We start from the raw sequence: 57,671 nt of genomic DNA on the forward strand, positions 1-57,671 counted from the left end.
AATTGGATATTGGGATGTATGGTCCGAATATTGGGAAAGGGTGCCAAGAAATTGGTGAATTGGGTCGTGTAGTCCCAGATTCGAATATTGTCGGTGAGTTTGCCCCAACCAATAAGATCATTGGCAAAATCCTGGCATTTCTCCAAGATGGGGGCACTTCGATCGCATTCAATGGAGCATAGTGTAATCAGTACATTTTCTTCAGGTTTTGATTTTGGAGGTTTCCTTGTATGCTGATACGCTAAAGTGGAAATGGTCTTTTCGGGAAAAGCCTTTGCCACTTCGTTCACAAATTGGATCATGGTCCCCGCAGGGCTTCCCTCGGCCTCATCCACTTTGCTGCAAATGGGACATTGGCAATACTGCTGATTGTCATCCTGGCTTACCGATAAAACTGCGGCATTTGGATGTCTATCAAATAATGCTGCCACTGAATCTTTAACAATTCGCAAAACATCTTGGTTGGTCAAGCAAAGTTGGGTGGGCAGTCTTTTATCCCCTCGAAGGGCATAATATTCCGGATGCTCTTCGTAAAAAACCTCCTCGGGCATAAACTTGTGGAAGGTATGTACCCGTGCCGAAGGAACATAGGTAGGGAAGGCTTCGTAAGTTACCTTGCGCTGATCGGCAAATTCATGGTTTTGGTAAAACAGCCGGGAATGTACGGTTCGCGTGGTTATTTCCGGGGTATAGGTATACGCTATTGGATCAAGTGTAATGGTCTCGAGCTTTGGAACATCTTCCACCTTGGGCGCATACCACTTACAGTCTAAGAACTTTTCTAAAAACTCATAGACAGCATTTTGGGTAGCACCATCAGAACCACCACTGATAAATAGATTCCCATTTTCAGTCTGGATTTTGATTTGATGTGGTGTCAAGGCATCATTGGTGGCGAGACTGATTTTTTTGTTGTGTTGGTTTGCTGAATCCTCCGTTACAATCCCTAATTCGACACCCCCAATTTTTCGAAGGTATCCTTGCAGGGTTTTAGCGGATTCTTGTTGACTTTCCGAGGCATTCGTTGCCAATACTATTTCATAGTTGGATTCCCCATTACTGACTAACGCAATGCGATCGCCTGAGCAGGCCGACAGTATTAAAAGGAGTACCAAACAGATGGGTAATGTTATTTTTGACATGATCTATGTTAGTTTTTTGAAGCGTCGTACATAGCTTTCAGAAGGCTGTTGGGGTCTTTGGTATCGTTGCCCAATTGCCAAAACATGATTCCGCCCAACTTTTTTTGCAAGGCATATTCTGTTTTTAGCCTGACCGAAACCGTATCGTCATAACTAATAAAAATACTGTCCTTGGCACTGTAGAGGTATGGAGCCTTGGCGATGGAATCCCAATGTCTTATAAAATTGTCATCCGTTTCAAATTCCTTCCGGATTTGACTATAGCCACTCCAACCGATATGGGCACCGCCATTGGATTGATACAGTCCGTTGTTCTCAGGTGGGACTTCCTTCCAAGCCCTGCCATAAAATGCCGAACCTATCACGATTTGTTCTGGGTTCACACCTTGATCGATACAGAAATCAATAATGCGCTCGGCTGATCTAGGGTCCAAGGAAGTTATTCCCCTTTCTTTCAATTGTTCCCTTCGCCCGTCCAAATATTCCCAGGCAAAGGTTCCTTTTACGTCTGCTTCTGTAATAAGCCCCAGTGGCGTATGATGTCCGGTAAAGGGGGAACTTCCTCCGACTTGATCATAGGTCATGACATTCATGTAGTCCACATATTTCATTACTTCCAAAAGCTCTACGTTTTTGTAGTATGGTTTCCATCCAGCAGAAGCAAAGGTGAGGGTCTGTACTCTATCCAAAGTATCCAGAGCTTCACGCAATTCTTTCATGAGCAGCGTAAAATTTTGCTTGTCTTCGGGCCGGGCCCCTGTCCCAGCAGCAGGAATGGCGGGATATTCCCAATCCATATCCAGCCCGTCCAAGTCGTATTCCTTGTTAAAGGCTACCACACTTTCCACGAATTTTTTTCTGTTTTCGGCGGTGTGGGCCATATCGGAAAAACCATCGGCTCCCCAGCCACCACAGGCAATCATTATTTTGATATGAGGATGCTTTTCACGTTGGGAAACCAAAGCTTTGAGTTTATTTCCTGTCTCCGCGTTCCTAAATTTCATCTCCCCATCAATCACATTGGTAAAGGAGAAAATAATATGGGTCAGTTGGTCTAATGGAAGTGCGTCCGGACGGTAGTCTGCTTCGGGAACATAATACCCCATGACCGCAATGGAATTTGTTTCTTTCGGTTGCTCCCCGCAACCCGTAAGGCTGATTAGCAAGACCATGGTCAAAATAGAACCAAGGCATCGGTAGAATTTCATCACAAGAATGATTTAGAGTCTAAAAATTAATGAATTGAAGATGGAGTTCAGAAACTATTAGACAGAAGGCATTGGTTAAGACATTAACAACAGATTTGGGACTATGGTAATTTTTGGTTTTGGGGAATTGTGCTCGATAGCAAAAAGAAAATTTAACACACTGAAATGTAAGGATTTGCAGTTTTTGGGCACTTTCACAATGGGCTATGAAAATTTTAGGTTCCCTTTTATTCCTGATTGCATTTTTTGCCGTGAGCATGGGTATTGCCCAGACGTGCTGCTCTGGAGGTGTTCCGCTGTCCAATAATTTGGGATTGCCCAACGAGGGACAGGGAGTTTTGACCCTGGGCATAAGCTATGATTACAACAACCTAAATACCTTAAACGCGGGGTCCGATAAATTGGATGACGATTCCAGGCTTAGGATCACCAATTCGGTTTTGGTAAGTGCGGGTTACGCATTTACCGATAGATTTTCTATAGAATCCCTATTAACATGGGTAAATCAGCTGCGGACCATTTCCCAATTTGGTAACGAAACGGATACAGAAACCACTGGGATTGGCGATGGGGTATTTTTGCTTAAGTACGCCTTGCCTGATGTGTTGGGAAAAGAATCGTCTGTAAGCTTGGGAGGAGGGGTTAAGGTGCCTTTTGGGCGGTCCGATTTGCTTACCGCCCAAGGGATACAATTAACAGCAGATTTACAACCAGGTAGTGGAGCATGGGACATAGTTGGGTTGCTCTCCATATCCAAGAATTTAGGATTTAGGCCATCTTCGATGGTTTCCTTACATCTAACAGCGAGGTTCACCGGGACCAACAACGATTACTTGAACGGTGCTTCTTCATACGAGTTTGGGGATGCAATCCAGGCCAATCTGGGGTATTCCGACCAATTTCTTGGGTTGGGCACCATCTTCAATCCTTCCTTGGTCATTAAATACAGAAAGGCCTTTATTGATAAAATTGAGGGATTCGATTTACCGAATACGGGTGGGGAGTGGATTTTTGTTAGGCCAGGTATTTCCGTAGCCATAAGCCCAACACTAGCGCTGGTATCAAAGTTGGAAGTGCCGGTCTACAGTTTTGTGGAAGGCACCCAGCTTACACCTACCCTTCGCTTTACTGGAGGGCTTTTTATTACGTTGAACAAAAATCGGAACACTCTTCTAAACAATTAATTGGAATGCTATGAAACTACACCTAATTTTACTGGGATTGTTCTTGTTCTACGGCTGTAGCTCAGCCGAACAAACAACTCCTGAAGATGCTAATCAACCACCCCAGAACAATAACCCACGATGGAGCATCCCTGTGGCGGCGGTTTTGGATGGTGGGCCTGGAAAAGATGGGATTCCGGCTTTGGAAAACCCCAATTTCATTAGGGCCGACGAGACTACGGTACTCCAGAACAGCGATTTGGTCTTGGCATTTAAGAATGGGGACGAGGTTAGGGCTTATCCGCACATCATCTTGGATTGGCATGAGATCATCAATGATAATATTGGGGATGTTTCCATGGCCATTACTTTTTGTCCCCTTACCGGAACAGGAATAGGATGGGGAAGGATTCTGAATGACACCGAAACCACTTTTGGGGTTTCTGGACTTCTGTACAACACCAATCTTATTCCGTATGATCGTTTGACCGACAGTAATTGGTCACAAATTTTGAACGAATCCGTGAATGGAGATTTAATCGGAAGTAAACCGGAACTGTATCAATTATTGGAGACGAATTGGGGTATCTTGAAGCAGATGTTCCCGGAGGTTGAGGTGGTAAGTACCAATACAGGTTTTTCAAGGACATATGGGGTTTCACCGTATGGGAATTACAATACTGACCACGATTTTTTTCTCTTTCCGGTGGACAAAGACCCCAGATTACCTTCTAAGGAAAAGGTGCTGGCCATTTTAGATGGAAATCGGGCAAAAGCCTATCAATTTTCCGATTTTGAGACCGACAATGTTTTCAGGGACACCTACGGTGGGAATGAGTTATTGCTCGTTGGGAATCAAGATTTTATTACGGTGTTTGCACTGGAAAGCGATATGGTCAACTTGGAGTTTGAATATGCGTTCAATGCAGAAAATGGAGCCGTTGTTCTTACGGATAATGAGGGCAACGAATGGAATGTGTTTGGGGAAGCGGTATCCGGCCCAAGGGAAGGAGCGCAATTGGAACAAGTGGAAGCCATGATGGCGCAATGGTTTTCCATCCCTGCCTTTTATCAGACGCAATTGTATAGCGAATAAAAAAAGCCCCGAAATTCGGGGCTTTTTTTAGGATATACTCTTATATCTTACATCATTCCTGGCATTCCACCGCCACCTCCCATAGGAGGCATTGCAGGAGCGTCTTCTTTGATGTCTGTCAAGGAACATTCAGTGGTCAAGATCATCCCAGAAACCGAAGCCGCATTTTCCAATGCAATACGGGTTACTTTTTTCGGGTCGATAATACCAGCTTTCATCATCTCAACATATTGGTCAGATTTGGCATCGTATCCGAAATCTGCCTTACCATCCATTACTTTGGCAACCACTACGGAACCTTCACCACCGGCATTTTCAACTATAGTACGCAAAGGAGATTCAATAGCGCGGGCCACAATCTGTAATCCAGTTTCCTCATCGGCATTTACAGAATCCACTTTAGCAAGTACTGACTTGGCTCTTACCAAAGCAACACCTCCACCGGCAACAATACCTTCTTCCACAGCAGCTCGGGTAGCGTGAAGTGCATCATCCACACGATCTTTCTTTTCTTTCATTTCAACTTCAGAAGCAGCACCTACATAAAGTACAGCAACACCGCCAGCCAATTTGGCCAATCGCTCTTGTAGTTTTTCCTTATCGTAATCCGAGGTAGTGGTCTCGATTTGGGATTTGATTTGGTTAACACGGGTCTTGATATTTTCAGGATCACCAGAACCATTTACAATAGTAGTGTTGTCCTTGTCAATTGTGATTCGCTCACAAGATCCCAACATGTCCAAAGAAGCGTTTTCCAAGGAGAATCCTCTTTCTTCGGAAATAACGGTACCGCTGGTCAAAATAGCAATGTCTTCCAACATGGCTTTTCTTCGGTCTCCAAATCCTGGGGCTTTTACCGCAGCGATTTTTAGGGAACCTCTCAATTTGTTCACAACCAAAGTGGCCAAGGCCTCACCATCAACATCTTCTGCGATGATCAATAGGGGCTTTCCGGATTGGGCAACGGGTTCCAATACGGGAAGAAGATCTTTCATGGAAGAGATTTTCTTGTCGAACAACAAGATATACGGGTTCTCCAAATCTGCGATCATCTTTTCAGAATCGGTAACGAAGTAAGGGGATAGGTATCCGCGATCAAACTGCATTCCTTCCACTACGTCCACATAAGTGTCGGTACCTTTGGCTTCTTCCACAGTGATCACACCTTCCTTACCAACTTTTTCGAAAGCTTGGGCGATCAAGTCACCGATAGCTCCATCATTGTTGGCGGAAATCGCGGCAACCTGCTTAATTTTTTCTGAAGAGTCCCCTACTTTTTTGGATTGCTTGGAAAGGTCTTCCACAATAGCTTCAACAGCTTTGTCAATACCTCTTTTTAGATCCATTGGGTTGGCACCCGCGGCTACGTTCTTAAGGCCTTCCTTAACGATGGCTTGAGCTAGAACAGTAGCGGTTGTTGTACCATCACCGGCAAGGTCGTTGGTTTTGGAAGCAACTTCCTTTACCATTTGGGCCCCCATGTTCTCTAGGGCATCTTCCAACTCTATTTCCTTGGCTACGGTAACACCATCCTTGGTTACTTGAGGAGCGCCAAAGGATTTGTTGATGATTACGTTTCTACCCTTGGGTCCCAAGGTTACTTTTACTGCATTGGCCAAGGCATCCACACCTTTTTTTAGGCCGTCGCGAGCGTCTATATCAAACTTAATATCTTTTGCCATTTTTTATTTGGTTTGTCATTCCTGTCCAAGCAGGAATCTTTTAATTATACTTTTATTTTTATTGGATTCCCGTATTCGCGGGAATGACATGTGGTTGGTTATACGATTGCAAGGATGTCACTTTCGCGCATCATCAGGTAATCAGCACCACCCAATTTCAATTCGGTACCTGCGTATTTTCCGTAAAGAACGGTGTCGCCAACCTTAACGGTCATTGCTTCATCTTTGGTTCCTGGACCTACAGCAACTACTTTTCCTTTTTGAGGTTTTTCTTTGGCGGTGTCCGGGATAATGATTCCCGAGGCGGTTGTGGTTTCAGCTTCAACGGGTTCTATCAGAACTCGGTCCGCTAATGGTTGGATGTTAACTTTAGCCATATTATTAATCTTTAGGTATTTATTTTAAAAATTCTCGAAAGCTTGGACAGAAATTATGCCATTTTCGTGAAAACTGACATATAGGAAAACAAAAATGCCAGCTTGTCATTTTCAAGCTGGCATAATGTTATTTGTACTGTCATCAAGACTAGTTGGAAGTATCCTCAGGATTTGTGTCATCCGTAGCCGGCACCTGCTCAGGAACCGTCTCAGGAACGGTTTCTGGAACCGTGGTCTCAATATCATCGCCCTGAAGCAATTTGGAATCGGCCTGGCTATAATTTCCTTTAAGGGAAACGTTGGAAACCAGGATTAGAACAATCAATAATCCCGCAAGGGTCCAGGTGCTTTTATCCAAAAAGTCACCCGTTTTTTTAACCCCACCAACAACTTGGTTTCCACTACCTCCAAATGAAGAAGAAAGACCTCCTCCTTTAGGATTCTGTACCATGATCACCAATACCAACAAAAGGCACACAACGATGATCAAAATCAAAAATATAGTAAACGTACTCATGGTGTTATCTTAATCTTTATCTTTCTGCAGCTTCTTCACCGCCCGAATTTGGTCTGCAAAGAAACCACTTTTTTCCGGATATTTCAAACTCAATATTTTATAGGCCTGGATGGCCTTTTTGTACTTTTTTTGCTCGAGATAAACCTTGGCCAAAGTAGCGGTCATAAGTTCATTTTTGTCCATTTTTACAGACTCCTTGATATTGACCGTGGTCTTGGAATCTTTCTGCGGGACAATCTTGGGATTCTTCTCAATGAATTTATCGAGTAAATCGAACTTTTGTCTTTTGTCAAGGGACTTGGAAGCAGGGTCCAGTTCTTCTCCAGCATCCGGTTTGGATGTGAGCTGCAACCACTCCGTAAAGGAATGCCGCTCCTTTTTGGTGAAAGGCAAGGGTTTCCCCAACTCCAAATCTGTCTGTGGAGGGGTCGTCTCTTCCTTTGTTTCCTGAGGTTCTGGCTTTTCTTGTTTGGATTTGAACAAGGCCGGATTCAAAATTTGTTCGGCATCCTCAATGTTCTGCGGTAAGGCCTCTTTCGATTCGCCGAGTAGGGGTTCTGTTTCCGGATTGGGTTCAATCTCTTCCGTAACGGCTGTTTTATCCTCCAGTTTGGGAGCCCTTCCTGCGATGGAATCGGCAATGTTGTTTTGAACAAATTCCTGGGAGGTGACAAAATCAAAAAGAACGTCCCGGTCGGCTGTATGGGCAGCTGTGATTTTTAGGGCATTATTGTATTTGTAGCTATCCAGATTTTTTAGCCCCTTGAGATGCAGGGCCCTTGCGGCCTGAAAATAGGGATATTCCTCAATAATGCCCTCCAGTTCCCTAGTCTGTTTGGGAGACAGGATGGTATCTGACTTTTGAAGAATTTCTATAAAATCCGCTACGTTCATTTATTTACCAATTACCTAATGAAGCATTAAAAATGTCCTGGGTGATGCGTTCAAAGATTTCTTCATGTGCCGTGGCCTGTATCGACGGTAATGAAGCTGCTGCATCAAAATCATAAAAGAAGGAAAAGCGACGTTCAAAGTCGGCATCGTCCTTGGTATTGTTAAAGAACCTGACATTGACACTCATGGTAAGCCGGTTTTGCGCAGTAAGTTGATCCGCCGTTGCCGTCATTGGGGTTACCTTGTATTCCACAATTTCACCTTCGTACAGCAAATCCCCATTACTTCCCGTTAAGGAAAGACTCGTTAAGTTGTTTATCATTTCTTGGAGTGCATTGGTAAAGGCCCTATCCAATCCAGGTTCTATGGTAGAACCTGGTCTTTGGTCTGCATAATTCTGGAAGAAGTTGACCTGAAAACTTTCGGCAGTGCCAATATCCGCGCCTGAAAAATTATAAACCCCACAACCTTGTAAACTGAATACTATTGCAAAAAGCCCGAACCTAATCTTTTTTATAACCATTGATTTTCTTGTCCAATAATCCAACATTCTAATTTGACGATTTTGCAAAATTACAGATCGTACTGCTTTATTTTTCGATACAAAGTTCGTTCCGAAATCCCCAATTCTGAGGCCGCGGCCTTCCTTTTTCCGCGGTTTCGTTCCAAGGACTTTTTAATCAACTCTATTTCCTTTTCCTGTAAAGATAGGGTTTCTTCCTCTTCAATTTCCTCCGCAAAATGATAGCGGTCTTCCTGGGGTTGGGCTATCGGGGCAGCGGGCTCCACCACCGGTTCGGGCAAGTGCAAAACTTCGGTTACATTGCTTTCTTGATGCGGAATTTCCTCCTCTTTGTTCCCATAGATTTTCCGGATCAGGGTTTCGTTCTCTTCCTGGACCTTTTCCGTGTCGTTGTTTTTGAGCAATTCCAAGGTCAGTTTTTTCAGGTCGTTCAGATCGCCCTTCATATCAAAAAGGACCTTATAAAGAATTTCCCTCTCGTTGCTAAAGTCACTTTCCTTTTTGCGTTGCTCTACCACGGCCGGAAGGTTGGTATTGCTGGAATTGGGAAGGTAACTGTGCAGCGTGGCCGCAGTAATGGTCCTGTTTTCCTCTAACACGGATACTTGCTCGGCAATGTTTCGCAATTGCCTAATGTTCCCGGGCCATCTGTATTTTAGCAATAATTGAACGGCCTGTTCCTCTAACCGTATGGTCGGCATTTTATACTTCTGACCAAAATCCGAGGCAAATTTTCTAAACAGGAGGTGAATGTCGTCCTGGCGCTCCCGTAATGGGGGAATGTTTATTTCCACCGTGCTCAATCGGTAATACAGATCTTCCCGGAACTTTTCCTTTTTAATAGCCTCAAACATATTGATGTTGGTCGCAGCTACGATTCGTACATCCGTTTTCTGGACTTGGGATGACCCCACTTTTAGAAATTCCCCATTTTCCAATACCCGGAGCAGTCGCACTTGGGTGGTTAATGGAAGTTCCCCTACTTCATCCAAAAAAATGGTACCTCCATCGGCGACCTCGAAGTAACCGCTTCGGGTCTGGGTAGCACCGGTAAAGGCACCTTTTTCGTGACCAAAAAGTTCACTGTCGATGGTTCCTTCGGGAATGGCGCCGCAGTTCACGGCTATATATTTGGCGTGCTTGCGATGGGATAGGGAATGAATGATTTTGGGAATGGCCTCTTTACCGACACCACTTTCCCCGGTCACTAAAACCGAAATGTCCGTTGGCGACACTTGGATGGCCTTTTCCAATGCCCTATTGAGCTTTACATCGTTGCCAATGAGCTCAAATCGCTGTTTTATGGATTGTACTGATTCCATGCTTGGTCATTCCTGCGTATGCAGGAATCTTTTTTATTGTTAGGGTTGGATTCCGCATCAAGTGCGGAATGACATCAACCATTAATTGTTTATACTCAGTCCAACTGCTTGCCCGATTAAGGTCGCAGAGGTGCATTCGTTGATTTTTACATTGACAAAATCCCCGATTGTGTAGTTTTCCTTCGGAAAAACAACAACCGTATTTTGGGAGTTTCGGCCCATCCAATGGGCTTCCGATTTTTTTGAGGTTCCTTCGATCAAAACCTCTTCCACTTTGCCCACATGCTGTTGGGTTCTGAACAGACCATGTTGTTGCTGTAGGGCGATAATTTCCCGAAGCCTACGCTTTTTGGTTTCCTCTGGGACATCATCTTCCATTTTTCGTTCCGCTAGGGTCCCAGGCCGTTCGGAATAGGCAAACATGAACCCAAAATCGTATTTAACGTACTCCATTAGGCTCAGAGTATCCTGGTGGTCTTCCTCTGTTTCGGTAGGAAAACCGGCAATCATATCCTGGCTTATGGCGCAATCGGGAATGATGGCCCTAATGTTGTCGATCAATTCAAAATATTCCTCGCGGGTATGAAGACGGTTCATGGCCTTTAAAACCCGGTCACTACCGCTCTGCACCGGCAAATGGATGTATTTACAGATGTTCCGGTACTTGGCCATGGTCTCGATCACGTCCAAGGTCATATCCTGGGGATTGGAAGTGGAGAATCTGATTCTCATTTTGGGTTGGGCCTCGGCCGCCATCTCCAAGAGCTTGGCAAAATTCACAGAAGTGGCTTTTTGCATATCCGTGGCTTTTTCAAAGTCTTTCTTCAATCCGCCCCCGTACCACAGATAGCTGTCTACATTCTGTCCCAACAGGGTGATTTCTTTAAACCCTTTTTCCCAAAGATCATTTACCTCTTCCAAAATGGACTGCGGGTTTCTGCTGCGCTCCCTACCACGTGTAAATGGAACCACGCAAAAAGTGCACATGTTATCACATCCACGGGTTATGGAAACAAATGCCGTTACCCCATTGGAATTTAAGCGAACAGGTGCAACATCACCATAGGTTTCATCTTTGGAGAGAATCACGTTCACGGCATTTCTACCTTCATCAATTTCTTGGATAAGATTGGGCAGGTCCTTGTAGGCATCCGGACCAACCACCATGTCCACAATTTTTTCTTCCTCCAGGAATTTGCTTTTGAGGCGTTCCGCCATACAACCTAGAACACCAACCTTCATTCCGGGGTTGGTTTTTTTAACGGCATTGAATTTTTCAAGGCGCTTGCGCACGGTTTGTTCGGCCTTCTCCCGAATGGAACAGGTGTTGACCAAAACCAAATCGGCCTCGGCCATATCTTGGGTGGTATTAAATCCTTCCTTTGCCAAAATGGAAGCAACAATCTCGCTGTCCGAAAAATTCATTTGGCAGCCATAGCTTTCTATGTAGAGCTTCCTGGTATTTTTGGTATCGTTCTCCAAGGCTAGGGAGTTGCCCTGTTGACTTTCGTCTATTACTTTCTCTATTTCTTCGTTCCTGATCATTTCGTTGTAATGGGGGGCAAAGATAATGCATATTCCAAAAAAGTGACAATTTGGCAGTTGTATTTAATAGGATATTAAGGAATATTTCCAATATTGGGCTACATTAAAACCATTCTTGACAAATACCACCATGAATTTTTCCACCACCACACAACGGATTGCAGAGAGTGACCCCATCGATTTTGGTCAAATATTTAACAGCACCATAGAGCTTTTCAAGAAAGTCTGGGTACAGGGATTTATTACCATTTTGTTGACATTCATAACCATTTTGCCCTTTTATATTATCATGTACCTACCCATGATTTGGCTTGGGATATGGGACCCAAGCTCTTTTGATACTGGTGAATTGCCACCGGTGGTCCTGTTGCTCATGTTTATTACCATGCCCATTGCGTTTTTGGGCATTGCCACGGTTGGACTTTGTTTGAACGCAGCCTTTCTCAGGATTTGTTGGTTAAAGGACATGGACCAGTCGGCAAAGGAGGATTATTTTTATTATCTAAAAGGGGAATATTTCCGTAAGGCATTTATGCTTGCCTTGATCATGTTTGGGCTTTCCGTCCTTGGAACCCTGCTCTGTTTTATTGGGGTGATTTACCTGTTGGTTCCCTTGTCATTATTTCCTGCGTTTTTGGCTTTTAACAAAGACCTCTCGGCCATGGAGATGACCAAGGCAAGCTTTGCCCTGGGCAACAAAAATTGGTTGGTCATATTCGGTTTGGTTTTGGTGACCGCATTGGTGGCCCAATTGGGTGTGGTGCTATGTGTGGTGGGGGTACTTTTTACTGCGATGTTTGGGAAGATACCCGCGTATTTCATTTATAAAGAAATAGTTGGACTTCCCATCGACACATAATTTTTTTTCAGTTTAAGGCGCAACTTTGTGGAAGCCATTTTATCTAATGAATGATATTCCATCAAAAAACTTAAACAAAAATGAAAAAGAAAATTCTACTGATTTTATTCATAACAGGCTTGGCATTTATGTCATGCGAGACCAATGATGATAGCGATTATGCTGAATATTTGGTTGCTAGGCCCCTTGTGATAAGCAAGGCGGACTTGACTGTTGTCGATATCATTGCCCCAACACCGATCAACGAATCGGGAAAAGTTTACACCTACGGTAGCTACATTTTTATCAACGATAAATACCAGGGTGTCCACGTGGTTGATAATTCCAATCCACTGCAACCCCGAAAAATTGCCTTTATCAAGATTCCAGGGAATGTGGACATTTCCGTAAAGGACAATTTCTTATACGCTGATAGTTTAACGGACCTTGTGGTCCTGGACATATCGGACATCAATAGCATTGAACTTGTGAAGCGGTTGGAGAATGTGCTGCACAATAATGTGTTTTGGCCTTTTGAAGCCGATATTATTGAAGATGGGGAATACGACTTCGAAACCGAGATTTTGATTGGGTGGGAAACCGTAACCGAAAGACGACTTATTGCCGAAGTTGAGGAACAAAGAAACAACGGTGGGTTCTTTATTGATGATCTGGCATTGGCCGAAACTGCCGACGGAGGTAATGTGGGCCAAGGAGGTTCGTTGGCAAGATTCAAGATTGTGGAGGATTATCTGTATGCCGTGGATAGTCATAATATTAATGTATTCAATATTTCAGACCTGGATAATCCAGTGGATTTGGAAGATGTGTACGCTGGTTTCGATATAGAAACCATTTTTAATCGTGGCAACCATTTGTTCCTAGGAAGTATGCGGGGCATGTATATTTACGATATCACCTCTCCCGCAACCCCGACCTTTGTATCCGAGTTTCAGCATGGTACCGCCTGCGACCCAGTTGTGGTGGATGGGGATTATGCCTATGTGACCCTGCGGGGTGGAAATGGATGTGGTGCGTTGGAAAGTGGTCTTTTTATTGTGGATATATCCGATATAGAAAATCCTGAACTGGCCATAGACTATCCCATGGACGAGCCCTACGGTCTAGGCATCAAGGATGAAAAGCTATTTGTGTGCGATGGAAGCTCTGGTCTTAAAGTGTACGATAAGACGGATGTAATGGAGTTGGAGCAATTAAATCACTTTAAAGATATTGTTACATTTGATGTGATCCCGTTGGATAGCCATTTGATCATGGTTGGCGACGAAGTGCTGTATCAATATGAATATTTGGGAGACGACATAAAGCTTATGAGCCAGATAGACCTCAAGTAGGCGAACACAATAACCCCATTAAATATCCCGTTTTTAGCGGGATATTTTTTTGCCCTGAATTTTATTAAAAATCCAAAATCGAAAAATTCATATACTTTTGTTACCTCTAAACCCCGTTGCATGCCAAAGAATTTAGTAATTGTTGAGTCACCTGCAAAGGCAAAGACCATTGAACGTTTTTTAGGAAAGGACTTTCAGGTGGAATCCAGTTTTGGTCACATAGTGGACCTGCCATCTAAGGAACTTGGTGTTGACGTAGAGAATGGTTTTAAGCCAAAATATACTGTTGACAAGGAAAAGAAAACCTTGGTGAAAAAACTGAAGGATTTGGCCCAAAAAGCTGAGACCATTTGGTTGGCAAGTGATGAAGACCGCGAGGGAGAGGCCATATCTTGGCATCTGGCGGAAGCTTTAAAATTGGATAAGAGCAGAACCAAACGCATTGTGTTTAACTCCATTACCAAATCGGCTATCCAAAAGGCCATTGAAAACCCAAGGGAGATCAATTACAATTTGGTGAATGCCCAACAGGCCCGAAGGGTTTTGGACCGATTGGTGGGTTACGAACTTTCACCGGTATTATGGAAAAAGATAAAACCGGGATTGTCTGCAGGTAGGGTGCAATCGGTCGCTGTGCGATTGATCGTTGAGCGTGAGCGTGAAATAGAAGGGTTTACCCCCGAGGCTTCCTACAAGATCAGGGCAGAATTCAAAACCTCCAACGGAAATGTATTTGCTGCCAAACTAGGGAAGACCTTCCCGACCAAGGAGGCCGCTGAAGCTTTCCTAAAACAAAATATGGGTGCTGATTTTTCCGTGGCAAGTTTGGATAAGAAGCCTGCCAAGAAATCCCCGGCACCACCTTTTACCACATCAACATTACAACAAGAGGCATCACGTAAACTTTATTTTTCGGTGAGCCGCACCATGCAGGTGGCGCAACGTTTGTACGAAGCAGGGCTGATTACCTATATGAGAACGGACAGTGTGAATCTTTCGAACGAAGCCCTGAACGCAGCTAAAGATGCTATCGTTGAAAACTACGGGGAGTCCTATAGCAAGGTTAGGAATTATACGGGCAAATCCAAAGGGGCACAAGAAGCCCACGAGGCCATTCGCCCGACCGATATGAAAAGACAGTCCCCTTCCTTGGAAAGGGACCAGGCCAAATTATACGAATTGATTTGGAAACGGACCTTGGCCTCGCAAATGAGCGACGCCGAATTGGAACGTACCAATGTTCGGATCAAGACCAACACCCACAACGAGGAATTCTCCGCCAATGGGGAGGTGGTTAAGTTCGATGGGTTCCTAAAGGTATATCTTGAAGGAATTGATGAGGAGGACAAGGTGGAGGAGCAGGAAGGAATGCTACCGGCAATGCGTGTGGGTGAGGCGCTACAGAACAATTACATTACCGCAACACAACGCTTTACGCGTCCACCTTATAGATATACTGAAGCTTCCCTCGTGAAAAAGTTGGAGGAGTTGGGAATTGGAAGACCATCAACCTACGCCCCCACCATTTCCACTATCCAAAACAGGGGTTATGTGGAAAAAGGCACTGTGGAAGGAACAGAGAGAAAGTACACGCAACTGGTTTTGGAAGCTGGGGCACTGGCCGAAAAAACCTTGTCCGAAATGATAGGCTCGGATAAGGGCAAATTGGTCCCCACGGATATTGGGATGATCGTAAACGATTTCTTGGTGAGTCATTTTACCACCATTTTGGATTACAATTTTACCGCCAAGGTTGAAGAGAACTTTGATGAGATCGCAGATGGGGAAGAGGATTGGCAAAAAATGATGCAGGAGTTCTATAAGGATTTCCATCCCAAAGTACTTCATGTGGAGGAGAATGCCGAGCGTGCCAGCGGGGAAAGGGTTTTGGGAACAGACCCCAAATCCGGAAGACAGGTAGCGGCAAGATTGGGCCGTTTTGGACCCATGGTGCAGATAGGTACAGTGGACGAAGAGGAAAAACCGCTTTTTGCGAGTTTGTTGCCCGAACAGTCCATTTCCACAATTTCTTTTGAGGAAGCAATGGACCTTTTTGAGCTGCCAAGAAAGTTGGGCGAGTATGAAGGTGAGGAAGTGGAATCGAATGTGGGCAGGTTTGGACCTTATGTCCGTTTTGGAAAAAAATTCATTTCGCTGGATAAAGGGGAAAGCGCCTTTGATGTGGATATGGATCGCGCCATAGAATTGATCAAGGCCAAGCAAAAAGCAGATGCCCCTATTGCGCATTACGAGAATTTGGAAGTCACCAAAGGTGTTGGGCGGTTTGGTCCCTTCATCAAATGGAATGGAATGTTCATCAATGTGAACAAGAAATACGATTTTGACAATTTGTCCCAATCCGATATTGTAGAACTCATTGAGGCCAAAAAAATAAAGGAGGCCGAGAAGTTGGTCCAGGAATGGCCAGAGGCAAAAATTAGGATTGAAAAAGCCCGTTGGGGACGACATAATATTATAAAAGGTAGAATCAAGGTGGAACTGTCGAAGGACGTGGATGCCACCAAGATTTCTTTGGAAGAGGCTCAGGCCCTCATCGAAAAAAAGACACCAAAAAAGAAAACAAAGGCGAAAGCAAAGAAATAAATGGCATTCGATTTTTTAGTTCCGGTTAGTGATAAGGTACTTGCCTATTCAGAACTACTCCCGCCCCAGGCTCTAGGAAAGAACATTCATAAACATACTGAGAAAAAAGGGCTACCGGTTTTTGCCAACGCCACCGTGGCAATTTTTGCGGTCAACGAATCCAGAAACGCATTTGAGAAAAAACCAGAACGATTGGATGTGGATGAAATCCGCATACAGTTGTACAGGCTTATGACGGGGAATTGGAATTCCACCATTTTGGATATCGGTGATATTGAGGAAGGCGATACGGTTGAGGATACTTACTTTGTGGTGAAGGAAGTTGTTGCCGGTCTTTTGGAGGAAAATATAATACCTATTATAATAGGTGCCACCCAGGACATTACTTTTCCGACCTATAGGGCCTTTGACAAGATAAAGGATATGGTCAATCTGGTATCTATTGATAGCAGGTTCGATTTTGGGGAGGATGAAGAACTCATTTCCTCACATTCCTATATGACCCGGATTATTACGGACAAACCCAATAACCTTTTCAACTTTTCCAATATTGGGTACCAAAGTTATTTCAATGCCCAAGAGGAAATTGATTTGATGGAACGGCTTTTCTTTGATGCCTACCGGCTGGGAGATATTGCGGCCAACATTTCTTTGGCGGAACCTATCTTAAGAAGTTCCCATATAGTAAGCTTGGACCTAAGGGCCATCCGCGCCAGCGAAATGGGATTGTACAAAAACTTTTCGCCCAACGGATTTACCGGGCGTGAAATCTGTGCCATTGCCCGCTATGCCGGAATAAGCGACAAGGTTTCCCTCTTTGGAATTTACGAGGGAGAGAATTCCATGCAGGCCTTTCAAATGATTGCCCAGATTATCTGGTACTTTATTGAAGGCATCAGTTTTAGGATAACCGAATTCCCGAGCTCCAAAAGTGAGGACTTTACCAAGTTCACTGTACCTACCGATACCGAAGAGCTTATTTTCTACAAAAGCCATGTGACCGAACGTTGGTGGGTGGAGGTTCCATCAATTTTGCCCGAACATACTAAAACAAATTCGGCGGCGTTATTACCATGCACCGAAGAGGACTATTTGGATGCTTGCAACCAAATCATTCCCGAAAGGTGGTTCAAAGCCTACAGAAAGGGCTTTAACTGAACAAATTAAATTTTGAGCATTAACTGTTTTTACACAATAATTTATTCAAAAATCAGTTTTGAGAATAAGAATTTGTGTAGCACAGTTTAAAAATCTTAAATCGATAATTTAACCTAAAGTATGAGAAAGCTATTCTTTTCATCTCTAGCACTTGTTTTTTTACTCGCCAGTTGCGGTTCTAATTCCAAGTCGAAAGGTGAACTAGTTGGGGCCAAAGGAAAGAAATGGTATCCAGAGAAACCCTATGGAATGGAATTGATTCCACGTGGCTCCTACGTAATGGGTAAAGCTGAAGAGGATCAAGCCAAAGTTTTGAATGCTCCTACAAGAACAGTTACCGTACGTTCCTTTTATATGGACGATACGGAAATTACCAATAGTGAGTACCGTCAGTTTGTAGAGTGGGTAAAAGATTCCATAACCAGAACCAAATTGGCCATCTTGGCCGATGAGTTGGGAATTGGCCCAGAAGATGAAGGAATTGGAGAGTATGCCTTTAAGGATACCGATACCTCAAGAATTTCCGTCTACGATAAATACATGCTCGACAATTATGCCGGACTTGGAGAAACAGGTTACGAAGGTAGGGCGTTGAACAAAGATGTTGACCTGGTATGGGACACTTCCGAGTATCCGGACGAGTACTATGCTGAGGTAATGGATTCCATTTATTTGCCGGAGGAAGAAAGCTATAATGGGCTAAGGACCATAGACGTTACCCAATTAAAATACAAGTACAATTGGATGGACATCGAGGCTGCCGCTCGGGCCAAAACTGGAAGACGAAAAGACTTTATCAAGAAAGAAGAACTCCAAATCTATCCGGACACCACAGTTTGGATCAAGGATTTTGAGTATTCCTATAACGAACCCATGCACAATGATTATTTTTGGCATGATGCGTACAGTGACTATCCTGTTGTAGGGGTTAACTGGATGCAGGCCAAGGCGTTCTGTAATTGGAGAACCAAGTTCAAGAACGATGATCAAAAATCGCGTGGAAAACAATTTGTGAACCAGTTTAGGTTACCAACAGAAGCCGAGTGGGAGTACGCTGCCCGCGGAGGAATCGAGGGAGGGACCTATCCTTGGGGTGGTCCTTATGTAATAAGTGATACAGGTTGTTTTATGGCTAACTTTAAGCCTCAAAGAGGGGATTATGCCGCAGATGCCGCCCTGTATACGGTAGAGGCAAAATCGTACGAGCCAAACGACTATAACTTGTACAACATGGCCGGTAACGTTGCTGAATGGACAAGCTCCAGTTTTGATCAAGGCGCATACGAATACTTGTCCACCATGAACCCAAATATTGGGTCTGGACAGAACCAAAGAAAAGTGATCCGTGGAGGGTCCTGGAAAGACGTTGCTTATTTCTTGCAAGTAAGTACACGGGATTACGAGTACCAGGATTCCGCACGTAGCTATATCGGATTCAGAACCGTTCAGGATTATATGGGCGAGGAAGATTCCACAAACGGTAGAAGAAACGGGTTACCTTCTGCAAGATAAATTAAGATAGAGGACATTATATAAACCAGTAACCAAATACTTATTTATATAACTTAATTAAAACTAGAATTATGGCACAGTCAAAATCAACAAAAAAGCTGTTTAACATGGCCTACGGCCTTGGAGCATCGGTAGTAATTATTGGTGCACTATTTAAAATCCTTCACTGGGAGTTCGGACCACTGAACGGTGGAATATTACTTGCTATTGGACTTATTACTGAAGCCCTGATCTTCGCTATCTCTGCATTTGAACCAGTAGATGATGAGTACGATTGGTCTTTGGTGTACCCAGAATTGGCTAATGGTCAATCTAAAGGAAACAAGAATGACGCGAAGCAAGCTAAGGAAGCTGAGGGTCTTCTTTCCAGAAAATTGGATGATCTATTGAAAGAAGCAAATATCGATTCTGAGCTTTTCTCAAGCTTGGGTGAAAGCATCAAGAATTTTGAAGGCGCTGCCAAAGGTATTGCTCCTACAACAGATGCCATCCAGCACACTAAGAAATACTCTGAAGAGTTGTCTCACGCAGCCGCTCAAATGGAATCTTTGAACAGCTTGTACAAAGTACAGTTGGAAAGCGCTAGCCGCCAAGCTTCTATCAATGAAGAAGTTGTACAAAATGCAGGTGCTCTTAAAGAGCAAATGGAATCTTTGGCCACAAACCTTTCTTCTTTGAATGGAGTATATGGAGGTATGCTTTCTGCCATGGCCAAAAACTAATTAGGGTTTAATTGATATACCAAACCCCAGATCAAATTAATTATTAATTCTAATTAGAAAATAACATGGCATCAGGAAAAGAAACCCCACGTCAGAAGATGATCAACCTTATGTACTTGATCTTCATCGCGATGTTGGCATTAAATATGAGTAAGGAGGTTCTCGCTGCATTCGGTTTGATGAATGCTAAACTGGAGACTTCCAACGAAAAAGCCGAAGCTAATAATTTGGCCTACTTTGAAGGTCTTGGGACCAAAGCATCTGAAGATGCAATAAAGTACGGTCCGTTGTATGAAAAGGCTCAAGAAGTGCAAAAATTATCCCAAGAGTACTATGAGTACTTGGAGGAGTTGAAAAAAGAAATGTTGGCCGATCAAGAGGATCCCAACAACTATGTTGTAATGGATAAGTCCGACTACTTGGACAACCTATTCTTTAAAGGCGATAACCTAAAGCCCGAAGGGCAAAAGTTTTTGGATGGAGTGACTAATTATAGGGAAAAGATATTGGCTGCCCTTCCAGAAAATATGTCCGAGATCAAAGGCGCTGTTCAAACCCGTTTTGAAACCGGTGATGCGAACGGTAAGGTTGAAAGACAAAGAGATGGGGTAAAAGTAGATTGGATGAACTATCACTTTGAAGGATACCCATTGGTAGCTTCGTTAACTAAAGTGACCCAGTTGCAGGCAGACATCATGTCAACCGAGCAAGAAGTATTGAAAGGACTTTTGGAAGGTAACTTGACCGAAGCCGTTTCCTTGAAGAATTTCGCTACATCCTTGTCCGCTTCCAAAACTGCTTTTTACACCGGTGAAAAGTACGATGGAAAGATCATCATCAGTAAAACCGATAACTCTTCGAAGCCAGTTAGGGCCGAGTTGAAGTTGGATGGTAGAAACCTTACAGCAGATAAAGATTATGTATTGGAAGAAGGTGGTATCAAGTTATTGATCAGTGCCGGTGCTGCCGGAGACCACACAGTTTCAGGTACTATGTTCTTTATGCAGGATGGCGAGGAAATTCCAGTGGAAGTGAACAACACTTTTGCGACCATTACCAAGCCAAACGCAGCTGTAATTTCTGCGGATAAAATGAATGTTGTATACCGTGGTGTGGCCAATCCAATGACCATCTCCATTCCTGGTATTCCAGATAATAAAGTTAATGCTAGAGCAACTGGTTTGACCAGAAGAAGCGGTAGCAACTATATTATGAATCCAGGTACAGGTAGAACGGTTACTATTACTGCTTCCGGTACATTGCCTGATGGTCAGGCGATCTCTACAAGATCTGAATTTAGGATCAAGGATATCCCAAGACCAGGTGGTACCGTACGAGGAGAAGCAGGTAGCGTTAAAATGCCAAGAAGAAACCTTGAGATTTCTACAGTTGGCGCTATGTTGGAAGACTTTGATTTTGACTTGAACCTAGCCGTAAGCGGATTTAAGTTCAAGGTGCCAGGTCAGCCTACCATCAACGTAAACGGTAACAAATTGGATGGAAGAGCCAAGTCTGCCTTGAAAAGGGCCAAGCGTGGTGAAGCCGTTCAGATATTCGATATCAAAGCTTATATCACTAACAACAGAACATACAAGTTGAAGAAAGTATCTCCTGTTGTAGTTGAGCTTACAAATTAATTAAGTATAGAAGTATAATCATGAATTGGAAAAATGCATTAGTTATTGGAGCGTTGGCCTTAGTGCCCGTATCCATGTTGGGGCAGGCGAACATTTTGAATGCCAAGTTACCACAGGATATAGGCGTAAAGACTGCTGCCCAAATAGAACAGGACAATGACGCCCCCTTGGCTTACGGATATGTGGACGATAGGGATATCCTTTGGTCCAAAACCGTATGGGAGACCATTGACCTGGACGAGCGTGTCAACTTTCCATTATACTACCCAACCGATACCATTGGTATTGGTGCGGACAGAAGGTCTTTGTACCATGTTTTGATGAAAAACATTAGAAATGGGAAACTGACCGAGGTATACACGGATTCGTATTTCACCGAAAAACGAACTTTGAATGACCTGTCCGCTACGTTGAGTAAGGTAGATACCACCGACTTGGGATATGAGCAATTGAACGCTGGGGAACAGATTTCTGCGGAATTTATTAACCAAAGGGATTTAAGCGCAGCCGATATTGAAGAGTATCGCATAAAAGGGATGTGGTATTTTGACAAGCGTCAAGGAGAGTTAAAGTACAGAATGCTGGGAATAGCCCCAGTAGCTCCGGATGTTAACTTTATTGACGACGAGTCTGTAGATCCAGGCGAAAACAAGGTAGAGCTTTTCTGGGTTTGGTATCCTGCCGCCCGTCAAGTACTGCATGATGCCAAGGTCTATAACCAGCGTAACTCCGCGCGACCCATTTCCTTTGATATGCTGTTGAACGCCCGTCGTTTCAATGGGGTTATCTATAAGGAGGACAACGTCCACGGGGATCGTGAAATAGACGATTACGTATTTGATAATGCACTGTTCCAATTGTTGGAGGCCAAACGAATCAAGGAGGTCATCCGCGATAGGGAACAGGATATGTGGGCGTATTAATGAGACTCAACTTTGAAAGCCGAAAGGCGCATCAAAGTTGCAAGACGAATTAATCCCGATTTCAATCGGGATATTCCCAAAATAAATTTCCAATTCTATACAAGCAAACGCCGCACGAAAGTGCGGCGTTTTTTTCTACTTAAATGTCACTCTGAGTGAAGAGAGTAGTTACTTATTGACAAAAAAGACTATTCTTCAAATTCAGGATTGTACTCCCAGAATTGATTGTCCGTAGATTCATTGTTAATGTTTCCGAACACCACAAAAGCTTTTCCGTTCATAACAACAACAGATGAAGAAAGGACTCCATCATTGGGCAGCTGACTCATTTGTGACCAGGAATCCGTGTTGGCATCGTATTTCCATAGATCATTTAAAGATGTTCCTGGTATTCCTGGATATCCAAGGCCGACATAACCTGTATCATCAATCGTAAATCCAATAGCAACTGTCCTTCCGTCTCCAGCAAAAGAAGATTTCTCATCCCAGGAATCGGCAAGGGGGTCGTATTCCCAGATTTCATCGATCCAAGGTCCGCCAATCCTACCTGAAACCAAATATCCTTTGTTGTTGACACTTATGCCGGTACAGCCCGATCTTCCTTCTTCATTGACCAATAGACTTGTCTTTTGGGACCAAGTGCCATTTGGATCATTAATAAAATCTGGAGAAGGGGTGAATTCCCATAGTTCACTTTGTTTGTTATTTTCATCCTCACCTCCAAAAACATACGCCTTTCCGTTGATTACAAAGGTTGAAAATGTACTTGTATGGAAATTTATTGGATCCAATTCTTGCCATTCTTCAGTTACTGGGTCATACACCCATAAATCTTGAAGTGCCCCACCAGTACCATATCCGCCTCCAATGTACCATTTGTTGTCCAAAACAAAATCATATGCATATTTTCTGCTTGCACCTTCAAAATTGGGTTCTTGGCTCCAACCATTTGCCTCTGTATAGGACCAGATATCATTAGGGTAACTTCCGAATGACTCACCCAAGCCGGCATAAATAATAGGATTTCCACCTTCATCTTCGAGTACTGCCATAACCCCATTTTCCCGGTAGGTAGTTCCTGGGAATACTTCTAATGATCTCCAAGGCCCTAGGGTAAAAACTTCTGTGCTTTCCACTTCCTGTCCTCCAACATTTACACTTATTTTTCCAGAGTATGTGCCTTCTGGAGCGGTTACTATTAATTGTGTAGATAAAGCTTCAATGACGGTAGCCGGTATTCCGTTAAACTCAACTATGTTATTTTCTAGGACAGTGCTAAAATTGTTCCCAGTAATGGTAACCTCAGTACCAATTGTTCCCTGATTTGGTGTAAAATTGGATATGGTAGGTTCGGGAACGGTAAAATCTTCAGTGCTCACCGCGGTTTGCCCATCTACGGAAACCCTGATTTCTCCTGTTGTGGCTCCATTTGGAACAGTGACCTGCAGCTCATTTGCAGTAGCACTGTTCACCGTAGCCGTAACACCATTAAATGTTACGATATTGTCAGAGGGTGTTGTGCTAAACTTGCTGCCATTAATGGTAACTACGGTACCCAATATTCCTTGTGCGGGGTTAAAATTGTTAATGGTTGGGGTTTTAAGAACTGTGAATGTCTGCATACTGGTTGCTTCTTCACCGTTTACTTCCACTGTAATTTTGCCATTTGTGGCTCCGGATGGTACGGTTACCGTCAACTGAGTAATGGAAGCATCGGTTACAGTGGCTTTTGTGCCATTAAATTTTACAATATTGTTGGCAGGTGTATCACTAAAATTGGTTCCGTCAATAGTTACGCTAATGCCAACATCACCGGCAGTGGGGTCAATCGAGATAATTGTTGGTAGATAGGATTCAGGAATCTCCTGTTTTTTAGGATCGTCCTTGCTGCAATACACAAAAAATACTGCGGTCAGGATGCATATAGCATAGGTTAAAATAGGTTTTTTCATAATAATAGTTTTAGAGAAATAAATAGACCAAAAACGGTCATGCCTTGCACCTCTAAATTCACGAATGCCCCTTTTCAATTGACGGATGGATGTTTTGGATTGACTCTTGAATAATTTTCAATTTTTAATTATTTACATTCTTTCCAAGAACCAAGAACCAAGAACCAATTTCTGCTATCTTTCCCACTTCCATAAATAGAACAATCCAACAATCAAAACTGTATATTCAACTTTATTACCAATAACCAAGCAACCAGTAATCCAACATTTTACCTTTCACCCTTTACCTTATCTCCACCAAGATTAATACCTTAGCCCCATGCACGACTATCTCGTAGTTGGTCTAGGGCTGGCTGGAATCTCTTTTTGCGAAACCCTTGAAAAAGCAGGGAAGACATTCCATGTCATATCAGATAATTCCCAGCAATCCTCCCTGGTTGCGGGGGGTATGTACAACCCAGTGATCTTAAAACGTTTTACCCTGGCCTGGAAGGCACAGGAACAATTGGACTTGGCCATGCCGTTTTATAGGGATTTGGAACGCAAACTGGACGTAAAACTGGACCACAAGCTTCGGGTCCTTCGGAAGTTCGCTTCCGTTGAAGAGCAGAACCTTTGGTTTGAGGCAGCGGACAAACCCGGGTTGGGTGGTTTCTTATCAACAGACATTCAGCAAAACCAGAACCCCCATTTGAATGCCCCCTTCGGTTTTGGCGAAGTGCTACATACAGGCCGGATAGATACCGCCATGCTGTTGTCTTCATACACCCAATATTTGCAGGAAAAAGGAAATCTAACCCTTCACCCGTTCATTTTTGACCATTTTAAAGCGTTTCCCGACCATATTTCCTATAAAACCATGCAGGCCAAGCGAATTGTCTTTTGTGAGGGCTATGGGCTTAAAAACAACCCGTTTTTTCGGTATTTGCCACTAAATGGTACTAAAGGAGAGCTGTTGACCATCAAAGCACCGGATTACAAGGAGGAAAATGTGATCAAATCCGGCGTATTCACCATTCCCATGGGAAATGATTTGTATCGGGTCGGAGCTACCTATAAATGGAAAGACAAGACTAACACCCCCACTGAAGAAGCAAAAACTGAGCTACTGGAAAAATTAAAAACCTTTCTTAGCTGCGATTTTGAAATCGTGGATCATGTGGCCGGAATTAGACCCACGGTGGTAGATAGGCGACCTCTTGTGGGGAGACATCCAGAGCATCAAAATCTTTATGTATTAAATGGTTTTGGTTCCCGGGGGGTGATGATCGCTCCCTATGCTTCGCAACAGCTCTTCAATTATGTTGAAAACGGAACCGATCTTGATTCAGAAATCAACATTGACAGATTTACCAAAAAGTATTACCAAAAAAAGAAAGTAGAGTAAAAACATGAAATTATCCCTTCTTGCTCACAAGATGTCAGAGATTGGGATCCATCACCTTCGTGGCAATTTGTGAAATTCGTGTCAACCTATTGGCAAAACACATTATGGCAAATTAAGGGTAAGGTAAAATCAACCAGTTACTGACCAACGTGACCCTTGACTTCCGGTTCGTACTTAAAAAAGAAATTGATCCAAATATTTCGGGATAAACGAATAATTACTGGCAAAAAAACAAACAAGGTACCCACAATGGCAATAAAGGTGGTGACCAGCGAAGTGTCCAAAATCAAAAAGGAAATAACAAAGGCGGCCGTCGCAAAAGCAATCCCAACCGCGTAGCTCACATACATGGAACCATAGAAAAAGGAGGGCTCAATTTTGTATTTGGTATCACAATTGGAACAACGTTCATGCATCTTGAACAACTGGGAAATTGCATAAGGATTGCTGTCCACATACATGCTCTCTTCATGGCATTTAGGGCAACTTCCTGTTAAAATGCTGTAGAGTTTGTTTCCTTTTTTTAACATTTGCAGCGATTTTTATGCAAAAGTAAGGCAAAGCCCTCTTTTGTTTGGTAATTCAGGTCACATAAAATGCTCAACATCCACAATCTTTCGGTAGCCTTTGGGGGCGAATATCTTTTTGAGGAAATAGCCTTTCGCTTGAATGGCGGCGACCGGGTTGGACTTATCGGTAAGAATGGGGCGGGCAAATCCACATTACTCAAGCTGCTTTCCAAGGAGATGGCTCCAGATTCAGGAACCATTGCCAAGGAAAAAGACATCAAAATTGGCTTTCTAAAGCAGGATATAGACTTTGAACAAGGCCGGACGGTCTTGGATGAATCCTATCAAGCTTTTGCCGAGATAAAGGCATTGGAACTGCAGCTGGACAAAATAAACCAAGAACTGGCCGAACGTACCGACTACGAAAGTGAAGGCTACAACCAGTTGATGGTGGACTTGACCGATGTGACCCATCGTTACGAAATTTTGGGGGGATATAATTATCAGGGCGATACTGAAAAAGTGTTGATTGGACTTGGGTTTAAGCGCGAGGATTTCAACAAGATCACCGATACCTTCTCTGGCGGATGGCGCATGCGGATTGAATTGGCCAAATTATTACTTCAGAACAACGATGTCCTGCTTTTGGATGAGCCTACCAACCATTTGGATATTGAATCCATTATTTGGTTGGAGCAGTTTTTAACGAACTATTCCGGAGCGGTCGTGATTGTTTCCCACGATAAGATGTTCCTGGACAATGTCACCAACAGGACCATTGAGATTTCCTTGGGCAGGATCTACGATTACAATAAGCCCTACTCCAAATTCCTATTGCTTCGAAAGGAAATCAAGGAGCAGCAGTTGAATGCCCAAAAAAATCAGGAAAAGCAAATCCAGCAGACCGAAAAACTCATAGAGAAATTCCGCGCCAAGGCTTCCAAGGCGTCTATGGCGCAATCCTTGATCAAAAAACTGGACAAATTGGACCGAATCGAGGTGGACGAAGAAGACAACAGCGTTATGAACGTGCGGTTTCCGGTTTCTGTAACTCCTGGAAAAGTGATTGCTGAACTTGAGGATTTATCCAAAAGTTATGGCGAAAAAGAAGTGTTGAAATGCATTGATTTGCTTGTGGAACGTGGCAGTAAAACCGCCTTTGTGGGTCAAAACGGACAAGGAAAAACGACCTTGGCCAAGATAATGGTGGGGGAATTGGACCATGGCGGGCATGTTAAGATTGGTCACAATGTGCAGATAGGGTACTTTGCCCAAAATCAGGCGGAATATTTGGATGGCAGCAAGACCATCTTGGATACCATGATTGATGCCGCCAACGAGGGAAATCGTAGTAAGGTGCGGGACATTTTGGGTTCTTTTTTGTTCCGAGGCGATGAGGTGGACAAGTACGTAAAAGTACTTTCAGGTGGAGAGCGAAATCGATTGGCATTGGCAAAGATGCTGCTCCAACCCTTTAATGTGTTGGTGATGGATGAGCCCACCAACCATTTGGACATCAAATCCAAAAATGTATTAAAACAGGCATTGCAGAATTTTGAGGGAACCTTGGTGCTCGTCTCCCACGATAGGGATTTTCTACAAGGATTAACAGATCGGGTGTACGAATTTAAAAATGGCGGGATAAAAGAGTATCTAGGTGATATCGATTTTTATTTGGAGCAACGCAGGGCCGAGGATTTCAGAAAAATTGAAAAAGGGGAGCAGAAGGTTCAGGTACAGAAGGAAAAGCCTAAAGAGAACGACTACCAGGCACAAAAGAAACTTAAGTCGTTAAAAAATAAGCTCAGTGGGGTTGAAAAGAAGATTTCCCAATTGGAAAAAGACATTGCGGAAATAGACCACAAGCTGCTCATGAACTACGATGCTACCATTGCCGAAGCCGGTTTTTTCGACAATTATCAGGGCAAAAAGAACGAATTGGAAACCCTGATGGAAAACTGGGAAAAACTCTCCCAAGAGCTGGAAGAACTGTGATAAATACAAGGACTCCAAGCTTTTCACCACATTATTTGACCTATTCACAACAATTTTTCCTGATTACACCTATTTAATTTGCCAGATTTTGGCTTCTCATCGTAATTTGTAGGTAAATTCTTATAAATTGAAGTATCAACCTCATGATTAGATCTGCCATTTTATGCCTTTTATTGTTTGCTTCGCAGGCGGCTTTTCCTTTAGGAGAGGTCAGTGCCAAAGAGAAGGCAGCTTTGGTGGAACTCTTTCATAGTACCAACGGTGCAAATTGGAAAGTATCATGGGATCTTGATGCACCTGTGGACAGTTGGAAAGGGGTTGAGGTAAAAGACAATCATGTTGTTGCGATAAAACTGTTCATGAACAATCTTGAAGGAACCCTACCCGAAAGTATAGGTAGACTTAAATACCTGACCCATCTCAATTTGGCTTTCAACAGTATTACGGGTGTGTTGCCAAAGGATATTGTAAAATTGAAAAGCCTGAAAATTCTGCGTTTGGAGATGAACCGGATAAAAGGCTCGCTACCAACTAGTATCGGGCAGCTTCAAGAATTACAAGTATTTTCCATGTTCAACAATTTTTTGAGTGGATCAATCCCGCCAACATTTGGGGAACTTAAAAATTTAAGGGAACTAAATCTGTCCAGTAACAACCTCAAGGGCATTATTCCCAAATCCATTGGAAAGCTGACAAAGCTTGAGGCCCTGGGCCTTTTTGAAAATAGTTTGGAGGGAACCATTCCGGAGGAACTCGGCAACCTTATCAAGCTCAAGGAATTGGTGTTGGCCAATAATCAATTGGGAGGAGCCATCCCCGTGGAGTTTGGTCAATTGGCAAGCCTCAAAATATTGCAGTTGCAGAACAATAGGTTCAATTCCTATAAAGGCCTGCAAGAGATGGATACAAGACAATTTTTGGTTTTTGACACAGACGAAAAAACCTTGAATCCCAAGTTCAACGAAATACAACTTCAGCGTACGCGAATGGCTGATACAAAATTTGAAGATGTTGATGACAATGAGTAGTTAGTTATACTTTAGTTTGTTTGGTTTGGGGATACAGGCGTGTATCCCCTTTTTTTATGCCTTTTCTACTGGATTCGCGTAACATTTTATGAAATATTTAACCAAGCAAAGCTTTTATTGCCAATAGTTTTGCAAAGACTAATCCAGTACCAACTCATGCGAAAGCTAATATTCTCGGCCGTGGCAGGCGGCGCCATCATTTTTTTGTCCATTTTTCTTGCCCAAATGATAGCAGGAAGCAAGAAAACCCGTAGACCCCCTTCACAAAAGGTAGTGAAGACCGTTTTTGTGGATACGGTAAAAAATATGACCGTTCCCATAGTGGTTCCGGCCAATGGAAACTTAAGGGCAAAAAAGAGGGTGGAGCTATTCTCAGAGGTACAGGGGGTTTTTAGAACCGGAAGCAAATTATTCCGCACCGGACAGGAGTACTCCACTGGGCAAACCCTGATCAGAATAGATGCCAACGAGTATTACGCCACCGTACAGTCCGCAAAGAGCAATTTATACAATTTGCTTACCTCCATTATGCCGGATTTGAGACTGGACTATCCGGAAATCTATTCAAAATGGCAATCTTATCTGAACGGCTTTGATTTGGAAAAGACCACGCCGAAATTACCGGAAATGACCACGGAAAAGGAAAAGTTCTTTATTTCGGGCCGCGGTGTGCTATCCAGTTATTACAATGTAAAAAATCTAGAACAACGACTCTCCAAATACACAATTTCGGCACCCTTTACTGGCATATTAACAGATGCTTTGGTCACGGAGGGGACCTTGATCCGATCGGGACAAAAACTTGGGGAGTTTATCAATACCGGAGTATACGAACTTGAAGTATCCGTAAGTAAGACCTATGGCGATTACCTGACCGTGGGGAAACAAGTGGAGCTATCCAATTTGGAGAAAACCCAGAGCTTTCAAGGAAAGGTTATCCGCGTAAATGGGCGGGTGGACCAAAATTCCCAAACCATCACCGTATATATCGAAGTAAGTGATGAAAGCCTTAAGGAGGGACAATACCTTGAAGCCCATTTGGAGGCCAAGGAAGAGACCAATGCCATTGAGGTAGATCGTTCCCTTTTGTTGGAGAACAATCAGATTTTCGTTGTGCGGGATACCGTTTTGGATGTTATTGATGTGAATCCGGTGTACTTCACGGACAAAACCGTCGTCCTTAAAAATGTACCCGATGATGAGGTAATCGTTTCCAAGGCGATTTCTGGGGCCTATACCGGTATGGAAGTAAAAGTGTTCAACCAGGAACAAACTAAAAGAGCCAAGTCGTGAGAAAGGTCATTGCCTATTTTATCAAGTACCACGTTGCGGTCAATGTGATTATTTTGGCCTTTTTCATCTTTGGAATAGTTGGGGCACTTTCTTTAAAATCCTCCTTTTTTCCTTTGGTGGATTCCCAAAATATTTTGATCAGCATTGCCTACCCGGGTGCCTCCCCTCTAGAGGTTGAGGAGGGGATTGTTCTCAAGATTGAGGATAATCTAAAGGGCTTGCAAGGCGTGGAACGTGTTACCTCTACCTCCAGGGAAAATAGTGGGAGCATCAACGTAGAGATTGAAAAGGGACGGGACATCGACTTTATGCTCTTGGAGGTCAAGAATGCTGTGGACCAAGTGCCCACTTTCCCATCAGGCATGGAACCGTTGATTGTCGGCAAATTGGAGCCGGTAAGACCCACCATCACCTTTGCAGTTAGTGGGGATAATATCCCCTTATCCACCCTAAAACAAATTGGGCGACAGATTGAAAATGACCTGCGCGCCATTGAGGGCATCTCACAGATTGAAATTTCGGGTTACCCGCAAGAGGAAATTGAAATTGCGGTCAATGAAAACAGTCTTTTGGCCTACAATCTATCGTTTAACGAAGTGGCCCAAGCAGTTTCCAACACCAATTTATTGGTTACCGGAGGGAATATCAAAACAAATGCTGAGGAATACCTCATCAGGGCCAATAACCGTTCCTATTATGGGGATGAACTTTCCAATGTTGTGGTCCGTGCCGATGCTTCGGGAAGGGCGGTTCGATTAAAGGATGTAGCGATTATCCGCGACCGTTTTTCAGAAACCCCCAACGCTTCTTTTCTCAATGGGGAGCTCTCGGTGAATATAACAGTTACCAGTACCAATACCGAAGATTTGATCGGATCGGCAGAAAACGTAAAGGAATATATAGAGGATTTCAATAAAAAATACACCAATGCGCAATTGGAGGTCATCAGTGATCAATCTAAAACCCTGACACAACGTACGGACCTGCTTACTGAAAATGCCATCATAGGGATGATCTTGGTGCTCCTGTTCCTTTCCCTTTTCTTGAATACCCGTTTAGCCTTTTGGGTGGCCTTTGGACTACCTATTGCATTTTTGGGAATGTTCGTTTTCGCACCCATGGTCAATGTTACTATCAACGTGCTTTCCTTGTTCGGGATGATCATTGTAATCGGGATTTTGGTGGATGATGGGATTGTGATTGCGGAAAATATATATCAGCACTACGAAAAAGGCAAAAGCCCGATCAAAGCGGCCATAGATGGTACCATGGAAGTGATTCCTCCCATCCTTTCGGCTATAATTACCACTATTTTGGCCTTTTCCATTTTCTTTTTCCTGGATGGACGAATAGGGGACTTTTTTGGTGAGGTATCGGTTATTGTTCTTTTGACCTTGGTGGTGTCCCTTGTGGAGGCTTTGATAATTCTACCTGCCCACTTGGCCCATTCAAAAGCGCTGCGACCAAAGAGCCAGGATCCCACATCAAGCATTGGACAAATATTTGCCAAACTTAGGGTAATCAACAAATTGGGAGATCAATCCATGTCTTGGATGCGGGACAAGTGGTATAGTCCGGCCCTGCGCTTTGCATTAAAGTACAAAGTGTTGACATTCTCCTTTTTCTTTATGGCACTTACCTTGACCTTTGGATCTATCGGCGGAGGAATCATTAGAACAGCATTTTTCCCTAGGATTGCGAGCGATAGAATTGCCGTGGAGCTTCAAATGCCCAACGGAACCAATGAAAAGGTTACGGATTCCATCATCTCCATGATTCAGGAGAATGCCGAAATAGTAAACCAGGAGTTAACTGAGGAATACCTTCAGGGTACCGATAAGGTGCTGTTTGAAAATATGCTGAAAACCTTGGGCCCTGGTTCTTCCACTGCGACCTTAATAATCAACCTTTTACCTGGTGAAGAACGCCCGGATGAGATTGTTTCCAGTATGGTTACGGGAAGACTTAGGGAATTGGTAGGCCCCGTGATCGGTGTGGAAAGCTTGATCTATGGTTCCGGAGGAAACTTTGGGGGAGATCCTGTATCGGTTTCCTTGTTGGGAAACAATATTGCTGAGCTAAAAGCTGCCAAGGAAGAGTTGAAGACCGCTATGTTGAACAATGCCTTGTTGAAGGATGTGGCGGACAACGATCCTGCAGGGATCAAGGAAATCCGTTTGGAGCTAAAGGAGAACGCTTATTTGCTAGGACTTGATCTTAGAGCTGTGATGAACCAGGTACGTGCCGGATTCTTTGGTACACAAGCCCAGCGTTTTCAACGCGGGCAGGACGAAATTAGGGTTTGGGTCCGCTACGATAGGACCGATCGTTCCTCGATCACGGATTTGGACGAAATGCGCATTTTAACCCCTTCTGGGGATAAAGTACCGCTAAAAGAAATAGCTTCCTACTCCATAGAGCGGGGAGACGTGGCCGTGAATCATTTGGATGGTCAACGGGAAATCCAGATATCCTCGGATTTAACGGATCCACAGACCACAAGTGGTACGGATGCCATGGCTTGGATCAGAAATGAGGTTATGCCAGATATTCTTTCCAGATATCCGACCATAACCCCTTCTTACGAAGGCCAGAACCGGGAAGCGAACAAATTCCAGAATTCCTTGCGTTTTGCAGGCTTAACGGTGCTGTTCCTGATATTTGTGACCATTGCATTTACGTTTCGAAGTTTTAGTCAACCCCTGTTGTTGTTGCTTTTGGTGCCATTTAGCTTAACTGCTGTGGGATGGGGGCACTGGATACACAATTTCCCGATCAATATTCTGTCCCTTTTAGGTATCATTGCCCTTATCGGAATCATGGTCAATGATGGGCTGGTACTTATCGGCAAGTTCAATACAAACCTTAGAAATGGGTTAAAGTTTGATGATGCCATTTATGAAGCTGGTCGCTCCAGGTTTAGAGCCATCTTCTTAACCTCCATTACTACTATAGCTGGTTTGGCCCCACTCCTCTTGGAAAAGAGCAGGCAGGCCCAATTTTTAAAGCCCATGGCATTGTCTATTGCCTACGGTATCGGCTTTGCCACAGTTCTAACCCTGCTGTTATTGCCCATTTTCCTTTCCTTCGGAAATCATGTTAAGGTATTTGTAAAGCAAATGTGGACTGGCGAGAAGGCGACGCGTGAAGAAGTGGAGCGTTCCATTCGGGAAAAAAATGAAGAAGAGCACATGATGGAAGAGGGGCTCTATAGTCAAAACGGGAGCACTTCCCACAACGGAAAAGAAAATACTCCCAAAGTTTTAGAAGGCACATTAGAATGAGATATTTAATAATTACCCTACCCTTTATCTTATCAGGGTTTTTTGTTTCGGCCCAAGAACCACTTTTAACCAAGGAAGAAGCCATCGACTTGACCTTGGCTAATAACTTGGGCATCCAAGTGGCTCGAAACACCAAGCGAATTGATGATAACAATGCCAATATCCTTAACTCCGGATATTTACCTACGGTGACTGCCAATGCCGGTGGAACCATCGATAGACAAAATACGGAGGGAACCTTGGGCAATGGGGATTCCCGAACGGCGGATGGTGTAGAAACAAGGCGCTATAATGCCTCCGTTAATGTAAACTACACCTTGTTTGATGGGTTGGGAAGGCATTATGACTACAAAAGTTTCAAAGAACGTTCCCTACAGTCCGAACTGGAGGTGCAACAGACCATAGAAACCACTATTCTTCAGTTATTTACGGTGTATTATGAGGTAGCCCGGTTGACGGAAAACACCGAAAATTTGGAGCAGGCATTGGAAATCTCCAAGGAACGGCTCAAAAGAGCGGAATACCAATTCGAATATGGTCAAAACACAGGGCTGGATGTGCTAAATGCAGAAGTGGATATCAACACCGATAGCATCAACTTGCTAAATTCCAGACAACAGCTCCGCAATACCATGCGGGACCTGAACCTAATTCTCAATCGGGAATTATCCATGGATTTTTCCGCCGATACTGCAGTAAATTTTGTGCCGGGCCTAGAGATGGAAAATATGCACAATGAAGCCAAGTCAAACAATATTCGCCTGCGCATTGCCGAGAAGCAGTTAAATATCAACAACTACAATTTTAAAGCTTCGAAAAGTGCTTACCTGCCTACTATTGGGCTTACGGGAACTTACGGTTGGAACGAATCCAATAACAACAGTCCGCTGGCGTTTGTGGTGCAGAATACTGCCACCGGTGTTACAGGTGGTATAAACCTAACTTGGAATCTGTTTGATGGCGGACGAAGTATTACCGGTATAAAGAACACAAAAATCAACTACGAGACCCAAGAACTGCTTCAAAAGCAAATCGCATTGGAAGTGGAACGGGATATTCGAAATGCTTGGGACAGTTATACCAATGCCCTCTACGTGCTGGAGGTACAGGAAAAAAACCTTCAGACCAACCAAGATAACTTTAACCGAACAGATGAGCGTTACAAGTTGGGGCAGATTACGTCCATTGAATTCAGACAGGCCCAATTGAACCTTCTAAATGCGGAATTGGCCCAAAGTCAGGCCAAGTACAGCGCCAAATTGGCTGAATTACAAATGCTACAGGTAAGTGGGCAGCTCCTCAATGTTGATTTTTGATCTCATATCTTGTATCAAAAGTCTTGTGTCTAAATAAATGTTGGAGCATTTTTTTCAGTGTCCCTATTGTTGGGAAGAGATTTCATTTCTTTTGGATACCTCGGTAAACCAACAATCCTATGTGGAGGATTGCGAGGTGTGTTGCAATCCCATTCAGGCTATTGTAACTTTTGAAAATGGGGAATTGACACGCTTTGAGATCAACGAGTTGGGACAATGAGTATTGATCTATTGAGTTTCCCATAATTGGAGGGAATCGTTGTTTCTGGCAACGAGTAAGGCTTCTTTCCCATTGACCAAACGAATTGGTGAGGCTTTGGCCACTTCGCCATTAATATATAGACCGTTTTGATAGGGTGATTGTTCCTTGAAACCACCCTTTCCATCACCAAGAAGTACCAACCCGTATCCGGCATCTTGACGTGGGGTTTCAACTTCAAAGCCCAATAGATTTCCCAAAAGGATCATATCCAAATGACCATCTTTATTGATGTCTTTGGATAAGATTTCCCGGACTGTGGTCTGCTGGGCCAAAGCGGGTAGTGGATGTGGGGTAAATTGTCCATCACCTGAGTTTTCAAAATAGGTAGTGGCAAAGGTTTTGGCTTTGTAATGCAGCGCCGAAGCCAAGTTTTCCTTCCCATAAACGTCTTCCAGACTTGCTGAGGCAAAGTCGTGATAGGTAGGGAATTTTTCCTTGATAAAGGGCATTTGATTTGAGCTGCACTCTCGGCCGCGCAATGGAAATTCCTTTCCCTGCTGGTGGTAGCCAAGGACAATATCCAGCGAGCCTGTTTGGTCAAAATCTTTGGAATATATTTCAAAGGGCTCGGAAATTGAAGCTTGGTACTTGCTGTTTAATCCTAGATTTCCAGCAACAATATCCATATCGCCATCTTGATCAAAATCGGCCACCTCGAGTCCAAACCACCATCCGGTATGATCTTGCAATCCCACACTTTGGGAAATGTTGGAAAAGGAACCTTTATGGTTCTTTAAGATGGTAATTGGCATCCATTCGCCGCCAATCACCAGATCGTCCCATCCATCTCCATCCATATCCCCCCAAACCGCATCGGTGACCATTCCCAAATCTTCCAATAACACCTCGTTTATATTGGTGAATTTTATCTGGCCGTTTTGGGAATCATTTCGCCATATGGTACTTTCCCCAGCATGGGGGTATTGACCTGGAAGTTGTCGCCCGCCAACAAATAAATCCAAATCACCGTCCTGATCAAAATCGTTGGGTCGAACAACAGAACCGCTTGCAAAAATGGGTTGGTCAAAAGCATTTGGAACCTTGGTAAACTGACCTTGATGGTTGTGATAGAACCTATCTGCGTAAAATTGGGACTGGGGGTTATGCTGATTACTGCCACTAACCACATATAGATCTAGATCCCCATCTTGGTCGGCATCAAAAAAGATGGCATCCACATCTTCATGTTTTTTATCTGCGGTAAAACTTTGCTGAGGTGTTTTTTTGAACTTGCCATCTTCGTCCTGTACATAGAGGGCGCCAGGATAATTTTCGGCTCCCCCAACATAAAAATCATCCAATCCGTCATTATTGATATCGCCCACAGCCAATGCAGGTCCTTCTTGGGACATTTTATGGGGCAAAAGGCTTTCCGATAGGAAATCGTCGTAATCATTTTCATGATGGCGGTGATTCAATGCATGTTTATGGGATACTTCCCTAAAGGTTTCAGGAATTGAAAGTCCTTTAGGTTGGGTAGGGGTTTGTGCATCCTTGTAGTCCAAAACCATTTTTTGATTGACAGGGACATCAGTTAACTCTTGGATTTTTCCATCGGGCCAGGTGACCGTAATTTTATGTGCGGAACCATTGTTCGATAACCCAAAATGTAGCAAGGGTTCCACACTGGATTGATATCCCCGTGTCGGGTAGTTTTCTAAAAACTGGGTTCCGTTTTCAGTTTCTACGGATACTTGGGTCCCTATACCCCATTTATTTTGGTGACTACCCTGGAACTGAAACTGGACAAAATTGCCGCCGTTCTTGTTTTCCAAAATTGTGGCTGCTTCGTCAATATTGTTGATGACTAGGTCCAAGTCGCCGTCATTGTCCAAATCGGCATAGGCTGCCCCGTTGGAAAAAGTCGGAATTTTAATTCCCCATTCCAAAGATTTATCGGAGAAAGTGTGATTCCCATTGTTTTGGAAAAGATAGTTCGTGGCCTTTCGCTGTGGGGACTTTTTTACCAATTCCTCGATAACCGCAGACATTTTTTCTCCGTTTTCCTTGGCCTGTTGGAGTCTTTTTAGTTTGTATTTTTTAAAGTCGTTGTTCCTAAAATCCCTTTTAAGGCCATTGGTCACCAAAAGATCCTTATGACCATCATTATCAAAATCGGCAAAAAGCGGGGCCCAACTCCAATCCGTACTTGAAATATTGGCCAATTGTCCAATTTCACTGAATTGATTTCGGCCATTATTGAGTTGGAGGGCATTGTACATATATTGATAATGGAATCCATGGTCCACAGCGTGATTAAAGGCTTTGGGATTCATGCCGCTCATGCTCGTTTTGATGCCGTAGTTGTCCTCGGCGACCATGTCTAGGGAAAGGATATCGGGAAGTCCGTCATTGTTGATGTCGGCCATATCGGTCCCCATGGAGAAGTTTGAGGTATGACCCATGGACGATTTGATTTGTTCTGAAAAAGTACCATCGCCATTGTTGAAATATAGGTAGTCCTGCTCGATGTAATCATTGCCCACATAAATGTCTGGCCAACCATCCCGGTTTAAGTCCCCAACGGATACTCCCAATCCAAAGCCCATTGAATTTCTGATGATGCCGGCTTCTTCGGAAACATTGGTGAACTTGCCATTGTCGTTTCTGAAAAGACAATCTCCCACAAGTTCGTTCTTTTCATTTTTGAATTGTTCCGGGTTGTTAGTGTTGATGGGCGTAACGTTGTGGTTGAGCAGAAACATATCCAAATCCCCATCACGATCGTAATCGAAAAACGAGGCCTGGGTGCTGTACCCTGGAAAATTGAGGCCGAATTCAGCAGCACGTTCGGTAAAGGTTCCATCTTGATTGTTGATGTACAGCAAATTTTCGCGGTCTTTGGCCTTTCCTTTACCCGATTTACACACATAAATGTCCAACCAACCATCCGCGTTCACATCGGCCATGGAAACCCCAGTAGTCCATCCGAAGCTACCTTTTACCTTGGCGCTTTCCGTAATATCTTCAAATTGTAGGTTTCCTTTGTTTTTGTACAGTTTGTTGTCCACAAGATTGGCCGTGAAATACATGTCTGGCAAGCCGTCATTATCCACATCCCCTATGGCCACACCGCCACCATTATAAAAGTATTCATAGACCATACTGTTCATGGCTGCACTTTCTGGGATGGTGTTTTTGAAACCAACGCCACTATGTTCAAGTGACACTTGTTCAAACAAGCTGGATGGAGTCCCAGTTTCTTGTTTGATCCGGGTTCCTTCTTCTTGGCGACAAGCTGTACCCAAAAGGCAAACAGCTAGGATAATATGGAGTTTGTATTTGATCACGACTATGGTAAAAACAAACACCTAAAGATAAAAATACCTTTAGGTGTTGATGTTCAAAACTGAAACTTAAAACTAACTACTCGAAAATTGTTGTTTACCACCCAGGATTTTGCTCGAGATTCTCATTAATGTTGATCTCTTGCAATGGTATTGGGTATAGTATATGTTTATCTTGAAAATTCTCCGCAAATGGCTTATTGTGATCTTCCAAAGTGGTTTTAATGGATTCCGTAGCGGTACTTCCTCGCTGCCATCTGTACAAGTCGAACCAACGGATACCAAACTCCATGGAAAGCTCAACAGGGCGCTCGTGATGGCGGATCTGGGTTCTTAGTTCGCTTTGGGATAGACCGGCCAATGGAACAGCACCACCTCTTTCCCTTACTTTATTGACCTCAACAATTGCCTCGGCGGTTTTATTGTTTTCGTTCAAGGCCTCGGCATACATCAGCAATACATCGGCATAGCGAATCAAGGCGATGTTGGTACCGTTATAGAAGTTGGTGTCCGCATTGAAGGAGTACTTCTTGAAATACTTTGGATGGTTCAATTCCCCAGCCACATCGCTATAAGCAATTTCCGTATCCGTATCCCGGCTATACATTTGGGAACCGGGGTCGTCAAAGAAAATACTTGCGTAAACACGGTCACTTGGGTCACCTTCTGCATTAACATCGGTTCTCATTTCTTCCACCAACCATTCGGATGGGTAAAAGAGCTCCCATCCTCCAAAAGCGTAGGGAGAAACCTCAAAATTAAATACCTGTCTCTCATCATTTCCATTGGAACGATCTCCGGTAAACTGGATTTCGAAAACGCTCTCACTACCGTTTTCCCCATTCCCGTTAAAGTTGTCCTCGTAGTTTTCCAAAAGCGCATAATCCATGGCAACTACTTGGGCGAACTTGGACTCGGCCTCCGACCATTTTTCCTGGAACAGATAGGCCTTGCCCAATAGGGCTCTGGCAGCACCAACGGTGGCTCTTCCTCTCCATTCGGCTGCATGCTCCGTTAAAAGATTTGCTTCGGCCTCTGAAAGATCCGTCTCTATTTGCGCCCAAACCTCTGCAGGAGATGCTTGGTTGGGAAATAGGCTGTCCGGATCGGTTTCGTAAGTGATTACCAAGGGTACGTTCTCAAATCCGGTTACTAACCAAAAATAGTAGTAAGCCCTTAGGAATTTGGCTTCCGCCACAATTACATCCTTGGATTGTTGCGAAATGCTTTCCATTTCTGGAACGCGAAGCAAGATTTGGTTGGCCCGGCCAATACCGGCATAGGCACTTCGCCAAATGTTAAAAGGCCCACTTTCTTCAGTGGTATTGGTAAAACTTGCCAAAGCCCTGCTATAGGTCTCGGCGGTGTTATTGACCATATCGTCCGCTTTGTATGCCATTGCGGTGTAGATTTCTTCAAAAAATGCCCACTTACTTCCACTAGAACTGTGCAAGGCGGCATAGGCAGAGGTCAAGGCTTGTAATGCATGATCCTCGGTTTGCCAAAAACTGGAATCGGTAAGCACTTCCTTGTTTTGGACCTCTATAAAGTCATCGCTGCATGAATTTAGCCCAAAAATGGCCAAAATCACGATTATGATATACTTGTTCCTTTTCATGATCTTCGTTGTTATTTTGTTCAATTTTTTTGGTTAAAGTGATAGGTTCAATCCTAAAATGAAGGATTTCGACAAGGGATAAAAACCTCTGTCCACACCTCTTGTAAATGTTCCTCCGTTACCAAGCGCTGGATCAAATCCAGAATAGTCGGTAATCGTGAACAAGTTGGTAGCTGTCAAATACAGTCGAAGGTTATCGATAGGAAGTTTGTCAAGAACATTATCCTTGAAAGTATATCCAATCTGTGCATTTCGTAATCTGAAATACGACCCATCTTCCAAAAAGTAGCTTGAAGGACGGATGTTGTTGTTGGGATCTCCAAAAACGTTTCTTGGGATGCTAGAGCCAGAGTTATCTGGAGTCCAAGCATTCACCAAGTCTGCAGACATATTGGACCTATCCGTTCTGTATAGCCACATTCTAACCCCATTGAAAATGTTGTTACCGTGGGTGCCTTGGAAGAACAAGCTCAAATCGAAGTTCTTGTACGAAGCATTAAAGTTGATTCCGTACTCAAAATCAGGCAGGCCACTTCCCATGTATTGCTTGTCATCATCGTCCAGGGTTCCGTCTCCGTTGGTATCCATAAAACGTAGGTCACCAGGAGCGGCATTGGGTTGTACCCCATGGGCATCAACCTCAGCTTGCGTTTGGAAGATTCCATCCGCTTTGTATAGATAGAACCTACCGATTTCACCTCCAACCTCGGTTCGGGTGGTTGGGAAGTTGTTGAACTCAATAAATCCATCGGTAAAGGACTCGTCCGCCACACCTAGTTGGGTAACCTCATTGGAAGTACCACTAATGTTTGCACTCACGCTATAGGTAAAGTCATTTCCAGAACCATTGTTATAGGAAGCTGAGAATTCCCAACCTTTATTTTCCAAGTTTCCTCCGTTGGTCAAAGGGAAAGCTGTAATTCCGGAAGTAGCCGGAATAGGAACATTCACCAACATGTCCGTGGTCTTGGAGGTAAAGTAGTCAAATGAGAACTTGATTTGGTTCTGCAATAGACCTAGGTCCACCCCAATATTGGTGGTCGAAGTTTCCTCCCACTGAATGTCTGGGGTAGGTAGGGAAGTACTGATGGCTCCTACCACTATAGGTTGACTTGCTCCCTCTCCAAAGGGGTAATTGAGCTGTTGACCACCGGAACCAATCCTTGCCAAGAACAAATGGTCCCCAATCAATTGGTTTCCAAGCGTACCATAACTAAATCTAGGCTTTAGTTGGCTTATAACTTCAGAATTGAAGAAATCCTCATTGTGAATGGCCCAACCTAAGGACACAGAATAAAATGTTCCGTATTTGTTAGTTGAGGCGAAACGTGAAGATCCATCCCTTCTTATACTACCTTGAACATAGTATTTATCATCAAAGTCATAGCTCAATCGCCCAAAGTAGGATTGCAATGTACTGGTTGAGTTAAATCCGAAGGATGACTCATCTCCAATACCAGAACTAAGTGCCCTTAACTGATCGGAAGCCAACTCGTTGTTGGAACCCCCGGCAGACCTAAACTCACTTTTTTCACGGGATACCCCCAAAAGGGCTTCAATATCGTGTGCTCCAAAGGATTTGCGATAGTTCAAAGTGTTATTCAATGTCCACTCGTTGGTCCTAGTCCTATTTTCCGTTAAAAATGGATTCTCGTTGATGGCTTGCGGTCCAAAATTATAGGTCGGCAAGAAATTGGAGAAATGTGTGTTCTCGATATTGGCACCATATTGGAATTTATAACTTAAGCCATCGAACAACTTAAGGGTGGCCGCTATGTTGAATTGCAGGTAATCATCTTGATCTGTCCGATCATTAAGCTCCGATTCACCCACGGGGTTTCCTGAACCCAGCTCGGATGGTGGGGTGGCAAAACCGTTAAGCGAGTTGGAATCGAAGATTTCTTTGTGCGGAAGTTGTTGGTATATCTGTAGAAATGGCGAAAAACTTGCATTTCCACCGCCAATAGGCTCAAAAATACCTTTGGTGTTCTCTCTAGTATAACTGAGGCCTGGCGCAATGTTTAAGCGTCCGTCCAATAGGTCAAAGTCCAAATTCAAACGAGTACTCAACCTATTAAAGTCGGTATTTACAACGGTTCCGGTATTTTCAAAAAATCCAGCGGAGAAGTTGTATTTCATGTTCTCCGTACCACCCGAAATTCCAATATCGTGCTTTTGCTCAAAGGCATTGTCAATATATGCTCCAACCCAATCGGAATTTGCATATTGCGTGCCATTGGTCAAATAGGGTGCCGGGGTATCCCCAGCATTGTTATAAGCTTCTAACTTTATTTGGTTGTGCTGATCTCTACCGGCAACATCAACGTTGTTACTTACCCATTGCGTGCTTGCATAGGAACCGATGGTCACCCTAGGGTCACCAGAACGTCCTCTCTTGGTGGTTACAATAACAACCCCGTTCGATGCCCTGGAACCATATATAGTTGCAGCAGATGCATCTCTAAGGATACTGATATCTTCAATGTCCGAAGGGTTGATATAGGATAGGTCACCTGGAATACCATCAATGACCACTAAAGGGTTATTGTTTCCGATGGTTCCCAATCCCCTAATTCGGATAATGGGATTGCTTCCAGGGGCACCGGTGGCAATGGCCACATTAAGACCCGCTACCTGTCCTTGAAGGGAGGTGGCCACATTGGCCGTTGGTATTTTTTGGATTTCCTCAACGTTTACTGAAGAAATTGCTGCGGTAAGTTCCGCCTTCCTCTGTGTACCAAAACCTACCAGAATAACTTCCTCAAGGCCTTGGGCGTCTTCATCCAAAACCACATTGATCGTGGTTTGGTTACCTACGATCACTTCCTTGGTCACGAAACCCAAGTAGCGAAACACCAATGTGGATTCAGGTCCTGGCACCTCAACACTATAATTTCCGTCAAAATCTGCCTGGGCACCCACGGAAGAGTCTTCCTTAAGATTTACTGTGGCTCCCGATAGGGGAACCCCATCTTTGTCGGAAATTGTTCCGGAGACCACCTGCTGGATTATGGCAACAGGTTTAGCTTGGACGGATACGGGTTGCTTTATAAGAAGGATGGAACCTTCGTCCGATAATTGATATTCAAAGTCTGAAAAGGACAACGTGCGCTGCAATAGCTCGTTGATCTTGGTTTTGCCTTTTTTAACCTTCACCTTGGGGGCGTTGGCAAAAAGGTCGGAACGATAGATAAATGAATAATCGGTTTGTTCCCTGATCAGATCAAAAACCTCTTCTACCGAGAGTTCTTGGTTAGCATGGATGACAATTTTTTTGTCTTGGGAGAAACCTATCTTGGTTGTAAAACCAAAGGATGCCATGCAAAATAAAAAGATAAAGGTCCTCATAATGACAAACAGGAGCTTTTTCCTATACAACATAGGTAGCCCAACAAATTTTGTTTTCATAAATTTGAAGTTGTTAGTTAGTTAATACTTAATTAATTGATCGACATGGGATGGAAGTTTAAATTGTCCAGGTCTAAGCTCCATCCCTTTTTTTATTCTACCATAATTGTTTTTCCTTTAGCTGTAAATTTGGCTTCGTTCGTGTTTTCAATTATTGAAAGAATATTTTCTAGTTCTTGATTTCTGTTGAATACCCCGTTGAAAGTAATTTGCCCCTTCGTTTCATCAATCATCTCTATATCCACATCATACCATCTGGATAATACCTTCATAATCTCGGTCAGCGGCAGGTTTTTAAAACTGAACAATCCATCTTTCCAAGAAATAACATTGTTCACATCTGCCTCGGCAATGCTCATTTTTCTGGTGCCCTTGTCCAAGCGCGATTGTAATCCAGGGGTTAAATTCTGGGTGTTTGCGCCATCTTTGATGGCAACTTTCCCATTTACCAAAGTGGTTTCTATATAGGTATCCTCATTAAATGCCTTGATATTGAATTCGGTCCCCAAAACATCCACTTCCTGACCTTGTGTGGCCACCAAAAAATGGGTCCCATTGTGTTCAGTGCTAGGGGAAACTTCGAAGTAGGCTTCTCCGTAGACCAGTTCCACCTTTCGTGGTGCATCTGGCCCGAATACCACAGGATACCGTAGTTCGGTATCTGAGTTTAACCAAACTTTGGTTCCATCTGCCAGCACCAAATAAAATTGACCTCCGCGAGGAATGGTCAAGGTGTTTTGTTGAATTTCTTTTTTATCACCTGAATTGGCGGTATATACAAGTTGTTGCCCGTTACTAGTAAGGGATTGGGTGGTATAGGATTTCCCTTTTTCCAAAGGCACCTTGGTACCGTCTTCGAGGGTTAGGGTAGCCTTGTCGGTGCCAATCTCAATAACCTCATCCACATTGGTGATCGTCGGTGTTTCGATAGGTTGTTCTTCCCTGTTCAGCACAAATGGAAGGGTCAATAAGGCCAGTACAGCCGCTGCTGCGGCATATTTCCAAAGATTATTTACCCCCTTTGGGGATTTGATTTTTGCATTAATGCTTTCCCAACCCTTTCTAATATCAACTATATCGGGAGTTTCCATATAGTTGGCCTGCACCTTTTCAAAATAGGATTTATGTACCTCCGATTCGGCAATCCAATCGTTAAAGATTTGTTCCTCTTCCGCGGTAAGGGTGTTGTTCAGTTTTTTAAGTATGAACTTAAATTCCATGTATAATTTTCGCTTACTTTTTAATAAGACAATGAAAAAGATAAAATGGGTGACAAAAAAATGACAAAAATTTAAAAAAGGGTATCGCAAATCGAGAATACCTCAATTTTCATGAGAAATTATTGAGTGGCTAGCAGCGCAAGAACAATTGCCATTTGTTGGGTGATTTTTTGCCTGGCCCTTTTGAGTTGGGTCTTTACCGTATTTACAGTGATTCCCAATTCCTCAGCAATTTCTGCGTATTTATAGTTTTCGATAAATCGCATTTTCACAATTTGCTGCATTTTATCAGGAAGCGCCTCTACAACCTTAAGTAATTGATGGTGGATGATTTTGAGGTCATCATTGGAAAAAAACTCTAGGTCATAATCCGAGCTTAGCATGGACTGCATATCCAATACCTTTGCATCATCCGTAATTTTGATGGATTTGAGAAAATTGAGACAGCGGTTGCGCACCATGGCGTACAGATAACCCTTTAACGAGGTCTTTATGTCCAGGTCGTTGGCTTTTTCCCATAAATGGATAAAAACCTCCTGCACAATATCTTCGCTCCAATTCTGGTCAAAAAGATAGCTGTTGGCGTATTGGACCAATTCCGGATAGCAGTCCTCAAAAAACTTTTTGTAGACAAACCGGTTTTGATTCCGAATTTCCTGTATAACTGAGTTTGAGTCCAAGTTAGTTTTGCTAAAAGCTTGTTTGGATTTTGGGTATTCAACCCAAGCACCTGATATTATTTTTCCAATCCCCCTTTGGTGACAAATTCCAAACTGGCTAACGTCCAAAAATAGCTAATATTAAAATTAAGGATAAGTAAAGACTTGGGGGCACATTATCTTTAAAATGATTTTTTTGTACATTGCGTCCGTCCAATTGATCAACGTTTTTTCCTTTCGTTGAAATTTTCTTTTCGTTCGTATCAAATTGAAGAAGATGTCAATCTTTTACTCAAAACCATAATTTTACATGTATGGAAGATACTCGAATGGACAATTATTTCTTTTCCTGCCTCCTGTTGATGTTGCTCCTTTTTGGTTGTGGCGAAACCCAAGAATCACCAAAGGCCCGGGACAGTTTTAAACACCTTGCTCTTGCCGAAAACATCCTTGATTTCTTAGGCGACCCAAAAGATACCAGGGATAGGGACATGCTTATGTTCTCAGACCAAGGTGCCTGGTTTGCATATAGTATTCCAAATTCTGGAAATAGTTTTAGTGGCTTTTCAGGGCCTTATTTAATGACACAGGAAAACGGGGTTTGGGCAAGCCGGAACCTGACCCAAATTGAGCTTACCTTGGATGGAGAACAGGAAGCGTTTGATTGGGAGGAAGCCCTTAGTGATCAAAAAAGTTACTCCAGTCATCTGGAACGGAAATTTTCTGACTCAAATTTCGAAGTAAAGCAAAAACTGACCTATTTGTCAGGGAATACGGCCATTATTGGAACCCAGATTACCAATCGTTCCGATAAAACCCAGTCTTTGCAGCTTCGGTGTTCTTCGAAATTGTTCGATACCGGAATCAGGATCTCCCAAGAAAATGATTATTTGAAGTTGGAATCTGACCGGAGCAATGCCATAGGATATATCCAATTTTTGAACGACGAAATGGACATGGCCGTTGAGGAAGGACTTTCTTATACCGCAACTACCAAAAACTTGGATTTAAAACCAGGAGATTCCAAATCGTTTTTGGTTTCACATACGTTTATTTTTCCAGAATATTCCTGGGAATTGGAACGTGAAAAAATAGCCAAGGTAGATTTCGATGCTTTGCTAAGAACCAGAAAAGCTGAAAAGGAAGCGCAATTGGAAAAGCTGGTTGCCAACGGCCGACAAGTTTTTCAAGATAGTACCCATGCCCAAGTCTTGGCCAAAGCACATCTCACGCTCCAGAACAATTGGCGTATTCCTGCCGGGGAATTAAAACATCAGGGCCTTTTTCCAAGTTATCACTACGAATGGTTTCATGGATTTTGGTCGTGGGACTCGTGGAAACATGCTGTGGGGCTGACCTCCTATGCCCCAGAATTGGCAAAGGACCAGATGAGGGCCATGTTCGATTTTCAGCTGGAAAATGGATTTATTGTGGATTGCGTATATCGCGATACAACCATTGAAGCCCATAACTTTAGGGATACCAAACCACCCCTTGCAGCCTGGGCAGTTGCCAAAATCCTAAGAACAAAAGCAGATTCCACTTTTGCGCAGGAAATGTATCCCAAACTAAAAAAATACCATCAATGGTGGTATGCCGACAGGGACCATGATCAAGATGGCCTATGTGAATATGGCTCAACGGACGGAACCTTAATTGCAGCAAAATGGGAAAGTGGCATGGACAATGCCATTCGCTTTGATGATTCCAAAATTGTGCAAAACGGAGTTGGAGCATACTCCTTAGATCAAGAAAGTGTGGATTTAAATGCTTACTTATACGCTGAAAAAGTATACTTGGCCGAAATTGCCCAATGGGTCCAGGAGCCCGAAGAATCCAAAACTTGGAAACAAGAGGCCGAAGCGCTCAAGGGAAGAATTCAAGAACAGTTTTTCGATACTGAAAACGGTTGGTACTATGATACCAACCTAGAAGGGAATACCTTTATAAAAGGTGCCGGTAGTGAGGGATGGATTCCACTTTGGGCCAATGTGGCCAGTAAGGAACAGGCCAAGGCAGTACGGGATAAAATGATGGATCCCAATAAGTTTAATGTAAAAGTACCTTTTCAGACCATGGCCGCAGACCACCCCAAGTTCGACCCCATGAATGGGTATTGGAGAGGGCCAAATTGGTTGGACCAAGCCTATTTTGGGATACAAGGGTTGAGGAATTATGGCTATACCGCAGATGCAGATGTAACCACGGAAAAGTTGCTTCAAGGGGCACAGGGTCTGCTTCAAAAAGGAACTCCCATACATGAGAACTACCATCCCCTAACAGGAAAGGGTTTGTATGCGAAAAATTTTAGTTGGAGTGCTGCCCATCTTATAATGCTATTGACAAACGATAAATAATACATGGATTACCAAGCGCTGAAAATAACTTCCACCCAAGCAGAAGGGATTGTTAAACAACTGTTCAATATTTCAGGGGAAGCTCATCCCTTACCAGGAGAAGTTGATTTTAATTTTAGAATCAAAGTGCCTGAAGGAGCGGGGTATATCTTAAAGGTGTCTAGGGCGGATGAGGAGGTTTCTTATCTGGAATACCAGCAGGCATTGTTACAATATGTGGTGGAAAAGGATAAGGGGATAATATCCCCACAGGTAATAAAAGATGTAGATGGAAAGGTAATTTCGGAATATACGGACGATAACGGGAACATCCGAAAAGTTAGATTGCTTACTTGGATTCCTGGACGAATATGGAGCAAGGTAAACCCGCAGTTGGATGAACTGCGAACCAGTTTGGGACAACAATGCGGTCTCTTGGCCCTTGCCTTACAAGGATTTGATCATTCCATGGCCCATAGGGATTTTGAGTGGGACGTGGCCCAAGCCCTATGGACAAAGGAACATTTGGACCTATTTAGTGGAAAGGAAAGGGAAATTCTTTCCTTTTTCATCGAAGCCTTTGAAAAAGTCCAAGTGTCATATTCGCAACTGAGGAAAGGAGTGGTCCACAACGACGCCAATGACAACAACGTTATCGTAACAGAGGATTTGGTCGCTCCCAAGGTCCGGGCGTTCATTGATTATGGGGATGCCGTATACACCCAAATAATCAATGATGTGGCCATTGCCTGCGCTTATGCCATAATGCACCATAACGATTCCTTGGATGCTGCATTGCCCATAATTAAAGGGTATCACGAATCCCTCCCTCTTATGGAAGCCGAATTGGAACATCTCTATCTGGCCATTGCCATGCGTTTGGTCATTTCAGTAACCAAATCGGGTCTGAACAAAATTAAGGAGCCAGATAACACCTATCTGCTTATCAGTGAAAAACCTGCTTGGGAAGTACTCCACAAATGGCGTGAAATCAACCCGGAATTTGCTCTTTTTTCCTTTAGGCAAGCGTGTGGGTATAACCCGCATCCGCAAAGAGAGAAATTCGAGCAATGGGCCAAGGCAAATACCTTTGGTCTAAGCGACTTGTTTCCATCCTTCCAAACGGAGGAGGTACATACCGTGGATTTGAGTGTTTCCAGTCTGTGGGTAGGGCATCAGGAAGAATTCAATGATTTGGATTTCCTCCAATTTAAGTTTGATCAACTGCAAAAGGAACATCCGAACAAAATAATTGCTGGGGGCTATTTGGAACCGAGGGCCCTATATGGAACTTCATCTTACGATAAGCAGGGGAATCAAGGAAGGGAAAGCCGGACAGTGCATCTTGGGGTAGACTTTTGGCTGCCAGCCCAGACCCCGGTTCATAGTTTGTGGGATGGAGAGGTGGTAACCGCCATAAATGATGAAGGGAACAAAGAGTATGGAGGACTCGTTATTCTGAAGCATCAGGAAAAGGATTTGGAGTTTTTTAGCCTTTATGGGCATTTAACGGTGGCCAGCGCGACCAGACACAAGGTTGGGGACAAAATCCAATCGGGCGACCGCATTGGAGTGTTGGGTCCGTATCCAGAAAATGGGAATTGGGCGCCCCATCTCCATTTTCAATTGATGTTGTCCTTGTTGGGTTATCAAAATGACTTTCCCGGAGTGGCCTACCACAACCAACTGGACGTATGGGGTGGATTGTGTCCAGACCCCAATCTGCTTTTTAAGAATAAAAATCTTGAACCCAAGGCGGCTGTTGCCAACAACACCTTACTACAATATAGAAACGAGCACCTGGGCAAAAGCCTCAGTTTACAATACAAAGTGCCCATTAAAATGGTTCGGGGTGCGGGACAGTATCTTATTGACCAAACGGGACGGAAATATTTGGATACCGTAAATAATGTGGCCCATGTTGGGCATGAAAATTATGCCGTTGTTAAGGCAGGGCAGGAGCAAATGGCTTTGCTCAACACCAATTCCCGTTATCTGCACGAAAATATCAACGCCTTTGCTGAACAGCTACTGGAAACGCTGCCCAAAGAACTTTCCGTACTTCACTTTGTGAACTCGGGTAGTGAGGCCAATGAGCTGGCCATTCGCATGGCAAAAGCGGCAACTGGCGAAAGGGATATCATTGCCTCGGAAGTGGGTTATCATGGGAATTCCAATATGTGTGTGGATATCAGTTCGTACAAATTTGATGGAAAGGGAGGTACTGGAGCCCCTGAACACACCCATATTTTTCCGTTACCCGATGCCTTTCGGGGTAAATACAGGGGCAAGGATTCAGGGTCGAAATACGCCGATGAGGTCCAGCTTCAAATAGAGAACATAAAAGCTAAAGGCCGTGGGGTCTGTGCGTTTATTGTGGAATCCATCATTAGCTGTGGTGGACAAATTGAGCTTCCCGAAGGTTTTCTGCTAAAGGCTTATGACCATGTGCGCAAGGTTGGCGGGCTTTGTATTTCCGATGAGGTCCAAGTGGGATGTGGACGTGTAGGGAAAACGTTCTGGGGCTTTCAGCTTCATGGGGTGGTTCCCGATATCGTGACCATAGGTAAACCCTTGGGCAACGGACATCCCTTGGCCGCGGTGGCCTGTACCCGGGAAGTTGCGGAAAAATTTGCGAATGGTATGGAGTACTTCAACACCTTTGGTGGTAATCCGGTTTCCTGCGCCATTGGTGCAGCAGTGCTCAACACGGTAAAAAAGGAAAAGCTGCAGGAGAATGCCCAAACGGTTGGCGACTTTCTGAAAGAAGAATTAAAGAATTTGGCGATTGATTTTCCCATTATTGGTGATGTGAGGGGGCAAGGGTTGTTCTTGGGATTTGAACTGGTAAGGCCCAATTTGGAACCCTTGGGGGAAAAGGCTGATTATCTGGCAAACAGAATGAAGGACCATGGCATCTTGATGAGCACCGACGGTCCGGACAACAACGTTCTCAAGATCAAACCTCCCATAGTTTTCTCCATGGAGAACGCCAATGAACTAATTTATTATTTGAAAAAAATCCTTGCAGAAGATTTTATGCAAGCCAATCTATCCTAACCAAAACCATGAGAAAGATATATTTCAGCCTAGTGGGTATCGTCTGTATATTGGCCTGCAAGCCAAACCAACTTCCTGAGATTGGGGAACAAACCTACCACTATAACCATCAGATTTTTGAAGAAAACAAGCTTCCACCTAGGGCCAGTTTTTTTGGTATGGAAGCCTTGGGGATAGCTAGCAAGGAAAATTCCCATAGGTTCATCGATTTGAATGGTCCTTGGAAATTTCATTTTGTAAAAGATCCCGTGGATAGACCAAAAAGTTTTCAGCATGTCGACTACGACGACGGTGATTGGGGTTCGATTCCCGTGCCTGCCAATTGGGAAGTGGAGGGATACGATCATCCCATTTATTTGGATGAACGCTATCCATTTGATACGCAATGGCCCAATGCGCCAGAAGGTTATAACCCTGTAGGCACTTACCGGAAGGAAATAGAATTGTCCAAGGAAATTTTGGACGAACAGGTCATTCTGCATTTTGAAGGTGCCAAATCGGCTATGTATGTGTATGTAAATGGCGCTTATGTGGGCTATTCCCAGGGGAGCAAAACCCCGGCAGAGTTCGACATCACCGAGCATCTTTCCGAAGGAACGAACCTAATTGCGCTCCAAATGTTCCGCTGGAGCGACGCCAGCTATCTGGAAAGTCAGGATATGTTGCGGATGAGCGGAATTGAACGGGATGTATATCTGTATTCCCGGCCTAAAATTTTTGTGTCGGATTATTTTAGTTATACCAATTTGGATGATTCATATTCCAACGGGGTTTTTAAACAATCCATTCAAATAACCAACCAGTCGGATACTTTGCAATCCCGTCTGGTAACAATTAGCTTATTAGATGGACAAACAGCTATTTTTCAGAAGGAACAAGAATTAAGTGTTGAGGCGAATTCCATGCAGGAATTGGTTTTTGATGCCCTCTTGGAAGACGTAAAACAATGGTCGGCAGAAATCCCCAACCTATACAACTTACAAATTTCCCTGGAAGACCCAACAAACCACGAGAACAATCAATACATACATGGACATGTAGGTTTCAAACGGGTGGAAATCAAAAATAGTCAGGTGCTGATCAATGGAAAGCCCATTTATGTCAAAGGGGTCAATAGGCATGAAACGGACCCGTATACCGGGCATGTGGTTTCCAAGGCTTCCATGGAAAAGGACATCCAGCTCATGAAACAGCACAACATCAATGCCGTGCGAAGCTCGCACTATCCGAACGACCCTTATTGGTTGGATTTATGTGATATCTATGGACTTTATGTGGTGGACGAGGCAAATATTGAGAGCCATCCGTTGGCCATTGATGAGGATACCCAAATTGGAAATGAAATGGAATGGCTTCCGGCCCACATGTCGCGTACGCAACGAATGTATTATCGGGATAGAAACCACCCGTCCATTTATTCCTGGTCCTTGGGCAATGAAGCGGGTGAAGGGGAGATTTTTAGAGCAACCTATAAATGGTTAAAAGAGCAGGATAATAATAGAATTGTTCAATACGAACCTGCAGGCAAGGAGGACTATACGGACCTCTACTGTCCCATGTACCCGCGCCCCGAGTATTTGGTCGAACATGGGGAGTCCAACTCGGATAAGCCTTCCATAATGATCGAATATGACCATGCCATGGGGAATTCGGTGGGCAATCTGCAGGATTACTGGGATACCATCGAAAAGTACCCGAATTTACAAGGTGGATTTATTTGGGATTGGGTAGATCAGAGTTTGGAGTATACCGATGAAAATGGGAAGCCCTACTTGGCTTACGGGCACGATTACCATGCGGACCTGCCAACAGACGGAAATTTTCTGAACAATGGCCTAGTTGACCCCTATAGAAACCCCCATCCGCATCTTTCCGAGGTGAAAAAAGTATATGAACCGGCCCAGTTTCACTGGTTAGGGAATAACAAGGTCCGAATTGACAACAAGAACTTCTTTTCCGATTTCTCCAATGTGGAAGTACAGGCAAGGGTATTAGTGGATGGCGTAGCGACCCAAGCACAAAGCTTCGATGCCCCAAAAGTGGAGCCACAAGAATCAAAAGAAGTACTGATCAATGTTATACCCAAAATACTTGACCCGGAAAAGGAGTACATTTTAGAAGTGGGGCTTCACCAAAAAACGGATGGAAAACTTCTATCGAAGGGACATGAGATAGCCTGGGATCAGTTTGTGGTGCAAAAAGGTATCCGGATTGCAGCAAAACCCAAAGACAACACTGCTTATAAACTTACTTCGCGTGAGGATATTATTCATATTGAAAATGGGGAAACGCAGCTGGACATCAATGCAAATACGGGTGAAATTGTTTCTTGGGACTTTGCCGGTTCAGCGATTACCCAGCAACCCCTTAGGCCAAATTTTTGGCGCCCTCCCACAGATAATGACCTTGGAAACGGAATGGGCAACTGGGCGAAATTATGGCAAGATGCCAGTTACCAAATCACATCAAAAATGCAAGCCTCCCCAAAATTGACTGCCACGGGATCAGTGGTTTTTCGGGTGTTGCACATACTGCCTAACAAGGAGGCAAGGGTTACCATGGGTCATACCCTGTTTCCAGATGGAAGTATGCGAGTGGATTATGAATTTGAACCCATAATGGAGGAGCTACCGAACCTTCCCAGATTGGGGATGTACTTGTCCGTGCCCAAAACCTTTAAGAAGGTAAGTTGGTATGGAAAAGGCCCTGTGGAAAGTTATTGGGACCGAAAAACAGGAGTGAAAGTTGGCATCTATTCCGGATTGGTGGAAGAGCAATTCCATCGATATTCACGACCACAAGAAACCGGGAACAAAACGGATGTAAGATGGATGGAACTTGCTACGGAAAAAATCGCAGTTCGGGTTTTCGGAGACACCCTTTTGAATGCCAGTGTATGGCCCTTTAATATGAAGGAGCTCGATTTTAACTCGGAAGAAGACGGGGCGGAATCCGCTTCTGGCCTGGTTCCAGTAACCAAAAAGCATGGGGCCGATATTAAGCTGGGGGACATGGTACAGTGGAATATTGACTTGATGCAAATGGGAGTAGGTGGGGACAATTCATGGGGAAGACCGGTTCGAGACCCCTATACCATAAAGCCTGTTCGCCGATCATATAGCATAACCCTACAACCGCGAAAAGTCGAAGGTATGTAAATTAATATAGAAAATTCCAGTTTTGAATTGCTGTCTTGGTAATCAAAAAAGTAGTCTGTTAATGTAAAATGGGATCGCTCCTAAAGCTCAAATATTTTTTCCATGAGCATCCATTTTTCACCTGGTTTTGCCATGGGGAGCGCTTGTTGATACTTCCACATTAAGTCCTCCCATTCCTGGACTTTTGGGTTGCTTTCATCCATCTGGGACTTTCGTTCAAAAGAAAAATCCTCACCGGCCTCGATGATCATAAAAAGCCTGTTCCCCAACAGATAAATTTGCATGGTATCAATGCCCGAATCCTTTATGCTGGCCTCAATTTCCGGCCATATTTTTTGATGATAGGCTTTGTATTCTGCAATTAACCCTGGATCATCCTTTAGATCCAGGGCCAATGCAAATCTTTTTGTGCTCATAAAGCTTCTTTTAAGCGGTTTCCAACTGTTGTCTTTTCATGGAGCGATAACTGTAGACGCCGACCAAAATCAAGCATACCAGGGGCAATACGAAGGAAAAGTTGACCTCTGGAATAAACCCGAACATCTTAACGTCGCTAAGACCGGTTCCTCCCATGTCGATGATCCTACCCTGAAGCGGGGGCATCAGTGCACCTCCCACAATTCCCAAGATCAATCCCGCAGAACCTATTTTGGCTTCGTCCCCCATTCCTTTAAGTGCTATTCCATAAATGGTCGGGAACATCAAGGACATGGCAAAAGAGACCCCTACCAAACAATACAATCCGACCATTCCACTGAGGACTATGGCTCCGGTACAGAGCACACTTCCCAGGATAGCGAAAATGAGCATCAGTTTGGCAGATGAGATGTATTTGAAAAGGAAGGTACATATCCATCTTGCCGTCAGGAACAATATGGTGGAAGCGGCGGCATAGACCACAGCATTCAATTGTTCATCCTCCCCCCTTGATGCGTTTAAGTTGGTCACGTACTGGTATATGAAAGTCCAAACCATGATTTGGGCAGCGACATAGAAGAACTGCGCCAACACGCCTTCATAATATGATTTGTTGGAAAAGAGCTTTGCAAAAGTTTCTTTCAGATTCAATTTTACTGCCGACTTTTTGCCATCATCAATCTTTACAAACAGAAATACCAACAATATGGCCAATACCACAAAACCCAAAACAATGTATGGGGCACTAATTACAGAAAGGTCGTGCTCAACCATTTGTTGCTGTTGTTCTGGGGAAAGGGCAGCAGCAGCCACTCCCGACGTATCAGCACCAATTTTGGTGTCCAACCGGTCCACCACATAGAGGCGTGCTACCAATTGCCCAGATAATGCCCCCATGGGGTTAAATGCCTGCGAGAGATTAAGACGTTGGGTAGCCGTTCTGGGATCGCCCAATTCCAAGATCATGGGATTGGCGGTAGTTTCCAGAAATGCTAATCCAAAGGTTAGGATATAAAAGGACACCAAGAAAAAGTTATAACTGGCCAAAAGTGCTGAGGGGTAAAACATAAGGGCACCGGCAGAAAACAGGATCAAACCCAAAACTATTCCTGATTTGTAACTGTATTTTCTAATGAAAAGTGCAGCTGGTATGGCCATGGTGCCGTAACCGCCATAGAAAGCCAATTGTACATAGGAGGCCTTTACATTGGAAATGTTGAGTACATTTTTAAACACCTCGACCATGGGGTTGGTAAGGTCGTTGGGAAAGCCCCAAAGAAAAAATAAACTCGTTACAAGAATAAATGGTAAAAGCAGCGCTTTGGCAACTACGGGGATCTTTTGATTTTGTTCCATAATTATTGAGTATTGGGTTTGTTGGTTAATCTAGTGCACGGTCCAAATGGGTATATCCTCCATCAACATAGATGAGCTGTCCGGTCGTATGACTCGATTTGTTGGACAATAGAAATATCACCATATCTGCAATTTCGACCGCAGTGGTCATCCTATTTTCCAAAGGGATGCGCCTCGTAATCTCGTTTAATTTTTTTTCTGGTTCGGGGAAGGTCTTGATCCATCGGTCGTACAATGGGGTATAGCATTCTGCGACTATGACGGCATTCACACGAATCCCATAAGGTAAGAGTTCTACCGCCCACTCCCGGGTAAGGGCATTGCGTCCTCCGTTCGCAGCAGCATATGCTGAGGTTCCCCCTTGGCCGGTAACCGCAGTTTTGGAACCAATGTTGACAATGGCCCCTTTGCTTTCCTTGAGCATGGGTAGGGCATGATGGGCCATGAGGTAATAGTGGGTAAGGTTACGGTTGATGGATTCCAAAAATGCCTCATAGTTTCCATTTTCTAGACCAATACCATCATTTACTCCGGCATTGTTCACCAGACCATCGATCCTTCCGAATTCTTGCACAATATTTTCTACCGCTGACTTGCATTGCGCGGGGTCCGTAAGTTCGGCAAAGGCGTGGGATGCCTTGCCGCCATTCTCTTCAATTTTTTTGACGGCGTCCAGTACATTTTCCCTATTTCTTCCGACGATTACCGGTATGGCACCTTCTTTGGCCAGTTCGGTGCAAATACCATTGCCAATTCCTTTGGAACCACCTGTAACGATGATCACTTTGTCTTTTAGTCCTAAATCCATTGCTTCAATTTAAAAGTGGCGCCATAGTGAACTTTCCATACATCTTCATTGCACCAGCGAAATATAAAAGACCAAACAATCATATGTAAGAATGTGGATGACATTTCAAAAATAGGATTGTTGTCCTTAATTCCAATTATTTTATTTTTTTTCAAAAACTTCCGTTATGCTTTTTAAGGAAACACCTAGGGTAGCCTGGGCTATGGTATCCAATTGGCCCTGGTCACCTTCCAAGTGAACAGTGTGTTGAATATGTGTGATGGATTCGTTGGGTGCCAATGCTGCCGCAGGAGACGATGTTTCCAACTCATAAAAGGGCCCCAATGGGTTACCTTCACCTACCGGGCCATCGTTATATGAGTTTATAACGTCCCCGCCAAAAGGCCTATCCTGCAATTCCCATTTGGAATTCACATAGTCATTTGTGGTAAGGGATTTGTTGTATTTGACCAGGGTTAAGACGCCGTTTTCGGCATCATAACTGCCAAATATGTCTTTAGCCCTTTGGGGTGATAATCCAATCTTACATCTGTATTCGCCGTCTCCCTTAAAAAATGCAATACTGTCTTTGGTTTGCAATCTTTCGGTTGATATTTCTCCAAAAGATTCATAGATGTTCACAGGTTTACCGAAGGTGCTCTCCTCTCCTGATTGGAAGGGAATGACAACCGTGGTGGTTTCGGAATGTTTGTACATTCCCAACAACCAAATGGAAAGAAGGCCATTTTCTTTGGTCCAAGTATCACTTCCGGTGTTCTTCAAAGTGTTTTCTGTGGTGTAGCCTACTGCATTAATACCTTGGAGGGAAGAAATTCCCAATATCGTCTGAAGTTGGGCATTCGAAATAATGCTTACCGATCGGTCAATGTGGAAATCGAAGGTATAGTCTGCATAGTTGGTCAAAGAGGCCGCTTTTGAAAACGAAATACCTTCCTTGGTTTGCTCTGTAATTTCGAAGGGTTCTAAATCTATAAGCTTGGGAGTCGACCAATTTTCGAAAGTAAAATCCTCGCCCTTATCGAAAAAAATGGAGTACTGTCCTCCCTCGGGTCCAAGCCAAAATCGTTCTTCCCCACCATATACATTGATTTGTGGGTTTA

Annotated in this window: 40 protein-coding genes (2 of these 40 running past the window's edge); 20 read left to right on the plus strand and 20 right to left on the minus strand. The window is 43.7% G+C overall.

Going from position 1 to position 57,671, the window contains the following annotated elements; all coding sequences use genetic code 11:
- Positions 1-1,142 carry the 5' portion of a DUF4838 domain-containing protein gene (locus M3P07_RS14505; protein WP_249970652.1) on the minus strand. It extends 1,084 nt beyond the left edge of the window, so the window shows 1,142 of its 2,226 coding nt (coding positions 1-1,142); its start codon is at positions 1,140-1,142; its stop codon lies off the left edge, out of view.
- An 8-nt stretch (positions 1,143-1,150) separates the two neighbouring features.
- Positions 1,151-2,350, minus strand: a complete 1,200-nt coding sequence (locus tag M3P07_RS14510) for a glycoside hydrolase family 18 protein (RefSeq protein WP_249970653.1) — start codon at positions 2,348-2,350, stop codon at positions 1,151-1,153.
- Positions 2,351-2,556: 206 nt separating this feature from the next.
- Here M3P07_RS14510 and M3P07_RS14515 point away from each other — a divergent pair, with 206 nt between their 5' ends.
- On the plus strand, positions 2,557-3,534 hold the full coding sequence (locus M3P07_RS14515; protein ID WP_249970654.1) for a transporter: 978 nt from the start codon (positions 2,557-2,559) through the stop codon (positions 3,532-3,534).
- A gap of 10 nt (positions 3,535-3,544) precedes the next feature.
- Entirely contained in the window at positions 3,545-4,609 is a 1,065-nt protein-coding gene (locus tag M3P07_RS14520; protein WP_249970655.1) for a DUF3179 domain-containing protein, read from the plus strand.
- A 47-nt stretch (positions 4,610-4,656) separates the two neighbouring features.
- On the opposite strand, the gene groL is transcribed toward M3P07_RS14520, so the two are convergent.
- From groL to miaB, 7 genes are all read right to left on the minus strand, one after another.
- A complete protein-coding gene (groL, locus tag M3P07_RS14525) occupies positions 4,657-6,291 on the minus strand; it encodes a chaperonin GroEL (protein WP_249970656.1) in 1,635 nt (544 codons plus the stop codon).
- Between the two features lie 98 nt (positions 6,292-6,389).
- On the minus strand, positions 6,390-6,668 hold the full coding sequence (locus tag M3P07_RS14530; RefSeq protein ID WP_249970657.1) for a co-chaperone GroES: 279 nt from the start codon (positions 6,666-6,668) through the stop codon (positions 6,390-6,392).
- 148 nt (positions 6,669-6,816) lie between these two features.
- Complete coding sequence (secG, locus tag M3P07_RS14535; protein WP_249970658.1) at positions 6,817-7,185, minus strand: preprotein translocase subunit SecG; 369 nt, start codon at positions 7,183-7,185, stop codon at positions 6,817-6,819.
- A 9-nt stretch (positions 7,186-7,194) separates the two neighbouring features.
- Positions 7,195-8,079: a hypothetical protein gene (locus M3P07_RS14540; protein WP_249970659.1), complete on the minus strand. Its 885-nt coding sequence runs from the start codon at positions 8,077-8,079 to the stop codon at positions 7,195-7,197.
- A 4-nt stretch (positions 8,080-8,083) separates the two neighbouring features.
- On the minus strand, positions 8,084-8,602 hold the full coding sequence (locus M3P07_RS14545) for an LptE family protein (protein ID WP_249970660.1): 519 nt from the start codon (positions 8,600-8,602) through the stop codon (positions 8,084-8,086).
- Positions 8,603-8,652: 50 nt separating this feature from the next.
- Complete coding sequence (locus M3P07_RS14550; RefSeq protein ID WP_249970661.1) at positions 8,653-9,924, minus strand: sigma-54 interaction domain-containing protein; 1,272 nt, start codon at positions 9,922-9,924, stop codon at positions 8,653-8,655.
- A gap of 81 nt (positions 9,925-10,005) precedes the next feature.
- Positions 10,006-11,469, minus strand: coding sequence for a tRNA (N6-isopentenyl adenosine(37)-C2)-methylthiotransferase MiaB (miaB, locus tag M3P07_RS14555; RefSeq protein ID WP_249970662.1), 1,464 nt, complete (start codon positions 11,467-11,469; stop codon positions 10,006-10,008).
- 130 nt (positions 11,470-11,599) lie between these two features.
- Between miaB and M3P07_RS14560 the strand changes: the two genes are divergently transcribed.
- The 8 genes from M3P07_RS14560 to porN all read left to right on the plus strand — a co-directional run bounded on the left by M3P07_RS14560 (position 11,600) and on the right by porN (position 22,218).
- Complete coding sequence (locus M3P07_RS14560) at positions 11,600-12,328, plus strand: hypothetical protein (RefSeq protein WP_249970663.1); 729 nt, start codon at positions 11,600-11,602, stop codon at positions 12,326-12,328.
- Between the two features lie 80 nt (positions 12,329-12,408).
- On the plus strand, positions 12,409-13,662 hold the full coding sequence (locus M3P07_RS14565) for an LVIVD repeat-containing protein (protein ID WP_249970664.1): 1,254 nt from the start codon (positions 12,409-12,411) through the stop codon (positions 13,660-13,662).
- 120 nt (positions 13,663-13,782) lie between these two features.
- Entirely contained in the window at positions 13,783-16,266 is a 2,484-nt protein-coding gene (gene topA, locus M3P07_RS14570; protein ID WP_249970665.1) for a type I DNA topoisomerase, read from the plus strand.
- Positions 16,267-17,424 (plus strand): formimidoylglutamase, encoded by a 1,158-nt coding sequence (locus tag M3P07_RS14575; protein ID WP_249970666.1) that lies wholly within the window; start codon positions 16,267-16,269, stop codon positions 17,422-17,424. It abuts the gene before it with no gap.
- Between the two features lie 120 nt (positions 17,425-17,544).
- Entirely contained in the window at positions 17,545-18,936 is a 1,392-nt protein-coding gene (gene porK / locus M3P07_RS14580; protein ID WP_249970667.1) for a T9SS ring complex lipoprotein PorK/GldK, read from the plus strand.
- 71 nt (positions 18,937-19,007) lie between these two features.
- On the plus strand, positions 19,008-19,658 hold the full coding sequence (gene porL, locus M3P07_RS14585) for a type IX secretion system motor protein PorL/GldL (RefSeq protein ID WP_249970668.1): 651 nt from the start codon (positions 19,008-19,010) through the stop codon (positions 19,656-19,658).
- A gap of 65 nt (positions 19,659-19,723) precedes the next feature.
- Entirely contained in the window at positions 19,724-21,295 is a 1,572-nt protein-coding gene (gene porM, locus M3P07_RS14590) for a type IX secretion system motor protein PorM/GldM (protein WP_249970669.1), read from the plus strand.
- Between the two features lie 20 nt (positions 21,296-21,315).
- A complete protein-coding gene (gene porN / locus M3P07_RS14595) occupies positions 21,316-22,218 on the plus strand; it encodes a type IX secretion system ring subunit PorN/GldN (RefSeq protein WP_249970670.1) in 903 nt (300 codons plus the stop codon).
- 188 nt (positions 22,219-22,406) lie between these two features.
- Here the strand turns inward: porN and M3P07_RS14600 are convergent, their stop codons facing one another.
- The gene (locus M3P07_RS14600) at positions 22,407-24,170 is read right to left on the minus strand and encodes an IPT/TIG domain-containing protein (RefSeq protein ID WP_249970671.1); all 1,764 of its coding nucleotides are present in this window, start codon (positions 24,168-24,170) and stop codon (positions 22,407-22,409) included.
- A 319-nt stretch (positions 24,171-24,489) separates the two neighbouring features.
- Between M3P07_RS14600 and M3P07_RS14605 the strand changes: the two genes are divergently transcribed.
- Positions 24,490-25,557: an NAD(P)/FAD-dependent oxidoreductase gene (locus M3P07_RS14605; protein WP_249970672.1), complete on the plus strand. Its 1,068-nt coding sequence runs from the start codon at positions 24,490-24,492 to the stop codon at positions 25,555-25,557.
- 137 nt (positions 25,558-25,694) lie between these two features.
- Here M3P07_RS14605 and M3P07_RS14610 read toward each other — a convergent pair whose 3' ends face one another.
- Positions 25,695-26,087, minus strand: coding sequence for a DUF983 domain-containing protein (locus M3P07_RS14610; RefSeq protein ID WP_249970673.1), 393 nt, complete (start codon positions 26,085-26,087; stop codon positions 25,695-25,697).
- 66 nt (positions 26,088-26,153) lie between these two features.
- Here M3P07_RS14610 and M3P07_RS14615 point away from each other — a divergent pair, with 66 nt between their 5' ends.
- The 6 genes from M3P07_RS14615 (at position 26,154) to M3P07_RS14640 (ending at position 35,202) form a co-directional block, all read left to right on the plus strand.
- Positions 26,154-28,061 carry an ABC-F family ATP-binding cassette domain-containing protein gene (locus M3P07_RS14615; RefSeq protein WP_249970674.1) on the plus strand — a complete coding sequence of 636 codons (1,908 nt, stop codon included), beginning with the start codon at positions 26,154-26,156 and terminating at the stop codon, positions 28,059-28,061.
- A gap of 143 nt (positions 28,062-28,204) precedes the next feature.
- Positions 28,205-29,089 (plus strand): leucine-rich repeat domain-containing protein, encoded by an 885-nt coding sequence (locus M3P07_RS14620; protein ID WP_249970675.1) that lies wholly within the window; start codon positions 28,205-28,207, stop codon positions 29,087-29,089.
- A 156-nt stretch (positions 29,090-29,245) separates the two neighbouring features.
- Complete coding sequence (locus M3P07_RS14625; protein ID WP_249970676.1) at positions 29,246-30,382, plus strand: efflux RND transporter periplasmic adaptor subunit; 1,137 nt, start codon at positions 29,246-29,248, stop codon at positions 30,380-30,382.
- Positions 30,379-33,666: an efflux RND transporter permease subunit gene (locus tag M3P07_RS14630; protein WP_249970677.1), complete on the plus strand. Its 3,288-nt coding sequence runs from the start codon at positions 30,379-30,381 to the stop codon at positions 33,664-33,666. The genes M3P07_RS14625 and M3P07_RS14630 overlap by 4 nt, the downstream gene beginning before the upstream one ends.
- Positions 33,663-34,982: a TolC family protein gene (locus M3P07_RS14635; protein ID WP_249970678.1), complete on the plus strand. Its 1,320-nt coding sequence runs from the start codon at positions 33,663-33,665 to the stop codon at positions 34,980-34,982. The genes M3P07_RS14630 and M3P07_RS14635 overlap by 4 nt, the downstream gene beginning before the upstream one ends.
- Positions 34,983-35,019: 37 nt before the next feature.
- Positions 35,020-35,202: a CPXCG motif-containing cysteine-rich protein gene (locus M3P07_RS14640; RefSeq protein WP_249970679.1), complete on the plus strand. Its 183-nt coding sequence runs from the start codon at positions 35,020-35,022 to the stop codon at positions 35,200-35,202.
- Positions 35,203-35,210: 8 nt separating this feature from the next.
- Here M3P07_RS14640 and M3P07_RS14645 read toward each other — a convergent pair whose 3' ends face one another.
- From M3P07_RS14645 to M3P07_RS14665, 5 genes are all read right to left on the minus strand, one after another.
- The gene (locus M3P07_RS14645; protein WP_249970680.1) at positions 35,211-38,534 is read right to left on the minus strand and encodes a VCBS repeat-containing protein; all 3,324 of its coding nucleotides are present in this window, start codon (positions 38,532-38,534) and stop codon (positions 35,211-35,213) included.
- 94 nt (positions 38,535-38,628) lie between these two features.
- Positions 38,629-40,149 carry a RagB/SusD family nutrient uptake outer membrane protein gene (locus M3P07_RS14650; protein WP_249970681.1) on the minus strand — a complete coding sequence of 507 codons (1,521 nt, stop codon included), beginning with the start codon at positions 40,147-40,149 and terminating at the stop codon, positions 38,629-38,631.
- Positions 40,150-40,182: 33 nt separating this feature from the next.
- On the minus strand, positions 40,183-43,557 hold the full coding sequence (locus tag M3P07_RS14655) for a SusC/RagA family TonB-linked outer membrane protein (RefSeq protein ID WP_249970682.1): 3,375 nt from the start codon (positions 43,555-43,557) through the stop codon (positions 40,183-40,185).
- 92 nt (positions 43,558-43,649) lie between these two features.
- Positions 43,650-44,777: a FecR family protein gene (locus M3P07_RS14660; protein WP_249970683.1), complete on the minus strand. Its 1,128-nt coding sequence runs from the start codon at positions 44,775-44,777 to the stop codon at positions 43,650-43,652.
- 119 nt (positions 44,778-44,896) lie between these two features.
- Entirely contained in the window at positions 44,897-45,457 is a 561-nt protein-coding gene (locus tag M3P07_RS14665; RefSeq protein ID WP_249970684.1) for an RNA polymerase sigma-70 factor, read from the minus strand.
- Positions 45,458-45,750: 293 nt separating this feature from the next.
- On the opposite strand from M3P07_RS14665, the gene M3P07_RS14670 reads away from it, so the two are divergent.
- From M3P07_RS14670 to M3P07_RS14680, 3 genes are read left to right on the plus strand one after another with little or no spacing between them, the layout of a single operon-like run.
- Entirely contained in the window at positions 45,751-47,793 is a 2,043-nt protein-coding gene (locus M3P07_RS14670; protein WP_249970685.1) for an MGH1-like glycoside hydrolase domain-containing protein, read from the plus strand.
- 3 nt (positions 47,794-47,796) lie between these two features.
- Positions 47,797-50,832 (plus strand): aminotransferase class III-fold pyridoxal phosphate-dependent enzyme, encoded by a 3,036-nt coding sequence (locus M3P07_RS14675; RefSeq protein WP_249970686.1) that lies wholly within the window; start codon positions 47,797-47,799, stop codon positions 50,830-50,832.
- 8 nt (positions 50,833-50,840) lie between these two features.
- Positions 50,841-53,990 carry a glycoside hydrolase family 2 TIM barrel-domain containing protein gene (locus M3P07_RS14680; protein ID WP_249970687.1) on the plus strand — a complete coding sequence of 1,050 codons (3,150 nt, stop codon included), beginning with the start codon at positions 50,841-50,843 and terminating at the stop codon, positions 53,988-53,990.
- 80 nt (positions 53,991-54,070) lie between these two features.
- Here M3P07_RS14680 and M3P07_RS14685 read toward each other — a convergent pair whose 3' ends face one another.
- From M3P07_RS14685 to M3P07_RS14700, 4 genes are all read right to left on the minus strand, one after another.
- Positions 54,071-54,406: an L-rhamnose mutarotase gene (locus M3P07_RS14685; RefSeq protein ID WP_249970688.1), complete on the minus strand. Its 336-nt coding sequence runs from the start codon at positions 54,404-54,406 to the stop codon at positions 54,071-54,073.
- Between the two features lie 10 nt (positions 54,407-54,416).
- Positions 54,417-55,763 carry an L-fucose:H+ symporter permease gene (gene fucP / locus M3P07_RS14690; RefSeq protein ID WP_249970689.1) on the minus strand — a complete coding sequence of 449 codons (1,347 nt, stop codon included), beginning with the start codon at positions 55,761-55,763 and terminating at the stop codon, positions 54,417-54,419.
- A 25-nt stretch (positions 55,764-55,788) separates the two neighbouring features.
- Complete coding sequence (locus tag M3P07_RS14695; protein ID WP_249970690.1) at positions 55,789-56,571, minus strand: L-fucose dehydrogenase; 783 nt, start codon at positions 56,569-56,571, stop codon at positions 55,789-55,791.
- 141 nt (positions 56,572-56,712) lie between these two features.
- Positions 56,713-57,671, minus strand: the 3' portion of a protein-coding gene (locus tag M3P07_RS14700) for a DUF6786 family protein (protein ID WP_249970691.1). It continues 382 nt past the right edge of the window; only the last 959 of its 1,341 coding nucleotides appear in the window; its start codon lies off the right edge, out of view; the stop codon is at positions 56,713-56,715.

The organism is Flagellimonas myxillae (assembly GCF_023502235.1).
GTDB lineage: Bacteria > Bacteroidota > Bacteroidia > Flavobacteriales > Flavobacteriaceae > Flagellimonas > Flagellimonas myxillae.

Bases quoted from the DNA above. Each gene is read 5' to 3' on its own strand.
- M3P07_RS14515 (WP_249970654.1), top strand. From the start codon at position 2,557: ATGAAAATTTTAGGTTCCCTTTTATTCCTGATTGCATTTTTTGCCGTG.
- groL (WP_249970656.1), bottom strand. From the start codon at position 6,291: ATGGCAAAAGATATTAAGTTTGATATAGACGCTCGCGACGGCCTAAAA.
- M3P07_RS14615 (WP_249970674.1), top strand. From the start codon at position 26,154: ATGCTCAACATCCACAATCTTTCGGTAGCCTTTGGGGGCGAATATCTT.
- M3P07_RS14605 (WP_249970672.1), top strand. From the start codon at position 24,490: ATGCACGACTATCTCGTAGTTGGTCTAGGGCTGGCTGGAATCTCTTTT.
- M3P07_RS14680 (WP_249970687.1), top strand. From the start codon at position 50,841: ATGAGAAAGATATATTTCAGCCTAGTGGGTATCGTCTGTATATTGGCC.
- M3P07_RS14575 (WP_249970666.1), top strand. From the start codon at position 16,267: ATGGCATTCGATTTTTTAGTTCCGGTTAGTGATAAGGTACTTGCCTAT.
- fucP (WP_249970689.1), bottom strand. From the start codon at position 55,763: ATGGAACAAAATCAAAAGATCCCCGTAGTTGCCAAAGCGCTGCTTTTA.
- secG (WP_249970658.1), bottom strand. From the start codon at position 7,185: ATGAGTACGTTTACTATATTTTTGATTTTGATCATCGTTGTGTGCCTT.
- M3P07_RS14560 (WP_249970663.1), top strand. From the start codon at position 11,600: ATGAATTTTTCCACCACCACACAACGGATTGCAGAGAGTGACCCCATC.
- porK (WP_249970667.1), top strand. From the start codon at position 17,545: ATGAGAAAGCTATTCTTTTCATCTCTAGCACTTGTTTTTTTACTCGCC.
- M3P07_RS14640 (WP_249970679.1), top strand. From the start codon at position 35,020: ATGTTGGAGCATTTTTTTCAGTGTCCCTATTGTTGGGAAGAGATTTCA.
- M3P07_RS14540 (WP_249970659.1), bottom strand. From the start codon at position 8,079: ATGAACGTAGCGGATTTTATAGAAATTCTTCAAAAGTCAGATACCATC.
- M3P07_RS14695 (WP_249970690.1), bottom strand. From the start codon at position 56,571: ATGGATTTAGGACTAAAAGACAAAGTGATCATCGTTACAGGTGGTTCC.
- M3P07_RS14565 (WP_249970664.1), top strand. From the start codon at position 12,409: ATGAAAAAGAAAATTCTACTGATTTTATTCATAACAGGCTTGGCATTT.
- M3P07_RS14660 (WP_249970683.1), bottom strand. From the start codon at position 44,777: ATGGAATTTAAGTTCATACTTAAAAAACTGAACAACACCCTTACCGCG.
- M3P07_RS14685 (WP_249970688.1), bottom strand. From the start codon at position 54,406: ATGAGCACAAAAAGATTTGCATTGGCCCTGGATCTAAAGGATGATCCA.
- porN (WP_249970670.1), top strand. From the start codon at position 21,316: ATGAATTGGAAAAATGCATTAGTTATTGGAGCGTTGGCCTTAGTGCCC.
- M3P07_RS14635 (WP_249970678.1), top strand. From the start codon at position 33,663: ATGAGATATTTAATAATTACCCTACCCTTTATCTTATCAGGGTTTTTT.
- M3P07_RS14550 (WP_249970661.1), bottom strand. From the start codon at position 9,924: ATGGAATCAGTACAATCCATAAAACAGCGATTTGAGCTCATTGGCAAC.
- M3P07_RS14650 (WP_249970681.1), bottom strand. From the start codon at position 40,149: ATGAAAAGGAACAAGTATATCATAATCGTGATTTTGGCCATTTTTGGG.
- M3P07_RS14600 (WP_249970671.1), bottom strand. From the start codon at position 24,170: ATGAAAAAACCTATTTTAACCTATGCTATATGCATCCTGACCGCAGTA.
- M3P07_RS14545 (WP_249970660.1), bottom strand. From the start codon at position 8,602: ATGGTTATAAAAAAGATTAGGTTCGGGCTTTTTGCAATAGTATTCAGT.
- porM (WP_249970669.1), top strand. From the start codon at position 19,724: ATGGCATCAGGAAAAGAAACCCCACGTCAGAAGATGATCAACCTTATG.
- porL (WP_249970668.1), top strand. From the start codon at position 19,008: ATGGCACAGTCAAAATCAACAAAAAAGCTGTTTAACATGGCCTACGGC.
- M3P07_RS14530 (WP_249970657.1), bottom strand. From the start codon at position 6,668: ATGGCTAAAGTTAACATCCAACCATTAGCGGACCGAGTTCTGATAGAA.
- M3P07_RS14510 (WP_249970653.1), bottom strand. From the start codon at position 2,350: ATGAAATTCTACCGATGCCTTGGTTCTATTTTGACCATGGTCTTGCTA.
- M3P07_RS14625 (WP_249970676.1), top strand. From the start codon at position 29,246: ATGCGAAAGCTAATATTCTCGGCCGTGGCAGGCGGCGCCATCATTTTT.
- M3P07_RS14610 (WP_249970673.1), bottom strand. From the start codon at position 26,087: ATGTTAAAAAAAGGAAACAAACTCTACAGCATTTTAACAGGAAGTTGC.
- M3P07_RS14620 (WP_249970675.1), top strand. From the start codon at position 28,205: ATGATTAGATCTGCCATTTTATGCCTTTTATTGTTTGCTTCGCAGGCG.
- M3P07_RS14655 (WP_249970682.1), bottom strand. From the start codon at position 43,557: ATGAAAACAAAATTTGTTGGGCTACCTATGTTGTATAGGAAAAAGCTC.
- topA (WP_249970665.1), top strand. From the start codon at position 13,783: ATGCCAAAGAATTTAGTAATTGTTGAGTCACCTGCAAAGGCAAAGACC.
- M3P07_RS14675 (WP_249970686.1), top strand. From the start codon at position 47,797: ATGGATTACCAAGCGCTGAAAATAACTTCCACCCAAGCAGAAGGGATT.
- miaB (WP_249970662.1), bottom strand. From the start codon at position 11,469: ATGATCAGGAACGAAGAAATAGAGAAAGTAATAGACGAAAGTCAACAG.
- M3P07_RS14670 (WP_249970685.1), top strand. From the start codon at position 45,751: ATGGAAGATACTCGAATGGACAATTATTTCTTTTCCTGCCTCCTGTTG.
- M3P07_RS14520 (WP_249970655.1), top strand. From the start codon at position 3,545: ATGAAACTACACCTAATTTTACTGGGATTGTTCTTGTTCTACGGCTGT.